Raw genomic sequence first — 43006 nt, forward strand, 5'->3', positions numbered from 1 at the left:
AAGACCTTTGATATGCCGACCTCGACGGGCATCTCTACGATGCAGCCGATCTTCATCCCATACTTTTCGTTTATCGGCTGCACCGACGGGAACCTATTTCCAGAGTCGCGTGCAAGTATGCAGTTCATCGGCTTTCTTCCAGACGCTATTCTTGCCCTGTTGACGGGATGGTCTTTGAGCAATTTGACGACCTGCTCTGTAAACTCGTTGAGCATCTGCGCCGCGGTCCTCGCTTCTGCTGTGCTTTCCTGCGCCTCTGACTTTTGGACAAACATGTCGCCTGTCGTGGCCTTTGCGATGCCCATGCCCTCCACCTTGTCGTACGCAGGGTCGGTGTTTGTTATCTTGTCTGACAGCTTCATCCTGTTGTGGCGCAGCCGTATGACGACGCGGTGGGCAACCGTCGGCTCAAGGGCCACCGACGCGTCAGGGTCGCTGAACCTGATGTTCTCGCTCAAAGTCTTGCAGACTGCCCTTGCCTCCTCTTGCGAGATGACCCTGCCGGCGCGCCTGTCAGTTATGCGGTTGCTGTCGTCTACAGTCGCAAAGTTGCCCCTGAGAGCCAGGTCGCCGTCCTTGAAGTCAATGTTGCAGCCTATCGACTCTATGACGCCCCTGCCGACGTAGCCGCCGTCGCGAAAGCTGTATCCGAGCATGTTAAAGACTGCAATGTCTGACTGCGGCGCAATCCCCCTGCCGACACTTATCACCTGGCCCATGGCGCCGTTTCTTGCAAGCAGGTCAAGGTTTGGCGTGTATGCGGCTTCAAGCGGGGTCAGGCCGTTCAGCGCGGGGTGGGGCAGGTCTCCGACCCCGTCAAGGAGCACGTAGACAATCTTTGCGCCGTCTTTTCTCATACCGGCGAGAGCCGGCCTCGTCAATTTATTTTTTCGTGTGTCTCTGCTTGTAATAGGCAAAATACCTCCTCAGCCTCGCAGCGTGCGCGCTTGTAATGGCAAACACCTCGCCGTCCTCGTCTGATACAAGCTGGCGCCTGTGCCTTTCAAGCACCATCCCTTCAGCAAGGCCCCTGTAGTAGCCTGCGCGGTGGCCGTACAGAAAGTCATATGCGCTGTCGCACTTCCACGTCTTTTTCAGCCTGGGAAGGCGCTCTCTGGGGACCTTGGGCGCTGCAAGGTCGCCTTCTATCACTTTTTCTATCGTCTCCCTGATGTCACTGTCAAGCGGCACGCCTGAATATCGGCCCGGTGCGGGAAAAACCTTGCTGGGAAGATGTTTTAATATCATGTACGCGTTTTTGACGGCATGGAGCACTGCAGGTTCTGCGACCGCGTAGTTATCGACGACTCTGGTGCCCAGACGCAGGATTTTGGAACTGTGCGGAACAACCGCTACATCTGCTCAAGGTGCATGCGCGCGTTTGAATTTTCGCTCGGAAGCTGACCGTGCAGAACCTTTAATTAAAAGGGGTTGCACGTTTTTGTGGGAACGCGCTTGAGGGAGCTTCGCAAAGACTATGTGCTTGACAAATTCGTGCTCGTCCCGGACTCCTCGGGCGCGCCGGACGCCGGCAAGCAGCCGGAAAAGTGCCCCTACTGCCCCGGAAACGAGTCGATGACCCCGCCGGCGCTGCTTGCGCTGGTGGTTAAAGAAGGCATGCTCCAGCGCCTGTCAGACAGCGAGGACGCGCTTGTCGACGACTGGTCGGTGCGCGTCTTTGAAAGCAGGTCGCCTGTCGTGACGCAAACGTCGGCTGCCACTTACAGCGACAAGCCGCTGTACAGCGAGCCTGCGTACGGCTACCACCAGGTCGTCGTGGCGACGCCGGACCACAAGCAGAGCCTGACCAAGATGTCGGTAGACCAGTGGGGCAACGTGCTTGTAGTCATCCAGGACCGCGTGAGGTGGCTGTACACGCAAAAGAGCGTCACCTATGTCTCGATATACGTGAACTCGGGGACAGCCGCAGGCGCGCAGGTGCCGCACCCACACCTTAACATGGTCACGTTTTCGCAGATACCGCCTGCAATAGAGCTTGAGGCCGAGGGCTCGCACAGGTTCATGAACGAGAACGGCTCGTGCCCTGCGTGCAACATGATATCGGTAGAGTCAAGCGGGCCCCGGCAGATACTTGCCACTGACAGCTTTCTTGCGCTGTGCCCCTGGGCTCCGACATACCCTTACGAGTTCTGGATATACCCGAAAAGGCACATCACCTCTTTTTCGAAAATAACGCAGAAGGAGATAAACGACCTTGCGCTCATGCTGCGCGCGACGCTTGGCGGCATGTCAAAGGCGCTAAAAGACGTGCCATTTAACATGGTGTTCCACCTGTCGCCGGAGAAAAAGAACAGCAGGCAAATACACTGGCATATTGAAGTTTATCCGCAGCTGTCGACGTGGTCGGGACTTGAACGCGGTTTCGGGGTTTTCGTCAACAACGTCAGGCCGGAAAAAGCAGCCGAGGTCTTGGGCTCTGCATGCCGGAAAGAACTTGCCGGGCTTGTCGGGATAACCTAAGGGTTTAATTAGCAAATTCTGTAAATGAGCGGCATGAAGATGGAGACCTGGGTCGCGCTGGCGTCGCTTGGGCTATCTGTCATGTTCGTGGCCCTCGTCATTTCGTTCTACAACTTTCTAATTGGGCCTGAAGGTCAGGGTCCTGACAGGGTGGTCGACCCTGCGGGGCTTCTGATACAGCAGGTCTCGATATCTGCCGGGCCTTCGATAATCCTTGCAGTGTTTTCGTTTGTGATGGCAAAGGGCACTGGCAACAAGCAGGCAGGCGTGTTTCTGATAGGCGCCGGCATAATCATGATAGCAGGCATGTTCTTTGCAAGCACTCTTGTGCCACTGATAAAGAACGAGTTTGTGGTCGGCGGAGTCGGAATAGTGCCGTACCCGTTCATGGTAGCCGGCGCCGGGATGGCGGGGCTTGGCGGCTACCTTGCGTCAAAGAAGGCCCGGGCAACGCACTTGGATGATCTGCGTTGAGCGCAGACAGCGAGATACCCGTGTCAAGGGACCTTCTGCCCATCAGGATCTCGGGCAGCCTGCCGTCTGTCTTTGAGCAGGCAAAAAAGGCTGCAAGCCCGGTTCTCTCCATAGTGACTGGGACCAAGCCCGACTTTTACAAGCAGGCGCCCCTTATGGCCGAGGCCAAAAAAGAGGGCATTCCTGCATTTGTGATAAACACGGGCCAGCATTTTGACGACGTGCTCGGGTTTGGCATGAAAGAGTTTGGCCTCGACGAGTTTGTGGGGTGCAACCTGCAGATTCGGGGCGACCTCATGGAAAAGGCAAGCGAGATGATACTGAAATTTGGCTATTTCGGGCGATACTGCCGCAAGAACTTTCCAGACATGCCCGTGCTCCCTGTGGTGCACGGCGACACCATAGTGGCAGGCATCGCGCCCCTTGCCTGGGTCTTTGGCATCGGACAAAAGGTCGCGCAGAACGAGGCGGGCCTGCGCTCGATGAGCCCGGAGGCTATGAAGCACGTAAAGGCAGGCAAGGAGCCGACGCGCAGGCAGGCAGAGAGCCTGGTGCACAGCCAGCTTGCAGGCCGGTGGTTTTTGGCGCGCGAAGAACCTTTCCCTGAGCAGATAGACACCTGGATATGCTCTGCCGGCACCCAGTTCTTTTTTGCGCCGACGCAGCTGAACAAGGACAACCTAGTGCGGGAAGGCTACCCCGAGGAATTCGTGTACGTGACTGGCAACTCTGTAGTCGACGCAATACACCAGAAGCGCAGCCAAAAGGCAGACAAGAGCGTCTTTGAACTCTACCCGCAGCTTGAAAGCGGGCAGTGGATAAGGATGGACATACACCGGCGGGAAAACCTGACAGAGCGCCGGTTCAAGTCAATAGTGGGCGGGCTTGCAGAGCTTGTGAAAAACTCGGACAAGAAAATAGTCCTGGTCATGCTCAATGCGACGCTTTCTGCGCTCAAGCACTATGACCTTGAGTCAAAACTTGAGAGGCTTGCAGGCGACTACCCTGACAAGTTTGTGATGACGCCTCTCTGGAAAGAGTACGCGCATGTCGTCGAATTCCTGGACAGCGGGCACTGCTGGGCGGAAATGACCGACTCTGGCTCGATGCAAGAAGAGCTCCTGTACTTTCCAAAGGTCGCGTCGCTGACAGTCAGGCTCAACACCGACAGGCCAGAGACCGTGTTTGACGCAAAGAGCAACATCCTGGTACCTCCCCTGAGCCCGTCGTGGATTTCTGCAGTTGTCAACGTGGCCGGGGAAAAGGGCGAGGGCCTCGGGCTGAGGCTGAAGAAAAAGAAGCCCATCTACGGCACGCCGGGTCAGGTGTCAAAGAAGATAGTGCGGATAATAAAGAAAGAGTTTGAAAAAGGCGATGCCAACTTTTACCCCTGGCTCCACCAGAGGCTCGGGCTCTGGAAGGAAAAGCAGGGCATAACGTACATGTGACTAGACTGAGAACCTGCCCTTTCTCACGCCTGACTTTTTGCGCTCTACTGCAGTCATCAAAAAGACGTCTCGTAGCATCTTTTCGTACGCCTTGCTCATGGTCTGGCCGCGCCGGCCCATCATCTTTCTCTGCGTCTCGATGGCCGACGACAGCTCGAGCTCGACGTTTCTGGCGCCGACTCCAGCGCCCCAGATTGAAAACGACGGGACGTCCTTTGCGACCAGGCCGTGCAGGTGCGACGACACCCCTATCTTCCTGCCGCTGTAGGTGAGCGTCCCAATCGACGTCTTTGCCATGTCTGCGATGAACGCGCCCACCTTGTTCAGGCCGGTGTCGGTGCCTCCCATCTTGATGTTTCCGTACGTCATCTTCAGGTCAGAAGTGGTGGTCATGGCGCCAAGGTTCACCCACTCGCCGACGTACGAGTGGCCCACAAAGCCTGCGTGGGCCTTGTTGGTATAGTCGGAAATGACCGAGTGCTCTATCTCGCCTGCAACTCTGCAGCTGACGCCGATGTAGCTTGAGTCTATCACTGAAAACTGCTTTACCTGCGCGCCGGCGCCAATGTAAGCAGGACCTGTTATCCTGCACGGCGCAACCTGGGCACCCGGGCCTATGTAGATGCCGCCGTTTCTTGTGTCAAGCACCGCGCCCTCCTCGACCTCTGCGCCTTCTGCCACGACGCCTGCCGCGCCGGTGACCCTTGCGCCCAGAGGGTCGGACCTCTCGTCTGAGGCAGTCTGCATGGCAAGCGAGTTTTCAAGCACCCTTATGATGTCCCAGAGGTCTGACAGGATGCCGCTCTCCTGCCCCGCGTCGGTGGCCTTGTCGACATTCAGTTTTTTAACATTGACGGCCGCGCCGGCCCTGACGCACTTTGACAGGTATTCGGCGTCCTTTCTCGACAGGCGGGCCACGACGAGCCTGTTTCCTGACGTTATCGCAAAGGTGTGGGTTATCTTTTCGAGCCTGTCGATATCAAGCGCCGAGGGGTGCACGAGCCCGTTGACAAAGATGGTGTCGCCGTCATGCGAGCCCGTGTTCACCTCGCAGCCGTGCCTTTCCTTTGTTATCTCCTCAAGGTGCTTCCTTGCCAAAAGAGAGACGGGGCGCCTGCCTGCATGCTCGTACTCTTCAAGGATTGTCCTTGCCCCTATCTTGACGTTAAAAGTCGCCCTCGTGAGCGTGAGGGGAGCAAAGTTTTTCCAGTGGTGGTCCTCAAAGAGCGTGACTGGCATTATATCTTGCCCAGCCTGCTGGCGTACTTTTTGTATGCGTCAAGGTACGACTTTTTGTCGCCAATGTCCACAAAGCCGGTGGATTCAACCTTGAACGCCTTGACCTTCTTCTTCTCGTCAAGCGCCTTTCTCACCGCGTCGTCCATGCCAAACGCGCCGGTCGCCGGTATCATCTTCAAAAGGTCGGGCTCCATCACGTAGCAGCCTATGTTGATGAGGCCGGATATCTCGGGCTTTTCGCGCCAGCCCGTGATGTCGCTGTTCTCGGTGTCGATGAATCCGTACTTTAGCTTTGTAGTGTAGGGCATGAGCGCCATCGACACAAACGCCCCTGACTCTTTGTGCATCTTTATCATCTTGCGAAGGTTGAACTCGTAGACCGAGTCGCCGTAGACGCAGACAAAGGGCCCGTTCACAAACTTTTCAGCAGTCTTGAGCTGGCCTGCCGTTGCAAGCGGCCTTTCCGCACGCGCATATTCTATCTTGACTCCAAAGCGCGCGCCGTCCTCGAAATAGTCCTCTATCGTCCTGTGCAGGTAGCTGACGCACAGGACAACCTCCTTTATGCCGCCGGCGTTTCTCAGCCACTCGATGATGTACTCCAAAAGCGGCTTGTTTCCAAGAGGTAGCATGGGTTTTGGGATAAAGAACGTGTAGGGCTGGAGCCGGGTTCCGAGCCCGCCAGCAAGTATGACTGCCTTCATTTCTGAACCACAAATAGCATTCTGGTATATATAAGATAAAACATATCCTTACAGAGAAGTACTGCAGTTCACGCCTTCAGTATCTTCTCGACCCTGGCAAGCACGTCTGCAGGATTTTTCCCAAATATCGTTATCATGGGTTCCTTGCCGACAGCGCCCTTGTGGTAGATGACGTCTGCTGCAGGGTTTTTCGCAAGAGCCAAGGTTGTTCCCCAGAAAACAGATGAGCCCTCTTTGCGCTTGATGCCTGCAGGTTCCTTGCTTCTGTCGTAGCTTGACACGGAAAATAGTCTCTTGCATGCTTCAATAATCCTGTTGTCGTACCTGATGTTTATCACAGAGCGCGTCGCTGTCTTGACTTTCATGCAGGCAAGAACGGCGTCTGCCATGTGGCTTGACGCGCCAAACTCTACCCTGCTAACTGGGACTGCCATATCGCCAGCCCTGACAATCCTGCCCCTGACTGCTGCCACGTCCTGCGCGCTTGCCGCGTCGGGCAGGGCGTAGGCAAAGTTGGTCGCAGTCTCGGGTATCAGGCGCGCAAAGCCTGGAAGCGTCACAAGTCTGTCGACAGCGGCCTGCAGTTCCATGATTGCCGCATAGCGCTGCGCATCTCGGTACATCGGCGCAAGCGGGTTTGTTACAGGCAGCCCCTTGCCTACGGCAACGGCAGACTTGATGGCGTTTTGCACGTACTCGTTTGCCCCCGCGCACGCCTCTGCTATTGTAAGCCTTCTTGCAAGAAACGCCGTTGCGGCGGCTGAAAAGTTGCACCCCGAGCCGTGCGTCTCTTTTATCCTGATGCGCGGGTTTGACATCCTGGTTATCCTGCCTGATTTTTCAAGCAGTATGTCCGTGACTGTGTCCTTGCCGGAGTGGCCGCCCTTTATTATGACGTTTTTTGCGCCAAGCGCGCGGATCTTTCTTGCCGCACTGATAACATCGCGGTCATCGCGTATTTTCATGCCTGCAAGCTTTTCTGCCTCCATCCTGTTAGGAGTGACAAGAGTACACAGCGGGATCAGTCTCTTGACAAGAGGTTCCATCGCGCCTTTCTGCAATAGCCTGTAGCCCGTGCCTGCCGCCAATATGGGGTCAAGCACTATCGGCACCTTTGTTTTTGAAAGTAATCCTGCGACAGCCTCGATGGTGTCGCTGCTGTAGACCATTCCTACCTTTATCGCGTCAGGAGGCGAATCTGACATGACTGCCTTTATCTGCGCCCTTACCGCGTCGGCCGGAACCTCAAACACACCTGCGACTTTTCTAGTGTTCTGTGCCGTTATTGCAGTGATTGCGGTGCAGCCGTGGACTCCGAGCGCGGAAAACGTCTTCAGGTCCGCCTGGATGCCTGCTGCGGCTCCAGAGTCGCTTCCGGCAATCGACAGCACTACCTTCAACGCCGGTCTGTTCTCTCCATCACTTATTCAGTCTATCGGACGCTCTCAACATCAATGCTTTATATCGCATCGCTGCAATACATACCGATATTATGGCTACTCAAATGTCCAGCGCAAGGAGGGGAATAGCTACCGACGAGATGAAGCTGGTAGCAAAGGAGGAGGACGTTTCGCTAGATTTCATTGTCCACGCAGTTGCAAGCGGCTCTATAATCATCCCAAAGAACGTCGCCAGGCCGCAGAGGGAGCGCAAGGTGGTGGGCATCGGCAAGGGGCTCAAGACAAAGGTCAACGTGAACATCGGCACATCGACTTTGCACCAGGACCTTGACGAGGAGATATCAAAGGCAAAGGTGGCAGTCAAGTACGGCGCTGACACGATAATGGACCTGTCAGACGGGGGCGACATCGACCACATCCGCCGGACGCTTTTAGAAGCGGCGCCCATAACCTTTGGCACGGTGCCCGTCTATCAGGCGTACTGGCACGGCGTCGAGAAATACAAGAACCCGCTCAACATCACAGAGGACGACTACCTCAACGCGTTTGAAAAGAACTGCCAGGACGGCGTCGACTATACCACCATACATTCGGGAATCACGAACGAGCTTGCCAAGCGCGTCCTTGAAGTGAGGAGGCACGGCGGCATCGTCTCAAAGGGCGGCACGATTACAGCAGCGTGGATGCTAAAGTACGAGAAGGAGAACCCGTATTTTGAGCACTTTGACTACATGTGCGAGATTGCAAGGAAGTACGATGTGACTTTCAGCCTCGGCGACGCGCTGAGGCCCGGCTCTATACTTGACTCGCACGACGAGCTGCAGGTGGCAGAGATGATAAACGTGTCAAGGCTTGCCAAGAGGGCGCACGAAAAGGACGTGCAGGTGATGATAGAGGGGCCCGGCCACGTCCCGTTGAACGAGGTTGCTGCAAACGTGAGGCTTGCCAAGTCGCTCATAGGCGACGTGCCATACTATGTCCTTGGGCCGCTTGTGACAGACGTTGCGGCAGGCTATGACCACATCGCAAGCGCAATAGGCGCGGCCGTGTCTGCTGCGGAAGGCGTCGACCTGCTGTGCTACCTCACACCTGCCGAACATCTGGCGCTGCCGACAGCAGAGGAAGTCAAGGACGGGCTCATCGCATACCGCATAGCGGCGCACGCCGGCGACCTTGTAAAGATCCGCGACAAGGCAATAAAGTGGGACAGGGCGATAACCGAGGCAAGGCGCACGCTCAACTGGGAGCAGCAGATAAAACTTGCGATAAACCCGGAAGAGGCGGCGAGAATTCACTACAGGGAAGGCCAGCACGACGGCAACAACGTACCATGCACGATGTGCGGCGCAGCGTGCGTATACATCATGCTCCCGCAGCAGCGCCAGCCAAAAGAGAAGAAAGAAGAGGCGCCTGCGCAGACCAGCTAAAGAACATAGTTACAGAGACAGACGCGCTTGCCGCAGCAGGGGCATTTCTCTGTATCCTGCGCTATGCTGCAGCGCCTGCCATGGGTCTCGCAAAACACGAACCGCTCTGAATCTGCTTCCTGTGCTGCCTGCATGTCATGCCGTATCGAAAACGTTGCTTAATACATCAAGCAAGCTAATTTAGACACGCAAGCTAACTTCCATAGATTTGCGATTTTAACGTAGAATTATAAATGACGTACATCGCTGCCCTCACTGCAAATATGCGGTTACTTGAATATCAGGGTAAGGAGCTTTTCGATCAGTACGGGATAAGGATACCCCGCTCGCACCTTGCCAACACCGTCGAAGAGGCAAGGGAAGGTGCAAAGAAGATAGGGATCCCGCTCGTGCTAAAGTCACAGCTTACAGTCGGCGGCAGGGGCAAGGCCGGCGCGATTTTAAAAGTAAAATCCGAGGCCGAGCTTGCGCCGAAATTCAACGAGCTAGTCCACAAGGAAGTCAAAGGAGAGCTCCCGCGCGGCATACTGCTTGAAGAGATGGCCGACATAAAGAAAGAGCTGTATCTCTCGCTTTTCCTGAACCGTAGCAAGCGCTGCTACTCGCTCATCTCGTCTGCTGAAGGCGGGGTCGAGATAGAAAGCGCAGGCAACAAGGTCGTGGTAGACATCCCGGTCGACGGCCTGACGCCGCAGGTTGCAGAGGACACGGCTACAAAACTCGGGCTGACAGGCAACGCGGCAGTAGCGTTTGTCGACCTCACTACAAAACTGTCAAAACTTGCAAGCGAGAAGGAGGCCGAGCTTGCAGAGATAAACCCTGTGGCGATACTTGGCGACGGCTCGATGCTTGCGCTTGACGCCAAGGTGATAATAGACGACAACGCCATGTTCCGCCACCCCGAGCTGAAAAAGTACGAACACGTGTCAGAGCTTGAAAAGCAGGCAGAAGTCTCGGGCTTTTCGTTAGTCGAGCTTGAAGGCAACATTGCAATCATCGGCAACGGCGCGGGGCTTGTCATGTCCACACTCGACCTCGTCGCCGACGCCGGCGGAAAGGCAGGCGCGTTTTTGGACTTTGGCGGCAGGGCGACCACCGAAACAATCTACGAGGCGCTCAGGGTAGTGAGCCAGATAAAGAAGGTCGAAGCAATCCTGGTCAACCTGTTTGGCGGAATCGTGCGCACGGACCTCGTGGCGCAGGGGCTGCTTGACGCTTACAAGAACAACGTGATTACCGTCCCGGTGTTTGCAAGGATCTCCGGCGCCGAGTCAGAGCGCGCAAAGCAGATGCTGCAAGGAAGCAGGGCGAAACTCTATAACACGGTTGAGGAGGCAATACAGGCCGCAGTTGCGGCAGTCGGGAGGAGATGACAATGGCAGGCTATGACATATTTGACATACTGGTCGGGCGTGGCGACGAGAAAAAGCCGGTGATAGTGCAGGGCATAACCGGAAGCTACGGCTCGACGCACACCCGCCTCATGAAGGCGTACGGCACAAACATTGCAGCAGGCGTCACACCCGGCAAGGGCGGGCAGTCATTTGAAGGAATCCCCGTCTACAACGGCATGGCAGAGGCGGTGAAGGCGACAGGCGCGCAAATATCCGGGATATTCGTTCCGGCGCAGTTCTTTCTTGGGGCCGCGATGGACGCGCTTGACGCGGGCATAAAGCTGCTTGTTGCAATACCGGAGCACGTGCCTATCCGCGACTCGATAAAGGTGATAGAGCACGCCAAGAGCAAGGGCGCAAGGATGGTCGGCCCCAACACCGCCGGCGTTATTGTGCCAGAGGTAATGAAAGTAGGCATCATGCCTGCCCAGCCGTTCAAGCGGGGCAACACCGTCGTGTTTTCAAGGAGCGGAACTCTGATGTACGAGGTCTCGTACAACCTGTCCAACAGGGGGTACGGCCAGAGGCTGTGCCTTGGGATCGGGGGCGACCCGATAAACGGTACCAACCTGATAGAGGCGTTTGACCTCGTGCGCAACAGGCCCGACGTCGACTCGGTGGTCGTGGTGGGAGAAATCGGCGGCGACGCGGAGGAGCAGCTTGCCGACTATATCATCCGCACGTCGTTCTCAAAGCCGGTCGTCGCATACATCGCAGGCAGGGCGGCGCCGAAAGAAAAGAGGATGGGCCACGCAGGCGCCATTGTGTATGGCAACTACGGCTCTGCCGAGTCCAAGGTGGCAAACTATGCCAAGGCCAGCGTGCCTGTAGCAAAGAGGCCTGCAGAAGTGCCAGAACTGCTCGCACAAAAGATGCGCAGGTAGATTACGAAAACTCGTCTCTGTAACGCTCGCGCAGGTAAAGGAGCCCCTTTACGAGATCACGGGCCTGCGCAGGCGTTATCTTGCTTTCCTGCAAGAACTTTTCATCGACTCCAAGCGAAAGGAGCTTCATGATGTCCCAGTGCATCTGGACAATCTGCGGATCTCGCACAATTGCCGTATGCACTTCAGGTATAAAAGGATAGGCGTGTCAGCCCCTGAGCCACGCCCTGTACTTTTTTGCGTCTATGCAAAAGACGAGGGCGCACTGGGCAAGGGCGCCCATGTTGTTCTGGAGCATCCTGACCCAGATGGCCGAAATGAGCGGGTGCTTCTCGGGGTTTGGTATCCTCACCGCCTTTTTGATGTCGGCACCTGACACGGGGATCACTTCATTGTAGATGAACTTGCTCTCCTGCTCGCCCACCCTTATTGGCAGGCCGAGCTTGTAGGCAAGGGCGCGCATCAGAGGAAACGGCAGGTCGGTCTTGGCGTCTTTGACAAACCTTTCCTTTACGCGAAACGCTAGGTCTATCATCAGGTCTTCCTTCTCTGCATGCGCGCTGATAATGACATAGTCGCCGCGCTTTAGTTTCTTGCTGTACATGACGATGGTCAGGCCCTGCGATTCGAGGCGCTGCTCTCTGTCTGGCTTTGCAATGGCGTCTTTCACGATGGGGCGAGTCAGGCCAAACTTGCCCTCGCACTCTTTGCGGAAAAGCTTTGTGTATTTTACGGCCATCCTGCGGGGTATCTTTGCTCAAGCATATTAAAATTACAGGGCCGCCGATGAAAGGCATTGCCGGTGGAAAAGCGCTTCTGCGACAGGTGCATGGCCCGCACAGCGCACGACGTGATGGAGGAGCCGGACGCGATATACACGTACAAGCGCCGGCGAAAATACAGGTGCCAGGAATGCGGCAAGACCAGCTTCAAGCGGGGCTTGCGCCCAAGCGCGGAGTCGGTCTACTGATGGACGCAGGCGCCATAGTCAGGCTCAAGGCCGAGTTTGCGAAAAACTACAGGGGCTCTAGCCACATGCACGAGGCTGTCCCGAACCAGTCGTCGGCGAGCCTGCCGGTTGAGCCGGGAGGACTTGCCGCCATGCACGCGTTTGCAAAGAACAACCCCATCTACTTTGGCTCAAAGGAGATGGAAATTGCAGGCATTCCCTGCACCGTGTATGAGGGCGACATCAACGAGTACTGGCTTTCAAGCATCAAGCACGACTCGGGCTACCAGCCCTTCTACCCGACGTGGATACTGTCAGCGTACGCGCTTGCAATAGCGTCAAGGGAGATGGGCTTTGAGCAAATAGTCGACATTGGCTCCGGCGACGGCAGGATAGCCTACTGCGCAAAAGCAGCCGGCCTTGGAGGCCACGGCATAGAGATAGATCCTGACCTTGTGGAACTGCAGAAAAAAATATCGTCTGCAACAGGCGTTGACTTTGACGCCCGGTGCGCCGACGCCACGCAGTTCGATTATTCTTCATTGGGGCTCACAAGGCCGCTTTTCTACATATCCGGCCTGCCTGAGATGGGCGAGATGCTTGCAAACAGCGTGCTTGAAAGGATACTGTCGTCTGGCCTGAAAAGCAAGTCAGGCTTTGTGCTCATGGGAAGCCACGTCCGGCGCAAGTTTGCAAGGGAGCACCTGCAGTGGGGCTGGGGCGAGGTCATTGCCCGGTTCGGCCTCGAGGTAAAGCAGGTGATAACGCTTCCGACGCACTGGACTGCCGACCAGCCCCTTGACACGCCCTACATCTTTGCCGTGCCTCAAGCAGGCCGGGTCTTGTAATTTATACCGGTGAGTCCAGTAGAGGTGTGTAATTGGCCGAGAACCTGCTTGCGATGCTCCTTTGGCTTGGGGAGCTCACCCTTGCAAGCTGGGTGCTCTCGTACGGGGCAGAACACCTGTCCAAGAAGTACGGCGCCAAGTTTGTCGGGCGCACTCTTCTCAGCGTCGCAACAACATTACCAGAGATAGCAATCGTAGTGTATGCTGCTGCCGCAGGCTCTTACGGTACCGCGATTGGCGCCGGCCTTGGCAGCAACCTGCTCATGATGACGCTCGGGCTTTCCGTCATGCTGCTTGTCGCCACCACAAAGTTGTCAAAGGCGCCGCTGAAGGGCCTCGACGTGTCGACTTTCAAGCTGGACAAGATATTTTTGATTGCGACTGCCGGCATCAGCGCGCTCTTGTTCCTCGACGGGTATGACTTTATCGACGGCATAGTGTTCTCGGGGCTTTTTGGCGCCTACCTTGTCATGGCGCTTGCAGAGATGCGCCAGGAGAAAAAGAAGGAAAAGGTTGCAAACGGCCACACAGTCGACGGCCACAGGCTGGTCGAGGTCGAAGAGAAGCCCAGCAACAGGCAGATGGTGAAGGCAGGGCTTGCATTTGCGGCAGGCACTGCAGGCATTTTCTTTGGCGCCGGGCCTTTCATAGAGTCGCTACAGGGCTTTTCGCTTGAAGTGGGCGTGTCAGTCATCGTGCTTGCGGTGATAATCAGCCCGATAGCAGGCGAGATGCCGGAAAAGATCTCGATGATACTGCTTGCAAGAAAAGGCGCGGCAGGAGCGTCTATCGCCGTCGCAAACGTGCTGGGGTCGAAGATACTCAACAACACGCTGCTCCTTGCAGTAGCGGTGTTTGGCGCGATTTACCACGGCGGGTTTGGCGCCATCATTGAACGAACTGATATCTTGGAGTACCAGATAATCCTGGTTACCGCAGTTACGATGGCGGCAGTCGGAATGATGTTCAAGAAAACAATCGGTCTCAAGATTGGCATCATCTTGGCGGCGATGTATGCCGTCTCATTGGTCATCCAGTTCCTCCTGCCCCAGGACCTGACTTTACATTAATTAGAGTGCGATAGGTATGACAGGCGTGGCTTCCAAAATCCTCGTGGCAGTCGACGGGTCCGAAAACTCTGTCCGGGCCTTTGAGCGGGCGCTTTCGCTTGCAAAGGGCACCGGCGCGCAGGTGACAGCCGTCCTTGTCATCGAGACTCCGCCTACCGTGTACGTCGAGTCGCAGAAACTCTTGTACCAGCTCTTGCAGAACTTTCGAAAAGAGTCTGCCAAGGTGCTTGACAGGTACGAAGAGATTGCAGAAAAGCAGGGGATGAAAGTCGAGTCTGCAGTCATGGAAGGCGACCCCGCGTCGCACATAATAGCCTATGCAGAAAAGGGCGGCTTTGACATGATTGTCATGGGGAGCAGGGGGCTTGGCAAGTTCAAGGGGATAGTGCTTGGAAGCACGTCAAGGAAGGTCCTACAAAACGCCAAGTGCCCTGTCCTGATAGTGAAGTAATCTACAACGGAAGCATGCCAAACAGCACGAATATGACAATGACTGCAAACGCTATAGCTATCAGTCCCTTTGCCGTCAGGCTCAGATACACGCATTGTATCTACCAAAATGACTAATTAGCCTGATCGGAATCTGCCTGCATAAAGAATTGCCACAAATGGCTTTCCATTAAAAACGTGCATGTTACTCGGCAGATTTTGACCACTGCAGGACTACCGAGGTGTCCTGTGCGTACTCCTTCTGCCTCGTCGCGCCCAGGTCGTGCTCAAGTTTGGACTTGAGCGTCGCATGCTGCTTTGTGGCCGCGTGGTCTTTTGCCTCAGACATTTCGACTTTGCGGTTGCAGATGTTGCAGCGCAGCTTTTCCGTCACGCCTGAAGATCAGGAATCGCGCTATAAAACCTGTGCAGCAAGCCATTTATTGGATGCGCATGATATTGCGGCCATGGATGCAAGCCCTGCAGCCAGGATAATCCTTGGCAACCTGATGCACGTGACAGGCGCAGAAGGCGCCAGCCTGGGGCAGATAAAGATGTGGCTTGTACCGCAAAAGGCGGAAAACGAGTACGACTACAACATCAACAAGGGCTACTTTGAATTGTTAGTATCGCAGGCCCTCCGGGAGCTTGTTGCAGGCGGCTACGTCTCCTCGTCGCTTCCAGACGGCGTGGACGACGGCGACGTCAGGCATTTCTTCCTGACCGAAAAGGGCGCGAAATACGTGCGGGAACTTGCAGCAAGTGAAATAGAGCAAAGCTACTAGGACAAAAACATTCAAAAGCAAGCCCGCGTCTTATGAACGCTCGACGACTGGGGAGATCGGATTTGACATCAGCCAAGAAGGAACAGAAAGAGCGCGAGAACAGCGAGCGCCTTGCACGCGCAATTGAAACTCTCGACGCAATCACCAAGAACAACGACGTGCAGAAAAGTGTCAGGAACATGATAAAGGAAGTATTGATGGCGCTTAAAGACGACAAGTCCGGAAGCCCGTCGGTCAGGGCTGCAAACGCAATCAGCCTTTTGGACAGCGCGACCCAGAGTCCCCAGATGCAGTCGCACATCCGGACTATGCTCTGGCAGGTCGTGTCGACGTTAGAAAGCATCAGGGAATAATTACCGCGTCGGGTTTTTCACAGGCTTTGGCGGAGGCGGGAGCTTCTCAAGCTTGTGGGTCGGGTTTGCAAGGTAGTGGCGCGACGCGCCCTCTCCTGAAAGCACAATGTTGCAGTGGACACACCTGTACCTTATCGCCATAAAGCCTTGCACCTTTGTATTGGATGGACGGGGTAAAAAACTCTGCCCTATCTTAGGCGCAGAATTTCGCGGTTGTCAGGCACGCTTGAGCGGATCTTGAGCCTCGAGTAGACAGAGCTTGCGACGTTCTCTGACTTGGAGCGCTCTCCGTGGTTCACAAGCACACGCTTTGGTTTGACCTTTGCGACAAAGTTCATTATCTGGTTAAAGTCGCTGTGGCCCGAAAAGCCGTCTATCTTTTGCGTCTGGCACCTGACGGGAACGACCTTTACCTTGCCGGACTTGTCCATCATGGTGACGTCAGACACGTTGCCGTCAAGCACGCGCCTTCCAAGGGTGCCGTTTATCTGGTAAGAGACAAAGATTATCTTGTTCTTGGGGTTTGGCGCAAGTTCTTTGAAGTATTCCACAGACGGCCCGCCTTCGAGCATGCCGGAAGTCGCCATGACTATGCACGGGTTCTCGTCGTTGAGCACCTAGTCGCGCTTGCCGTAGCCGGAAATGACTGTAAAGTATTCGGAAAGGAACGGGTTTATGCCCTGCGATACAGAGCGCCTCACGTCGGCGCCGAGGTAGTGCGCGTAACTCATGTGGATGGCGCTTGCCTCAGATATCATGCCCTCTATGTATATGGGCGACTCGACGAGCCTGCCCTCGCTCATCTCCTTTGCCATGACAAGCATTATCTCCTGGGCCCTGCCGACTGCCGGCACGGGTATCAGCACCTTGCCCCCTTCCATCAGCACCTTGTTGATGGACTCTGCAAAAGTCCTGTAGACAAACTGCTGGTCGGGCATGACGTCAGTCGAGTTGCCGTAGGTGCTTTCAGTTATCAAAGTCTCCACACGCGGGTACGTGGAAACGGCGCTGTCGAGCAGCTGCGTGCGGGCGTACTTGTAGTCGCCTGTGTAAAGTATGTTGTGCGCGCCAGAGATGTTCAGATGCACCGTCGCGCTTCCCATTATGTGGCCTGCGTTGTTCAGCGTGACTGTGATGTCGGGTGAAATGTCAGTCGGCTTGCCGTACGGAAGCGTTATGGTCCTCTTTATCACCTCGTGCACGTCGCGTGCTTCATAGGGAAGATAGGTGCCGTTTGCGTTTGCAATCTTGACCGAGTCCATCTGCAATAGAGTCATCAGAGGCAGCGTGGGCTCGGTGCAGTACACCGGCCCGCGGTAGCCGTACTTGAAAAGCGTCGGCAAGAACCCCTGGTGGTCGATGTGCGCGTGGCTGATGACGACAGCGTCGAGCTCGTCAAGGTCAAAGTTGAGCCAGTCAAGGCGCGGGTACGCGTCAAGCCCGGACATCTCGCCCGGGTTTATGCCACAGTCAAGCATGACCTTGCTCTCCGGCGTTACTACGATAAAGCACGACCTGCCAACCTGCTTTACGCCGCCAAGGCAGAACAGCATCACTTCCTCCTTGCTGGTGGACCACCCTTGAGGCTTTGGCTGGGATTCTGGCTCCTGCTTGCCGTTGCCGTTCTCAAAGCCTCCGACGACCAGCGGCCCGCGGAAAAGCCTCCTGCCAAGTTTCTGCAAAAAGTCGCTTCTTTCCCTCGCAGAGCCCTTCAGCGTGGAGTGAATCGTGTTTATGCTGGTCGACGGTATGTGCGGCGAGCGCCTGGTGTGCGCTATCCAGCCGGTGGACTGGGCTATCTCTACTATCATGGCAGGGTCTATTGATTCCGGCCTGCTGACTTCAAGCACGACCTCGCCGGTCGCGTCGTCGCAAAACACTGCGGAAACAGAAACGTCCTTTGGCAGGAGCTTTGCGACTGCCTGCCTAGTCGCGTCCTCTTCCAGGCGCACGGATGGGTCGGTCCTTATGATAAATCGCTTTTTCAGGGTCTTTGAAAGCGACGACAGGTAATACGTAAGTTCAGTGAGCGCAAAGCGCGGGTTTTTGGTATAGAGCGCGATGTTGGGGCCTTCGAACCTGACGGTGGTTATCTGCGAGTCTGCAGGGATTGACTGCAAAATAGTCTTGGCTACCTCTTCCTCGCTTTCCGTTGTTACCTTGGCTACCGGGCTTTCCGCCGGAGGTCTCCTCTCTCTGAAATCAGGGGCCCTCCTGTACTGCCCGCGCCTCTCAAATTCCTCGCGCTTTTCCAACTCTTTTTTCGTTCCTTGTATTGTCGTATGCTACGTGGTCAAGGCCGATAAAATGCCACGACACAACCCGGCAATAAGCAGTTGTACATGACTTTTTCTGCTATAAAAGCCTAGTGCCGGGAAGGCTCTACAGTCTGTTCAGCACGTACGGCAACAGTATGGCTGCAGCAACCACCGCGACCATCACGGCGGTGAGGAGGTTTGTGGCGTTTTTCGCAAGCGCGGCCGACTTGATCTTCTTTTCTATTATCGAGCCGTACATCTGGCCTCCGTCGAGCGGTCCTATCGGCAGCGCGTTGAATATGCCGACGTTAAAGTTGACAAACCATAGCCAGAACAGCATGTTGGCCGCCGGAACCCACACGGGTCCAAGCGTGGACTCGTACCTTGACTGCATGAGGTCAGAATATGGCACCGCGCCCTGCTGCATCGTGGGCGGCAAAAGCAGGGCTATTGGGTTTGAGCCAAACGCTCCCTTGTAGCGCTCAAGCACCGCTCCAGAGTCAGGCAAAAGCGGTGTCACCTGGATGCCAAGGATTCCTCTGCCCGGTTCTACTGCTTCTGGTAGCGTGGCCTGCTCTGTCACAAGCTGGTTGTCGCTGTCAAACCAGGTGATCTCTACCGTCCTGCCGAGGTTTGCGCGCAGTATCTCACCTAGGTCGTTTATCTCCCTTATCTCCTGGCCGTCGACTGTCTGTATAACCGACCCTTGCGTCATTCCTATCGACTCGGCAAGCGAGCCGGGGTTGACGCTTACTACAGCAATGCCGAACTGGGGCGAGTTGGGGTCTGGCGGGACGGGTGTTAGAGTGGTTATTATGAAATAAAGCGCCGCAAGCGACACGCCTGCTAGTATCATGTTGTTAAGCGGCCCTGCGGTGAGTATGGAGCTCTTTTTCTTTAGGTTGACCTTGTTCAGCTCTTCTCTTTCAATGTTGACAAAGGCTCCTATGGGAAGCCCGAGGAGTAGAACGATGCCGGTCGAGTCGACCCGTACGTTGTAGATTCTGGCAATGATTCCATGCCCTGCTTCGTGTATGACTATTGTCACGATGAGCGCGATCCAGCCGTACGTTATGGGCAGGTAAGGATTGAGGCCGGGGATGAGCAGGTTTGCAGTAGGCTCCAGTGCGCCGACGTTCTGGCGGGCTTCTGCGTTTGCAATGAGGATCGCAAGCGAGCCTACGATGAGAAATATCGCAAGCGCCGTGATGATGGGCATGAGGTATGCGTTTATTTCGGCCCATGCCTTTGCGCCGGGCCATTTTGCCACCCTGTCAAAGAAGTCCAGACCAAACGGGGTGTGGATGAGAATGAGGGGGAGCTTTACCTCGGCGCGGACCTTCCTCTGCTGTTCCAAACAGGGGTTCTACGCCGTTTGATTATTTAATGCTTGTTTAAGGAGGCTAGACTCCAGACGCTTCAGACTTTTGGATCTCGATAGAGACCTTGTCGCCAACCTTTATGCCGAGGTCCTGGTACTCCCTCATGCTCAGCTTCATGGTCGGGGTCTCTGTCATGCCGCCGAACATGCCGGGTATTCCTGCCATCACCTTTGGCATGTTCTTCATCATGTCCTCGATGGACGAAAAAGCCATGGTGTTTGGTCCAAAGGGGCTCATTGGCTTGCTTTCTGGCTTGTACTCCTTTGGGTCGTTGAATGTGACGTAGACGTAAGGGCTGCCGTCCTGAGAAGCTTCAATGCGGGCCACTATGAACTCTCGCTTCATCAAAAAGCTCTTCTCAGCCGGGCCTTATTTGCATATCGAAGCCGGAACGACCCTGCACGCAACGGCAGGGCCTTCCCGGGGGATACGATCTGGCTATTTCGGAAGGGCAGATGCTTTTGTCAGCGGTGCTGACACCGTATTTTCAAGGCCGGCGGATAAAAGACTCGTCGATAATTCGTCTACCTTCAGCCTCTATTTCAAAAACTCTAATTTGGGCTTGCCGTAGCACCTGCGTGCTTGCCATACAGGCCGGCCACGTGAGCAAGGTGTACAAGGGCTCCCCTTACCCTGCGCTGTCAGACGTCTCGCTTGAGGCCGAGTCGGGCCAGGTCTTTACATTGCTTGGAAGAAACGGGGCGGGCAAGACCACCTTTGTGCGCATTTGCGCGACGCAGCTGATGCCGACTTCAGGCACGATAAGAGTGCTCGGGCTTGACGCCGTGAAGCAGGCAAGGCAGGTGCGAGACCTTATCTCGGTGGTGCCGCAGGAAGGAAGGCCGCTTCGGGCGCTCACGCCGTGGGACCACGTCTACAACTGGCTCAGGATTAGGGGCGAGGGAAAGGAGAGGGCGAAGGAAAAGACAGAAACAATGCTCAGGAGGCTGGAGCTGTGGGACGCCAGAACCCGGCCGGCCATGAACCTGTCAGGCGGCATGAAGCAGAAGGTGCTGGTTGCCATGGCAATGGCAGTCGACGCGCAACTGCTGTTTTTAGACGAGCCCACGATAGGGCTCGACCCGGTGTCAAGGAGGCAGGTCTGGTCTGCTATAAAGGACTGGAAGGCGCAGGGGCGCTCGATACTGCTAACTACTCACTACATGGACGAGGCAGAGGTGCTCTCGGACCATCTTGTCATAATCGACAGGGGCAAGGTCGTGGCGCAGGGCACGGTTTCGGATCTTCGCAAGGTGATACCGCACAACACCCGGGTCGACATCGCAAAGGATGGGCTTGACGCAGACGCGCTCAGTGCTTATGGCTCAGTCACAGACACGGGCGCAGGGATGCTCAGGGTGTTTGCCTTCGAGTCTGCAGTGCGGGAGCTCTCAGAGCTGGCGATACGGCGCAACCTGTCTTTCACGGTCTCCCCTGTGACCCTTGACGACGTGTTTGTGTATCTCGTGGGCAAGATGGAGGTAAATGAAAGTTGATGCTTCCTGCAAGGCAGGCCATGCTCATTGCATACTCGACAGGGATACTGTGGCTCCAGCGCAACCCGATGTCGCTCGTGTTCACGGCAATCAGCCCGTTCTCGCTCCTGTTCGTTCTGTTCGTCGTAAGCGGCGGGCAGTACGTGCACCTTGCCGTCGCCGGCTCGCTTGTGATGGCGCTTGTCGGCTACGGCCTTGCGCTCGGGCAGGACATCTCGTTTTACAAGACAGAGTACAAGATACAGGACATTTTCGTTGCGTCGCCAGTCTCGCCGCTCACGTACATGATGGGCCTTGCGCTTTCAGAGCTGCTGTTCGGGCTGCCGGCGCTCACCGTGCTTGCGGTGCTCGTGGTGTATTTTGGAGGCTCGCTTTTGACCATACCGCTTCTGATATCGTCGATACTGCTTCTCTGGGGCTCGATGTCCGCGATGGGCTTTTTCATATCGTCTCACATGCTCCACATGCGAAACGCGACGCAGGTGATATCGTTTGTAAACGTCATCCTTGCGGTGCTACCGCCGGTGTTCTATTCCGTGACCACTTTGCCTGATTCCCTGCGCTACCTCTCTTATGCTGTTCCGACGACGCACGCGTCGATAATGTTCCAGGCTACCATGGGGTTGCCGGTGCCTGCCGACTGGTCGCTTGGCTTTGGGTTTGCCGTGCAGGTGGCGTACCTGGTAGGGTTTGTAGCGCTTGCAAAGACAAAGGCCATCTGGCGTGAGACCTAGTCGACCGGCGGCGAGCGGCTGTTCTTGACGTACTTGATGAACTTGTCCCGGTCAGAGTCGGCAACATTGTAGTACCTCTTCAACGATTCCAGGGTGTCGTCGTCATACTGTTCATAGTATTTGCGCAAAATGTCATCCGCGTCGGGCTTGTGCTTTTTCGACGGCACGTTATACTCTCAAGCGCAGAAAAGATAAATTTTTTGGTAAGGTGGAGGTCACGGTGGGATTTGGACCCACGACCTGCTGATTACAAGTCAGCCGCTCTGCCAGGCTGAGCTACGTGACCTCGTTCTGGCAGTTTTGGTTGTACATAATTAATACTTTCGGCGACAGACGCCTGATGTATTTAAATTACAGCGGACATCCAAGAGATGCGATGGCGCAGAAATTTCTGGTGCAGGTCATCATCGAGAACAAGCCCTACATCAACGACCCCGAGGGCGAGACTATACACCGCGATCTGGTGGTCAAGGGCGGGTACTCGCAGGTCAAGTCGGTGCGCGCCGCCAAGATGTTAAAGATGACTGTGAACGCAAATTCCGAGAAGGACGCCGAAAAGACCGTGCAAAAGCTTTGCGAGGAGCTGCGCATCTTCAACCCTGTAGTCAGCAACTGCACCGTAAAGGCTTCCAAGGCCTAGTGCTTGTCGTGGCTCATCGTCGCAATCACGTCGTCGATGCTTCCAGTGTCGCCAAGCGTCCCTTCCAGGAGCAATGTAGTTCTCAGGTGCTTGGCAAGGTCTGTGACTGTGATGATGCCTACCACTTTGCCGCCTTCAAGTATTGGCAGCCTGCGCACCTTGTGGTTGACCATGCGCTGGACGGCCACTTCTATGGGGGTGTCAGGCGTGGCAGTCGTCAGTATCTTGGACATGATTTCTGACACCTTGACCTGCGAGACTGCAAGCTCTTTTGCGCATATCTTTTTAATGAAATCGCGCTCCGTCACGATGCCGGCAGTCGCGCCGTCCTTTATCACAAAAAGCGAGCTGATGCCCTTTTCGGTCATCATCCTGGCGGCTTCAAGCGCGCTCTTGTCGCCGTCGATGGTGACTATCTCCTTTGTCATGATGTCGCGCACGACGCTTGCGACCATGCACTAGACTTGGAACTGTAACGATTTAATCCTTGCCGTCGTAAAACACTGGAAACCCCCTCAAGATATTAATACGAGCACCGAGAAGTCACACTCAAAATAATGAAGATAGGGATTGCCGTTTTCCCCGGGAGCAACTGCGACCGCGACGTGCACCACGTTTTGAACAATGTTGTGGGCCTTCAGGCCGACTTTATCTGGCACACCAAGGACAGGATTTCAGGCTACGACGCCATGATTATCCCCGGAGGCTTTGCCTTTGGCGACAGGCTTCGTGCAGGTATCATCGCCGCTCACAGCCCGATAGTGCAGGAGGTCAAGAGGCTTGCAAAGGACGGCATGCCGGTGCTAGGCATTTGCAACGGCTTTCAGATACTTGTCGAGTCCGGGCTCCTGCCGGGCGCGCTTCTCATGAACGACTCGCTAAGGTTTGTCTGCCGGTGGACAAAGGTCAAGGTGCAGAACAACCACACGCCGTTTACGCAGGCTTTCTCAAAGCGCGAGGAATTCAACATACCGGTTGCGCACGGCGAGGGCCGCTACGTCGCAACCCCTGACATTGTAAAGGACCTGAAGAAAAAGAACCAGGTCGTCCTGCAGTATTCGCACGACGACCCAAACGGCTCGACTGACCTTATAGCTGCGATATGCAACGAGCAGGGAAACGTCATGGGCATGATGCCGCACCCCGAGAGGGCAAGCGAAAGCATCATCTCTGCAAGCGGCTCGGGCGAGGCAATAGGCATCTTCCGCTCGCTTGCGTCTTTTCTTGAGCAAAGGGCGGTAGCCTGACCATGGGCGTCCTCACAGAAGGAGAGCTGCGCTACCTTCAGGAAAAGCTCGGCAGGCCTGCAAACGAGGTCGAGCAGGACATCGTCGGCGCCGAGTGGTCCGAGCACTGCTCGTACAAGTCATCCAAGAAATACCTGCGATTGTTGCCGACAAAGGGCAAGCGGGTGCTTGTGGGGCCGGGATATGACGCCGGCGTCCTTGACGTGGGCGACGGCTACGTGCTGACCGTGCACATCGAAAGCCACAACCACCCGTCAGCAGTAGAACCGTTTGGCGGGGCCGCAACCGGCGTCGGCGGAGTAATACGCGACATTATGTCCATGGGCACAAGGCCCATTGCGGTCTTTGACGCGCTGCGCTTTGCGCCAATCGAGGGCAAGAGCAAGCAGGCCCAAAAGTCAAGGTGGCTTTTTAAAAACGTCGTCAAGGGCATAGCCGACTATGGCAACTGCATCGGGATACCGACTGTCGGCGGCGAGATAGAGTTTGACCCGTCGTTTGAGGACTATTGCCTCGTCGACGTGGCGTCGATTGGCGCCGGCAAAAAAGAAGAGGTGATTTCAAACAGGGCAGAAGTGGGCGACTTTTTGGTGCTTGCAGGGGGCTCGACTGGCCGGGACGGCATCCACGGCGCCTCGTTTGCGTCAAAGGCGCTTGAAGCCGAGAACCGCTCGGCGGTGCAGATACCCGACCCGTTCCTTGAGAAACTGCTTCTTGAAGCAACCATGGAGGCAGTCAGGCAGGGCTGCGTCAAGGCGATAAAGGACCTTGGCGGCGGAGGGCTGTCGTGCTGTTTGTCGGAAACTTCAGACAGCCTTGGCAGGGGCTTTGACGTCGAACTTTTGAAGGTGCGCGCAAGGGAAGCCGGCATGACGCCCAACGAGCTCATGATATCCGAGTCGCAGGAGCGCATGCTGTTTGTAACAGACGCGCAAAAGCTGCCAGAATTGCAATCGATCCTTGACAAGTACGAGATAGGCTATTCCGTCCTTGGCAAGGCCGAAGGGCACGAGAACCTGACTGTCAGGCACGCCGGCAAGGTGGTCGCAGACATGCCCTCAAGCCTTGTGGCGCACGCGCCGCTTGCAGACAGGGCAAGCAAGAGGCCCGCGTACCTTGACAGGCTGAAAAAGGCACGCCAGCCAAGACCTGCAAACCTAGGCAGGGCTCTGCTTTCGCTTCTCTCAAACCCGACGATTGCCGGCAAGAGCTGGGTCTACCAGCAGTACGACCACGAAGTCGGCGTAAGGACGGTAGTCAAGCCGGGCGCAGGCGACGCGGCCGTGATGAGGCTTGACAACGGCAAGTTTGTCGCGGCAAAACTTGACGGCAACTCAAAGCACTGCTACCTCGACCCGTACCAGGGCACGCTTGGCTGCCTGTCAGAGGGCGTGCGCAACGTGGTATGCACAGGCGCCGAGCCAATAGGCGTCGTGGACCACCTGCAGTTTGGAAGCCCGGAGGACCCGGAGATATTCTGGACGTTTGCGCAGGCGGTAAACGCCATCGTGGATTACTGCAACTTTATGGAGATGCCTGTAGTCGGCGGCAAGGTCAGCTTTTACAACGAAACTGCCAAGGGCGCGATAAAGCCCTCGCCTGTCATGGGCACGCTCGGGCTCATAGACGACAAAAAGTGGATAACCCGGCCCGCTCTCGGGCACGGCGACACCATTTTCATAGTCGGTGAGACGCGCCCGGAGATGGGGGGCTCTGAATACTATGAATACGTGCACGGCATAACCGGTGGGCCGGTGCCGCAGGTGGACCTTGCGACGGACAGGGCAAACGGCGCAGCCGTCATGAAGCTGATAAGAAACGGGCTTGTCACCTGCGCGCACGACTGCTCAAAGGGCGGCCTTGCAGTTGCACTTGCAGAGATGGCAGTCGCCGGCAAGACGGGCTTTAAGGTGGAGATGGACAAGGCCCCGAGCACGTGCAAGCGGGCCGACGAGCTCTTGTTCTCCGAGTCGCACTCGCGCTATATTGTCGGGACGTCCAAGCCTGCAGAAGTTGAGCAGCTGCTAAAGTCATAAGGAGTAAAGTTTGCCCAGATAGGCAGGTCTGCCCGGGGCAGGGCCGAGTTTACACAGGGCAAGAAAGCAAAGGTGTCGATTCCACTTGCAAAACTTGACAACGCCTTTGGCGCGCTTGGCAGGATAATGCAGTGAAGATACATTTTTTAAATCATGCCGCCAAGCTAACCACAGTCATGGCCAGCGCATGCTTGGGGGGAATCGCCTTTGGTCCATGAAAACTGCGGCGTCGTAGGCATATTCTCGCTTGCCGGGCACAACGTCATCCCGTTTGCAATAGATATGCTCCGGGCTCTTCAGCACAGGGGCCAGGAGGCGTGGGGCATTGCAGTGCCGGGCAAGTCGCCTTTCAAGAGGCTCGGGCTTGTTTCTGCCTCGGCTTCAGACTTTCAGTCAATCGTCAAAAAGTACAAGTCAAGCGCTGCCATCGGCCATGTCAGGTATTCCACCTTTGGCAAGAGCAACCTTGAAAACGCGCAGCCCCTGAAGGTCAAGGACCTGTGCATAGCGCACAACGGCACGATAGCAAACGTTGAAGAATTGTCAGGGATGGTTGGCGGGTGCACGTTCACGCCCCAGACCATGAGCGACACGCTTGTCGCCGCGCAGAGGCTTGTCATGCACATCGCCGAAAAGGACGACATGGCATCTGCGATGTCTATCCTGAAAAGCGAGATGGTCGGCTCGTTCTGCTTTACCTTCCTCACAGACGACGGCTCTGTCTACGCTGCGCGGGACACGCGGGGCTTCCGCCCGCTCGTGCTCGGGTTCCACAAAGAGACTTCGACCTACATGGTCGCTTCTGAATCATGTGCGCTTGCGGCAGTTGGCGCGCAGCTGGTGCGCGACGTCGAGCCCGGCGAGCTTGTGAAAATGGGCAAGGCAGGCGTGGAGACAAAGCAGTTTGCGACTGAAAGCCCGCACGCCCACTGCGCCTTTGAATACACCTACTTTGCGCACCCGTCCTCCATAATGGAGGGCATCAACGTGTATGCGGCGCGCAAGCGAATAGGACAGTTCCTGGCAAAGAAATTCCCGATAATGGACGCAGACGTCGTCGTTCCAGTGCCGGACTCTGCAAGGCCTGCGGCGCTTGGCTACGCGCTTGAGGCCGGCCTGCCGTTTGAGGAGGGCCTGCTGAAGGACAGGTACAGCAAGAAGGGCTCGATGCGCAGCTTTATCGAGCCGTACCAGAACGACAGGGTCGAGATAAACAAGGGAATAATCCCAATCCGCGAGGTGGTAGAAGGAAGACACGTCGTCGTGGTGGACGACAGCATAGTCCGCGGCACAAGCTCTGCGTCGATAATAAGCACACTCCGTGCGGCAGGCGCAAGGCGCATAAGCCTTGTAGTCACGTATCCGCCGATACGGTACCCCTGCTACGCTGGCATCGACTTTCCGTCGCAGGAAGAGCTGATAGCGTACCAGCACGGCGCAGAAGAGCAGGCAAACGAAAAGGTAGCGTCAAAAGTAGCCCGCGTGATAGGGGCAGACTATGTCGCCTACAACGACACTTCAAACCTTGCGCAGGCAATAGGCATGCCAGAGCAGGAGCTGTGCTTTACCTGCTCGACCGGCAACTATGCCCCGCTTGGAATAAAGCCGGTGTTCAAGACCCGGGCCCAGATAAAGGGTGAATGAGAGCTTAAATCCTAGATTGGACTTTTTCGTACCGTGCGCCTTGCAATAGTGCTGGCAATCGCCGGCGGCATAGTTGCAGCAACTGTGGCAGCCATAGTCGCGTCTTCAATCCCGACGCAGGACTATTCGCTGACTGTTGACGCGCTCAAGGACGAGCAGTCGCTTTTCACCAACGCCCGCGTCGTTCTGTCAAACACAGGCCGGCTGCCTCTGACAGACATCACAGTCGACTTTGGCGGCGGACAGAAGGAGGATGTAGGCACGCTTGACGTTGGCGCCAAGCGCACGGTCTCGCCCCCGGAGGGCGTGCAACTTGACAGCGTGACTGTGACTGCCGAGCCGGACATCATGATAGTGCAGAAATACAGGACGCCGATAAAGCTGCCCGGCATGATAGGCTCCTGACGGCGTTTAAATATCAAAACTGTCGAGAAAATGTGATGAACACCGACTCGCACACCGACGCCGAGCTGAGGGAGTTTTACAAGATGAAGAACATCGCAGTCGTGGGCATGTCCAAGACCGACGGCAAGCCCGCAAACTATGTCCCCAAATATCTGATTGAGCAAGGCTACAACGTTATTCCTGTAAACCCGACGGCGCCGGAGATAATGGGGAAAAAGTCGTACCCTGTCGTTTCAGGCGTGCAAGAGCCGGTGGACATTGTTGACGTGTTCAGGCCTTCTGACGACGTGCTTGCAGTCGTGCAGGACGCGGTGAAAAAGCCGGGTATCAAGCTGATATGGATGCAACTTGGAATCTACAACGAGCAGGCAGAAAAGCTGGCCAAAGAAAAGGGCATCAAGGTCGTTTACAATCGATGTATGCTCGAAGAGCACCAGCGGCTTTTCGGCTGACAGTACACTCAATTATCAGGCGCGCCCACACGCATGGCATGGCAGAGAGCACGGACAGGGTGGCGCAAAAAGTCAGGCAGGCAGTAGACGAGCTTGCGGCCGAAGGCGTGGCGGCAAAGATAGGGGTCGACGGAGACGCCGGCATAGTGAAGGTCTACACGGAAAAGTCAGACGCCCTGAAAAAGGCGTCGTCTGGTCTTGCAGAAGTCCTGGAGCTTGCCTACACGACGGCAGAGCACCACCCCTACTGGGCCATGCTCTACCACGCGACAGAGATATCGAAAATGCTTCTTGAGAGATGGGACTCCGATCTTTCTGCAGACAACCTGTCGGAGATAGAATGGCGGTGCGACGAGATAAGGATGGCCAAAGAGCGCGCCGGCCACCACCACGCCGACTAGTTTATCCGAAAGTTCTGCGTAAATGATGCAATGGCACAGGCGTTAACGACTGTAACTGAAAAATCGACATCAAACAAACTGTCGTTTGCTGTCCATGCGTCGCTGCTGGGTTCTTTTGCGAGCCTGGTTGGATACCTTGCGGTGGTCTGCCATCACGTACACTGATCCACATCCTATAAATAATAAAACAGCGGGGGTTTTCACATGATAAAGATCGGCCTGATCGGCAAGACCAACACCGGCAAGACCACGTTCTTCAACTCCGCCACGCTTGCGACAGCCGAGATATCCAACTACCCGTTCACAACAAAGCAGCCGTCGGTTGGAAACGCGCATGCAATCACCCTGTGCGTGCACAAGGAGTTTGGGGTGCAGGACCAGCCCAAGAACTCGCGCTGCATCGACGGCTGGCGCTTTATTCCTGTGGAGCTTGTGGACTTGCCCGGCCTGATAAAGGGCGCCTGGGAAGGCAAGGGCCTTGGCAACCAGTTCCTATCTATCGCCGCGCAATCTGACGCGCTACTGCACATCGTAGACGCGTCGGGGAGCATCGATGCGTCGGGCAAGATAGCAGAGCCCGGCTCGGGAGACCCTGTAGCCGACGTGGGCGACATTGAAGAAGAACTGGTGATGTGGTACCTGAAATTGTTTGAGGCAAACCGCGACAAGATGTCAAGGGCCGCAGATCCTGTTGAAGCCATAACAGAAGTGTTCCGCGGTATAGGCGTCAGGGAAGACCATGTCAAGCTGGCGCTTGCACAGAACAACCTCGTCGGTATTCCGCTCGAAGAATTTGGGCCCGAGCAGAGCAAGGACTTTTGCTGGACACTCCGCGACATTTCAAAGCCGACTTTGATAGTGGCAAACAAGGTTGACCTGCCGACGTCGACTGAAAACTTCAAGCGGCTGCGTGAAGAGTACAAGGACATGATAGTGGTGCCTTCAAGCGCCGACGCCGAGCTGACGCTCAGGCGCGCAGAGCACAAGGGCCTGATAAAATACGTGCCAGGCGACGAGCGGTTTGAGATAAACGACCCTGCCTCTCTCAACGACAAGCAAAAGTGGGCGCTCAACCTGATACGCAAGGACATCCTCGGCGAGTACATGCGGACAGGCGTGCAGTTTGCAATCAACGTCGCCGTTTTCAAGCTGTTGAAGATGAACGCTGTCTACCCTGTCGCCGACGCAAAAAAGATGGCCGACAAGCACGGAAACGTGCTTCCAGACGTCTACCTGATGCGCTCAGGCTCAACCGTAGCAGACCTTGCGCGGGAAGTGCACAGCGAGCTTGCAAAGGGGCTGCTGTATGCCATTGACATCCGCGACGGGCTTCACCTGCCTGCGGACTACCACCTGAAGGACAGGGACGTGCTTTCAATAGTATCTGCCAAGAAAAAGAAATGACAAAGCAACAACTGCTGCAAGAGATCCGCAGGATTCTGCAAAAAGAGCCGGACAGGATGTACTCTCGAGAGGAGATTCTCAACCTGCTCGGGGAAAAAGGCGATGATCCTGAAATAGAAAGCCTGCTCGCAGAACTTGAGGTGTCAAGCTCGCTCAAGGAATCCCGCTCAGATGTCTATGCGACGTGCAGGGGCGGCACAGTCTACTACAAGTGGAACCGGTAGGGATGGCCCGCACCCTTGCCGGCGACAGGAGGATAGTCGAGTTCCTCGACCTGCTCCGGAAAAACGCCGACTATGCCTCCGGCCAGTCGCTTGCCAAAAAGGCAGGCATTTCAAGGAGCGCGGTATGGAAGCACATACGCAGGCTGCGCCGGCTCGGATACAGGATAGAGTCGCTGCACGGCAAGGGCTACAAACTTGAAGGCGACACAGAGTACCCTGTCCCCTGGGAGCTTGCAAGGGTGCTAAAGACGTCGCACATGGGCAAGACCGTGATATACCGCGAAAGCGCCCAGTCCACGCAGAACCTTGCGATTGCGCTCGCAGAAAAGCAGGGCGCCCATGGTACGGCAGTCATCGCCGAGCAGCAGACCGGCGGGCGGGGCAGGCTGAAGAGAAAGTGGCTCTCGCCAAAGGGCGGGATCTGGATTTCTGTCATACTGCGGCCTTCCATACCGACAGCGACAAGCACGCTCTTGCCTTTCGTGGCAGCCGTCGCAGTGTGCGACGCGGTGAGGGAGGCAACCGGCCTTGACGCGACTTTAAAGTGGCCAAACGACGTGATGGTAAAAGGCAAAAAAGTGGCCGGAATACTTTTGGACCTGAGCGCCGAGGCAGAGGCCGTCAACTATGCAGTTATAGGAATAGGCATAAACGCCAACGTAGAGTCAAAGAAGTTGCATCTTGACAGGGAGGGGCGGCCTGCGATAACCTCGCTTTCAGACGAGCTGGGTCATCCAGTCAACCGCCTGCAGCTGACAGGGCTCATGCTTGAAAGACTCGAGCAGTATCTGGTTCTGCTTGAGGAAAAAGGACCCGCAACAATTGTCGCGCTCTGGCGCAAGAGGTCTGACATGCTTGGCAGGCAGGCGTCGGTGGCGCAGCAGGGCAAGGTCGTTTCTGGCACCGCCAAAGACATTGGCGACGACGGCTCGCTCATAATAGCGACTGCCGCCGGCGACGTGAACGTCGTTTCGGGCGACGTGACCGTGAGCTACTGACAGGGATTGTAAACTATTGCGATGTCGTTCACGTTTGTTCCAGTGTAGCCCGTGAATATAAGCGAGCCCATCTTTTCAAGTGCGCGGTAACTGTCGTGTCTTGCAAGGAGCCTTTTTGCATTGATTTTTCTGGCAAGTTCCGCGGACTTGCACGAAACAAGTGCGCCCGCCGCATCAGAATTGCCGTCGATGCCGTCGGTGCCTATAAATCCTGCAACCCCTTCTACACCCGCAAGTGCGCACGCAAGCGCCGCCTCCTGGTTCCTTCCCCCTTTACCTGGTTTTTTTCCAAGCCTCACAGTCGTCTCGCCTCCTGCGACAAGTGCAAAGGGCGACTTGGACTTGATGTCGCCGGCAAGCCTTGCCATGAATGCGCCAAAATCTCGTGCTTCTCCATCAAACGCCGAGCCCAGGTATTCTGTTCGCACTTTTCTGCGGCGCAGAAAATCGGTGGCGCTTTTGCATGCAAGCTCATTGTTGCCGATCAGGACGTTTGAAACGCGTGCAAATATGGAATCGCCGGGCTTGGGCGTTTCTTTTATCGCGCCCTGCATTCCTCTTGCAATGTACCGTGCCGCCCGCGTACCTGTCAGGCCGTATTTCTCAAGCACCTGCCGCGCGTCTGAAAATGTGGTGGCGTCAGGAAAAGTGGGACCGGACGCTATGACTGTCAAGTCGTCGCCGACGACGTCTGACAGTACAAGCGATAGGACGCGCGACCTTGTATGCTGCACAAGCTGTCCGCCCTTGACTGCCGAGAGGTGTTTTCGCACTGCGTTTATCTCGTTTATCGAGGCGCCGGATGCCAGCAAGGCCGAGGTGGCCTCCTGCTTGTCCTTCAGGGCAAGTCCTCTTGCCGGCATCGGCATGAGCGCAGACCCTCCGCCGGAAATGACAACTACAACAAGGTCGTCCTGCTTTGCTTTTTCAAGTACCTCGATTATCTTTTTTGTTCCGCAGACGCCCTTGCTATCCGGCACGGGGTGCGACGCGCGGGTTATGGAAATCCTGTCTACGTCTGCGTCAGTTCCACGGGGCACGTTTATCGCCCCACCCGCAACTCTACCCTTCAGAATGCGGGCAACCGCAGCCGCCATGGCAGCGGATGCCTTGCCTGCGCCGACGACGTACGCGTCGTTGAATCCTTTTATTTTGACATTCTTTCCCTTGATGTCGCGGGCGACAAGCGTTCCGCCCCTTAGGGATAGGGATTTCCTGACAAGGGCTCCCGGGTCAACGCTCTTTACCGCTGCTTCGAGTGCAGAGAGGACAAGCGACGAATGCCTGCCGTGAACTCTCACAAGGTCTGCGCGGTTTTTTATCAAATATGGTTGGATTGTCTGCTTGCTATTTCTCTATTGTGCATGCGCTATTCGGTCTCGGGTCTCTTTGAAGCGTCGTAAACTTCGACAGCCTTGTGGTCTGTCATGATTGAGTGATCCTGAAAATCAAGCCGAGACCTGAACTTGCGGTGACATGTTACGCACTCGTAAATGAGCATTTGTGTGACATATCGAAATAGAAGTCTCCTATATAAGAAATATACATCGCCTGATCTAGCGCTTTATTGTATAAAGGCAAAAGTCACAGCTGTCGCAGGAGTAAAAGAGCCTGTCAAAATCGGAGCACAGAGTCATCGAGTCGTGGCACCTGGGGCACTCGATCTCGTTCTCGATGCTTACAATCTGCTCCTTCTCTTCTTCCTGAATTTCCTGGCTTTCAACTTTGAGCGTTTGCTCTACCACGATGGAAATATGGCAGTTAGTTCTTTTAAGCTTGGAAGCACCCTGGGGGGAGGGGGTGTCACTTCAGGCCGCCGAGCCTGTAAAACGTTTCTGCGTTTTCCCTTACTTCTTTTGCGAATTCGGCTATTGGAACGGTGCTTATCGGCGCAATAAGCGGGTATCTTGTGCGGTGGTCGAGCTTTTTCTGCTTTTTCACGCCAGTTATCTGCGATATCTGGTCCCTGAGAGCCCTCTTGAGGTCCGAAGGGCAGATGCTGCTTGCAGCTATTATGGCAAGCGATCCTTCGAGCATGTGGTTCAGGTGCATCTTGCCCTTGTCCTCGTGGAAGTGGGGGTTGCGCGTCTCTATCTGGAACACCTCGACTCCCTTTTCCACGACGTTTGGATACTTGGAAGGCAGGATTCCGCCAAACTTTTCAAACACGTCGACAAACTCGTACGGCTCTATCGAGTATCCGCTTGAATAGTGCAGGCAATCTGCAAGCGGCATGGAAAGCGCATGCTCGCCCGAGTTGCCCGTCTTGATGATGTCTGTCTCAAAGCCGGTGACGCTTGAGAGGAGCGAGTTGAGGTACTTGTTGGTCGTCTCTGACACCCTGCCCCACTTTGAGAACTGGAGCGAGTTGTTCCTGACCTTTGGCTTGAATACCCACGAGATCCTGACGTTGCAGTAAGGCGACGACGCCATCCCAAAGCCGGCGGCAAATATCTTGACGTACTCGTTCACTGCGCCGGGGACATAGTTGTCGGCGTCGATAAACCCGACGTAGTCCTTGTGGTACATTTTTGCGATTAGCAGGCCAAGCACCATGCCCTCTGCCTTGCCCGCCCTTACGTGGCCGGTGGAGTCAAGTATCGAATTGTATTTCAGCTTTTTCAGGATGCTGCCGACTGCGCTGTCGCGCTGGTGAATCATCACGATGCGCTTGTCCATGAACCTGCCAAGCAGCCTGACCGTCTCGACTTCCATCGCATACCTGTCTACAGGAGACCTCGGGCTGTTTGAAACTATGATGACAAGGCACTCGTTTGGGATGCCGGAAAGCACGCCTTCAAGTAGCTTCAATCTCTCTTCTTTTAGCGGGATGACTATGGCCATGTCGTGGAGCAGGTTTGAGATCTCGTCGTAGTCGAACTTTTTGATGGTCTGGTGCGAGGTGAGGAAGCCCTTGGACTTGCCAGAGTCAAGCTCGTATATCCTCTGCACGGCATGGATGCTGACCGCGCCGAGCCGCTCGGTATAGCGGGGAAAATCGAGCTTCATGAAAATCGTATAAATCGATCGTATAAAACGCTTTTGTGGTTTATCTTCTGAGCCGGGCGATAAAGATGTACATGATGGCTATTATCTCGAACCTGCCAGACACCATGTTGGCTATCAGTATGAACTTGGAAAGTATGTCCGAGTCGACTGCTATGAGGTATGTGGAAAGCCCAGAGGTTGTAAGCGCAGACGTGGCTTCGAATAAGGCGTTGTCAAATGTTATGTCTTCGAGCGCGCCTATGGCAAGTCCCGTCACAAGCGCGATTGCAATGTACGCTCCTATCACGATCATGGATTCGTAGAACGCCTTGTCCATGGCGCGCGTGGAGATAGAACCTGCGATGTCAGTAATGTCCTTCTTGGTAATTTTCTGGTAAACCAGGTAGAGCCTGCTGACCTTGATGCCTCCTGCAGTCGAGAACGCGGTGCCCCCAAGCAGCATGAGCATTATGAGCATCACCTTGGAGGCGATTGGGATCGTCGTCAGGTCAAGAAACTGGAAACCTGACGTTGTAGACGCACTCACAATGTGAAATGCTGCTGCCAGCGGATCAGCTCCCGAGAGTGCGATGAAAACAGGAACCGCCGCCACAAGCACCATCGCATAAATCAGGACTTCTGTTCCAAGCCTCTTTCGCCTGAGCTCCTTGAAGAATATCGAATAATGGAACGCAAATGGCAGAGCGCCGATTATCATGCCTGCGCCCACCACGAACAGGCGCGGAATGTTGTCCATCGACACGAATGTTGAGGACGGTGAAAACCCTCCAGTTGTGACTGTGGCAAAGATGAGCGCCGTGTCGTAGATGAAGTTTGTCCCGTCAGTCGAATATGCCAAGAGTATCAGGACGGCGGTGTATATTGTGAAGATGATGCTGATTGTTATCAGGAGCTGTTTGAACCGGAGCATGGTCCCTCCAAGCATGCTCTTCATGGCGTTGAGCTTTTGCTCGGGATAAAAGAGCATCATGATAAGGTAGATGAATGAAAGGCCGCCGACCCACTGCGTGTACGAGCGGTAAAAATTAAGGCTGTCGGGCAGGTTTTCCGGGAAGAATATCATGGAAAGCCCGATCGTCGTGAATCCCGAGATGCTCTCGAAAAAGCTGTTCACAAACAGTGCGTCAAGAGGGATGTTTCCAAACGGGTTAACGTACATGTAAGGTATGCTGCCGAAAAGGCCGAGGAGCAAAAAGCTGCTCACGACAAGTATTGACGACTGCTTCAGGTTTAGGGGCCCGCGCTCGCCGTACGTGTTCAGGATAAAGCCTGTAGCAAACAGGCCGACAACTGCGATGAACACGCCTGCTGCAGACTCGGTCTGGCCGGTGAACGCGCCAAGAAGTGCCGGGAATACGAGCAGGATGCCTGCAAACTGGATGACAAGGCCCATGTTGCCAAGGAGCGTCTTTAGCTGGTCGCGCACTGCAGACCTGTACTTGCGGAACGTGCGCTCCAGCACCGACGTCCGGATAGAGTCTGCAAGGACCCTCTGGGTCACAATCCCGACTACCTTGTCGTCCTCTATGATTGGTATGCGCTTTATCTTGTAAAACCGCATCAGCCCTAGGACTTCCCGCGCAGTCGCCTTGGGGCTTGCCGTGATGACCGGGCTTGTCATTATGGTCTTTAAGAGTATCCTGTCAGAGTCGCCCCCTGTCTGGACGACCTTGTCCAGTATGTCGCTGTCAGTCACTATGCCTATGGGCGCCCCTCGACGGGTGACTATGATGGTGTCGCTGTTCCTTGTCTGCATAGTCTCGACGGCCTTGGCAACGTCGATTTCGCCGTCAATGAGGACAAACTGCCTGCTGACAAAGGACGTAACGGGACGGTCCAGAGCATTCTCCATACGGAGCACCCATGAGGAAGGGAGGACGGTTATTAACCGTTTTCGTAGTTTTCTACATGCGGAAAATACGTCGGCTGTCGATATTCAAAAGAAAAATAAGGGAAAACTGAACCCTAGACAGCGTGACTGGCACCCTTGACGCGATACACACTTCGCTGTCTTATGTAAAGGGGAGCCTGAAGAACGCCACGGTTGTCGCAGGGCCCGAAAAGCAGGAGGGGTTTGTGTTTTCGCTTTTAAACCCGCCCGTGCCCCTTGGCGGCAACATCATATCGCTTGACCTGTACGTGGACGACATCCCTGTCCAGAAAAAGAGCGTCCACGTAGTGACTAACGACCTGCTGGTAAACGCTTCGCTTGTGTCAGAAGAGCGGCCCCTTGCGTTCAAGCCCTTCCAGAGCGCCAGGTTCCTGGTGACAAACGGTGGCCTGAGCAGGGGCCGGCACAAGCTTGCAATCATGAGCAGGATGGAGGGCTTTGAGCTGATAACCATACCGTTCACGTTTTCTGACAGCGTGAACTCGCACAAGGAAAAGGTGGTCCTGCCTGTGGACCCGCTGCTTGAGACCGAATCCACCGAAGACATGTTCCGCGATTTTGCAACGCCGCTTGCGCTTTCAGGCAAGAAGGCGTACATCGTCTGCTCGTCGTCAGGTGCCCTTTCTGCGCCGTGGACCTGGATGGGGGTAAAATACGACAACGGCGGCCTGTACGTTCCACCTGCCCGCGTCTTTGGCCGTATAATGGTGGAGATATCGATGGAAGAGGGAGTCAGGAAAAGGCTTCCAAACTTTGTCGTATGGTCGCGGCATGAAAACGGGGTGCTCCAGACAAGGCACGAGCTTGCGGGGCTTGGCGTCACAAGGACGCTGTTTGTGCCGCATGAAAGCAAGGGCTTTATCATGACAACCGGCCTGCGCCTGCTTGAAGGGCTTGCCAAGGGACGCAGGGGCAGGAAGAGGCGCGTCAGGATACACTTTATCATCGACGGCAACATCACGAGTTACGGCCTTGCGGCCGTTTCGCAGAGCAACGCGTCAAAGTACGACAGGAAGAACAACTGCCTGCTTCTCAGCACCAATCCGCAAAGGCAGGCGCAGTACTTTGGCACGATAGGAGTCGCGCCAAAAAGCCTGAAGCCGCGGAAAATACTCGTAGACTCGTTTGACAACGATCTTGAGCTGTCGTATGACCTTGAGGTGGGAAGCGAGCCGGTAGAAGTTGTGCTTGTCGGAACCGGGAGTTTTACAAGCGCAAAGGAGTCCCTGAAAGAGTTTGTGGAAATGCGCGACAACTATGCCGAGCACCTTGACAAGACTCGCAGCTGGTTTTCAGGCTACTCGTCGTCGACGCTGACAGTCAGGCAGACCGGCGAGAAGCAGAATCCAGAGATGAACCGGCTCATCCGCGCCTACGAGAAGGCAAAGGCGGCCCTGCAGTACCTGAAAGGCGAGTACGACGGGCTTGGCCCGGGCATCTGCGCCGGCCTTCCACGCTTTCCAAACTACTGGGCGCGGGACACGGGCTGGTCGCTCAGGGGTTACCTCGCAATGGGCGACTACTCGTTTGCAAAAGAGGCGATAGACAATTTCCTGCGCCACCAGTCAAAAGGCTCCAATGGGGTGACAAAAGGCGAGCTTCCGATGATAATAAGCGGCAAGGCGTTTCTGCACTCCACCACCTACGGGTCTGCCGACTCGACCTTTCTCTTTCCCTGGGCAATACGCAGGTATGTCATGTCGACAGGCGACCTGCAGTACCTGCGCAAGAGGTGGCCTGCCATTGTCGACCTGGTGGACTGGGGACTGCAGAAGGACCTCGACGGCGACGGCTTTATCGAGCACGGCTTTACAGGGATTGCGACCAAGCTTCCTATACAGGACTCGACCTGGATGGACCACATAGACAGGCGCAAGAGCGCAAACGACGTGCAGGCGCTGTTTTACGAGAGCCTGGCTGTCGGAAGCGAGCTTGCGAGGCTTGTGGGCGACTCGGCAAGCGAGAAAAGGTGGAGCGCAAGGGCAGAAGAACTGAAAAACAAGATAAACGCCGAGTACTGGAACCCCGAGACTGGCTACTACTTTGACACGATAAGAAAGGACGGCTCAAAGGACGCAAGCATCCGGCCAAACGCGCTGGTGGTGCTGATGGCCGGCGCAGCCAGCGACAGCGCCAAGGAAGCAGTCGTGCTTGACAGGATAGAAAAGGAGGACATGACCACGGGCTGGGGCGTCAGGACGCTTTCCACGCAGGACCCCAAGTACAGGCCGGCGCTCTACCACGACGGCGCGGTGTGGCCTCTTGTCACGGGGTGGGCCGCCCTTGCAGAGCTGAAGCTGGGCCGGACCGAGCAGGCCTTCCGATACCTCAAGTCGATGGCAGACAGGATACTTGCAGAAAACGGCATGTTTGCCGAGACGTACAGGGGCGACAGGCCCGAGCCTTTCAACTCGTGCATCCTGCAGGCGTGGTCAGTCGGGATGTACGCACACGCTTTTCTGGAGATGGTCCTCGGGCTCCAGGCAGACATGGTGAACAACAAGGTGACAATCAACCCCAGGATCCCCGAGTCGCTCAAGGCGGGGCTTGGCGTCTTGGAGTTTGAAGGGCCTGTCGACGGCAGCGGCAAACCGCGGTTTTCAATATTTCTCGAGTCGTCGGCGAATTTGGTGCAAGCCAGATTCCCCGGCAACGTGCAGGTCTCGAGCAGTACGTACAAATGCATCTAGCCGCGCTAGGCATAAATTGTTCCTGAGGCGCTTGAGATGTGATGTTCACGCTGTACACGCCCCAGACTGCGAACAAGGCGCTCCCGGAAGTAAAGCGCATGTTTGCCGACATCGTAGCCAAGAAGAACAGGGTGCTTGTTCTCCAGCAGGAGCTTCAGGCCATAGTCGACTCGGGCAGCGACTTTGAGCGCTTCATCAAGAAAAAGCAGGAACTGAACGCCGCTGTAACGACGCTTTACAAGGCCATCGAAATCCTGGAAGGGACGGGCGTGGCTATAAAGAGCGTGGACGAGGGGCTGCTTGACTTTCCGGCAAAGCGTTTTGACGAGGAGGTCTGGCTGTGCTGGAAGGCAGGCGAGGACGAGATAAAGTTCTGGCACGGCAAGGACGAGGGCTTTATGGGCCGCAAGCCGCTCGAGACTACTGGCGTCATAGAGCCATAATCGGGGGATGCCTGCAGAACTCTTCGGGGGAGAAGAACGTTGACAACGTTCTACAGGCAACAGTCAGTTACAGTGCTTTGCTTATAACAGATGGAGCACCCTGGGGGGAGGGGGTGTCAGTTCCCCTGCCCTTCAATGACCATCATTGTCAGGCTTGACTTGATGCCCTGGTGAGAGCGTATCTTGGCGACGGCCTTTTTCAGCTCCTCGTCGTTTGCAGAATTTACCCTCGCAATGATGTCGTAAACGCCAAACACGCCCTTTACCTCGGCTACCCCCGGGATCACCTTGAGTTCCTTTATGACGTTGTCTTCAGACCCGAGCTCGCAGTTGATGAGAATGTATGCCTCTGCCATCACCGAGGCTATCGAGACGAACATTAATGAAGTTTTTCGTTCAAAAGACATAGATTCCACCCCGACGGCAATATGCCGTTGATTTCCGCCTGGCTCCGGGCCATCAGGATAAGGTTCCTGCTTGCATCCGTAATCGCGGTGAGCAACGGCCTTGCCATTGCCTACTGGAAGTACGGGCTGTTTGACCCAGCCTTCGCGGCATTGACGTACGCAGGAGTGGTCTTCCTGCACGCAAGCGTCGACCTGCTCAACGACTACTGGGACCACAAGCGCGGAATCGACTCGGCCACCACTAGGACCAAGTTTTCCGGCGGCACCGGCGTGCTTCCTGAAAAGATACTGACCCCAAAAGCAGTCTATACAGCCGGCATTGTTTTCCTGCTTTTAGGAATAGCAGTCGGCGCTTATTTTGTTGCAATACGCGGCGTAACCATAGCTGTAATCCTGGGGTTTGCGGTGGTTGCAATCTATTTCTATTCTACCTCTATTGTCAACTCGGGGCTTGGCGAGCTGTTCGTCGCCATAAAGGGGGCGATGATAGTGCTAGGCACCTTTTACGTCCAGGCCGCGCTCATCGAGCCTGCGGCCATCTACGTGGGCGCAATAGTGGGGTTGCTTTCTGCAACCGTGCTTTTTGTCAACGCGTTTCCGGACTTTGAAGCAGACAGGTCAAAGGGCAGGCGCACGCTTGTGATAGTACTTGGGAGGCAGAAGGCGTCGGTGCTGTTCCCTGCGTTTGTCATAGCGGCGTATTGCCTCATTGCAATTGGGATCCCGCTTGGCTACACGAAAATATACTCGCTTGCAAGCCTCGTCTCGATACCGCTTGCCGTAAAGGCTGCCTCTGCTCTGCGCAGGGACCACGATACAACGCAGGGCCTGGTGCCTGCGATGGGCGCAACGGTCACGTATTCAAGGGTGACGGGCTTTGTGCTTGCCGCAAGCCTGCTTTTCTAGCGTGCGATCCGTTTATTATTGCCGGGCGCGCTTTGAGCGCGCGTGTCAAGTTTTGAAGTGCTAAAGGGCTTTGCAACGCCGGAAGGCACCCTGAAATACCAAGAACGCGCAGTTGCCGCCGGCAAGCCCCGGGAGCATTTCAAAGAGTTTTCCGGCCTGCGCCTCTCAAGCATCGGCATGGGCACGTACCTTGGTGACATTTCGCAAAAGGACGACGCGGCGGTGGAAAACGCAGTCTATGAATCTGTGAAATCAGGCGCCGTCAACGTCATCGACACTGCGATAAACTACCGGGCGATGAAGTCTGAAAAGAGCATCGGCAGGGCGCTTTTGCGGCTTGCAAAGGAAGGCATTTCCCGCGACCAGGTGTTCGTGTCTACAAAGAACGGCTACATCACAAACGACGGGGACTTTCCCGGAGTCGACGTGATGGAGTACATGCACAGGATGTACATAGCGACCGGCGTCATCACTGCAGACGACATCAGTTCCGGCTACAACGTCATGCACCCTTCATATCTTGCAAAGTGCATCGACAGGTCGCTTGCAAACATGCACCTTTCAACCATCGACCTTGTGTACATCCATAACGCGTTTGAGAGCTGGCACGAGGACGTAGAGAGGAAAAAGTTCATTGAGATGCTTGCCAAGGCTTTCGAGGTCTACGAGCAGTACCGAAAGCAGGAGAAGCTGCGCTACTACGGCATGGCAACGTGGACATGCTTTCGCGTGACGCCTGACAGCCGCGAGTACCTTTCGCTCGAAGATGCGGTGGACGTGGCTGAAAGCGTCGGCGGCAAGGACCACGGGTTCCGCTTTATCCAATTGCCCTACAACCTTGCATACAGCGAAGCCCTGCTCCTGAAGAACCAGAAGGTGGGCGCAGAAACCAACCTGACCGTCCTTGAAGCGGCGGCCAAGCTTGGTATAGGCGTTTTTACGAGCATCCCGCTTTTCCAGGGCCGGCTTCTGCACGCGCAAATTCCCGATTACCCCGGCGCAGGCGATCCCGTTTCAAGGCTCCTGCAGCTGGTGCGCTCAAGCCCCTCTGTCATAGCGCCGCTTGTGGGCCAGAAGAGGCCGGAGCACGTCGTGGAAAACCTGAAGGTGGCAGACAGGCCGCCCCTCACAAAGGACGAGTTTGCGCAGGCGGTAAAGATCCTCACGCAAAGGCCGATGTCGGGCTGAGAAAAATGGCTGAAGTCCACAGTCCAGAATCACTGCGGGTGGTTGCATTTTTCCGGGCAAAGCGCGGGCACGCATCAGAGCTGCAAGAAATATTGCTGTCGCTTGTCGAGCCAACGCAAAGCGAGCCGGGGAGCATATCCTACATTCTTCACGTGCACGAAAGCGACCCGCACTATTTCATGTTTGACGAAATATGGTTGAACAGAAAGGCGTTTGAAGAGCACCTGCAAAAGCCCTACATCCAGTCGCTTTCAAAGAAAATTGAACGCATCATAGAAGAGCCGCCAAGGATTGAAGTCTACCGCAAAGTTTGCTAAATCTTGGCTATTTCAGTCTCTATCTGCTGCCTGTCACGCGCGTTGGGCGTCTGCTTCAAGTATTCTCTCAGGTCTTCTTTGGCGCCGGCGTTGTTCCCGAGCTCCAGCCTTGCAATAGCCCTGTTCTTGTATATCGGGCCGTAGCGAGAAGGGTTGACGCCTATAGCCTTGGAGTAGTAGGCTTCTGCAAGCGAGTAGTCATGCTTTTTCAGGTAATAGTTGCCAAGTCCCCTGTAGGCAAGATAGTATTTCGGGTTCAGCTTGATTGCGCGCTCGTAGCATGTGACTGCTTCTTCAGAACCTTTGTCGTTGTAGATTCCGCCCAGCTGCGACCAGGCTTGCGCGTTCTCGGGGTCTTTTTCCGCCGCCTGCCTGAGCATCTCTTCAGCCCTGCCCGGGCTGCCCTGCTGGCGCATGCGCTCTGCCTCAAAGCAGAGCCTGTTTGACTGTGCAAACTTTGTTTCTTCCTTCTTTATCATGTCCTTCATGTCTGCCGGCACGATGACTATGGCAGTCGAGTCGTCCTGCTCCCAGTCGCTCTCAAATTTTGGCTCCGGGATGGCGCCAACTGTGTCAGGCTCTGGAACATAGGTCGTTATCCTGCGCTCTTCTACGCTGTAGCCTGAAACAACCGTGGCGTGCTGGGCGACGTCCTGGATTCCTGGCATGATGGCGATGACCGGTATGCCCTGGTCTATCCTCTTTTTCAGGTCCTTGAGCGACCCCTTGTAGATGAAAGCGGCAAGGCCTGATTTTTCTGCAAGCTCTATCCCGTCTATCAGAACAGCGCCCTTTGGCTGCGCAACCAGGTCCGCGCCCCAGTACTTGGCTACAACGTTTATCGCAAGCGGGAGGCCCGGCCTTTCCTCTTCCTTGCCTACGAGCGGCAGCGCGATGAAGTGCTCTGGCTGCGATTCCAAGACTCCCTGCTCGTCGGCGCGCAGGGCAA

51 protein-coding genes and 1 tRNA gene (1 of these 52 cut by a window edge) are annotated in these 43006 nt (G+C 55.6%); 30 read left to right on the forward strand and 22 right to left on the reverse strand.

All coding sequences use genetic code 11. The features are described from left to right. On the reverse strand, nt 1–857 hold the 5' portion of the coding sequence (locus HXY31_RS04895) for an alkaline phosphatase family protein (protein ID WP_292640357.1). It extends 424 nt beyond the left edge of the window; 857 of the gene's 1281 nt are visible here — the first part of the coding sequence; it begins with the start codon at nt 855–857; its stop codon lies beyond the left edge, outside the window. 25 nt (nt 858–882) lie between these two features. Next, nucleotides 883–1191: a hypothetical protein gene (locus tag HXY31_RS04900; RefSeq protein ID WP_292640360.1), complete on the reverse strand. Its 309-nt coding sequence runs from the start codon at nt 1189–1191 to the stop codon at nt 883–885. A 75-nt stretch (nt 1192–1266) separates the two neighbouring features. Here HXY31_RS04900 and HXY31_RS04905 point away from each other — a divergent pair, with 75 nt between their 5' ends. Genes HXY31_RS04905 through HXY31_RS04920 form a run of 4 tightly spaced genes read left to right on the forward strand, consistent with a single transcriptional unit; the run spans nt 1267 to nt 4403 of the window. Further along, nucleotides 1267–1404: a hypothetical protein gene (locus HXY31_RS04905; RefSeq protein ID WP_292640362.1), complete on the forward strand. Its 138-nt coding sequence runs from the start codon at nt 1267–1269 to the stop codon at nt 1402–1404. A gap of 51 nt (nt 1405–1455) precedes the next feature. After that, the gene (locus HXY31_RS04910; RefSeq protein WP_342816998.1) at nt 1456–2481 is read left to right on the forward strand and encodes a DUF4921 family protein; all 1026 of its coding nucleotides are present in this window, start codon (nt 1456–1458) and stop codon (nt 2479–2481) included. Between the two features lie 33 nt (nt 2482–2514). After that, nucleotides 2515–2955 (forward strand): hypothetical protein, encoded by a 441-nt coding sequence (locus tag HXY31_RS04915; RefSeq protein ID WP_292640365.1) that lies wholly within the window; start codon nt 2515–2517, stop codon nt 2953–2955. Next, entirely contained in the window at nt 2952–4403 is a 1452-nt protein-coding gene (locus HXY31_RS04920) for a UDP-N-acetylglucosamine 2-epimerase (protein ID WP_292640367.1), read from the forward strand. Before HXY31_RS04915 ends, HXY31_RS04920 begins: the two co-directional genes overlap by 4 nt. Here HXY31_RS04920 and HXY31_RS04925 read toward each other — a convergent pair whose 3' ends face one another. From HXY31_RS04925 to thiD, 3 genes are all read right to left on the reverse strand, one after another. Next, entirely contained in the window at nt 4404–5642 is a 1239-nt protein-coding gene (locus HXY31_RS04925) for a putative sugar nucleotidyl transferase (RefSeq protein WP_292640370.1), read from the reverse strand. Further along, nucleotides 5642–6346, reverse strand: coding sequence for a nucleotidyltransferase family protein (locus tag HXY31_RS04930; RefSeq protein WP_292640371.1), 705 nt, complete (start codon nt 6344–6346; stop codon nt 5642–5644). Before HXY31_RS04930 ends, HXY31_RS04925 begins: the two co-directional genes overlap by 1 nt. A 68-nt stretch (nt 6347–6414) precedes the next feature. Then, nucleotides 6415–7737 carry a bifunctional hydroxymethylpyrimidine kinase/phosphomethylpyrimidine kinase gene (gene thiD, locus HXY31_RS04935; RefSeq protein ID WP_292640465.1) on the reverse strand — a complete coding sequence of 441 codons (1323 nt, stop codon included), beginning with the start codon at nt 7735–7737 and terminating at the stop codon, nt 6415–6417. A 101-nt stretch (nt 7738–7838) separates the two neighbouring features. On the opposite strand from thiD, the gene thiC reads away from it, so the two are divergent. The 3 genes from thiC to sucD all read left to right on the forward strand — a co-directional run bounded on the left by thiC (nt 7839) and on the right by sucD (nt 11451). Then, on the forward strand, nt 7839–9173 hold the full coding sequence (thiC, locus tag HXY31_RS04940) for a phosphomethylpyrimidine synthase ThiC (RefSeq protein WP_292640373.1): 1335 nt from the start codon (nt 7839–7841) through the stop codon (nt 9171–9173). A 263-nt stretch (nt 9174–9436) separates the two neighbouring features. After that, complete coding sequence (locus HXY31_RS04945; protein WP_366933079.1) at nt 9437–10546, forward strand: ATP-grasp domain-containing protein; 1110 nt, start codon at nt 9437–9439, stop codon at nt 10544–10546. Beyond that, entirely contained in the window at nt 10543–11451 is a 909-nt protein-coding gene (sucD, locus tag HXY31_RS04950) for a succinate--CoA ligase subunit alpha (RefSeq protein ID WP_366933077.1), read from the forward strand. Before HXY31_RS04945 ends, sucD begins: the two co-directional genes overlap by 4 nt. A 1-nt stretch (nt 11452) precedes the next feature. Here sucD and HXY31_RS04955 read toward each other — a convergent pair whose 3' ends face one another. Next, nucleotides 11453–11620, reverse strand: a complete 168-nt coding sequence (locus tag HXY31_RS04955; RefSeq protein WP_292640379.1) for a hypothetical protein — start codon at nt 11618–11620, stop codon at nt 11453–11455. A 39-nt stretch (nt 11621–11659) separates the two neighbouring features. Beyond that, nucleotides 11660–12190, reverse strand: coding sequence for a hypothetical protein (locus HXY31_RS04960; protein ID WP_292640381.1), 531 nt, complete (start codon nt 12188–12190; stop codon nt 11660–11662). A 63-nt stretch (nt 12191–12253) separates the two neighbouring features. Between HXY31_RS04960 and HXY31_RS04965 the strand changes: the two genes are divergently transcribed. Genes HXY31_RS04965 through HXY31_RS04980 form a run of 4 tightly spaced genes read left to right on the forward strand, consistent with a single transcriptional unit; the run spans nt 12254 to nt 14769 of the window. Continuing rightward, a complete protein-coding gene (locus HXY31_RS04965) occupies nt 12254–12421 on the forward strand; it encodes a hypothetical protein (RefSeq protein ID WP_292640383.1) in 168 nt (55 codons plus the stop codon). Continuing rightward, the gene (locus HXY31_RS04970) at nt 12364–13248 is read left to right on the forward strand and encodes a hypothetical protein (protein ID WP_292640384.1); all 885 of its coding nucleotides are present in this window, start codon (nt 12364–12366) and stop codon (nt 13246–13248) included. Before HXY31_RS04965 ends, HXY31_RS04970 begins: the two co-directional genes overlap by 58 nt. 32 nt (nt 13249–13280) lie before the next feature. After that, nucleotides 13281–14318, forward strand: a complete 1038-nt coding sequence (locus tag HXY31_RS04975; RefSeq protein ID WP_292640386.1) for a hypothetical protein — start codon at nt 13281–13283, stop codon at nt 14316–14318. 25 nt (nt 14319–14343) lie between these two features. Next, nucleotides 14344–14769 carry a universal stress protein gene (locus tag HXY31_RS04980; RefSeq protein WP_292640389.1) on the forward strand — a complete coding sequence of 142 codons (426 nt, stop codon included), beginning with the start codon at nt 14344–14346 and terminating at the stop codon, nt 14767–14769. A 183-nt stretch (nt 14770–14952) separates the two neighbouring features. On the opposite strand, the gene HXY31_RS04985 is transcribed toward HXY31_RS04980, so the two are convergent. After that, nucleotides 14953–15141 (reverse strand): hypothetical protein, encoded by a 189-nt coding sequence (locus HXY31_RS04985; RefSeq protein WP_292640392.1) that lies wholly within the window; start codon nt 15139–15141, stop codon nt 14953–14955. Between the two features lie 73 nt (nt 15142–15214). On the opposite strand from HXY31_RS04985, the gene HXY31_RS04990 reads away from it, so the two are divergent. Together HXY31_RS04990 and HXY31_RS04995 are read left to right on the forward strand one after the other, a co-directional pair. Beyond that, entirely contained in the window at nt 15215–15532 is a 318-nt protein-coding gene (locus HXY31_RS04990) for a hypothetical protein (RefSeq protein WP_292640394.1), read from the forward strand. Between the two features lie 62 nt (nt 15533–15594). After that, entirely contained in the window at nt 15595–15885 is a 291-nt protein-coding gene (locus HXY31_RS04995) for a UPF0147 family protein (protein WP_292640397.1), read from the forward strand. On the opposite strand, the gene HXY31_RS05000 is transcribed toward HXY31_RS04995, so the two are convergent. From HXY31_RS05000 to HXY31_RS05020, 5 genes are all read right to left on the reverse strand, one after another. Beyond that, on the reverse strand, nt 15886–16038 hold the full coding sequence (locus tag HXY31_RS05000; RefSeq protein WP_292640398.1) for a hypothetical protein: 153 nt from the start codon (nt 16036–16038) through the stop codon (nt 15886–15888). It lies immediately after the preceding gene. 35 nt (nt 16039–16073) lie between these two features. Further along, nucleotides 16074–16502 carry an MBL fold metallo-hydrolase RNA specificity domain-containing protein gene (locus tag HXY31_RS05005; protein ID WP_292640401.1) on the reverse strand — a complete coding sequence of 143 codons (429 nt, stop codon included), beginning with the start codon at nt 16500–16502 and terminating at the stop codon, nt 16074–16076. After that, nucleotides 16503–18140 carry an MBL fold metallo-hydrolase gene (locus HXY31_RS05010; protein WP_292640403.1) on the reverse strand — a complete coding sequence of 546 codons (1638 nt, stop codon included), beginning with the start codon at nt 18138–18140 and terminating at the stop codon, nt 16503–16505. A 127-nt stretch (nt 18141–18267) separates the two neighbouring features. Then, nucleotides 18268–19500, reverse strand: a complete 1233-nt coding sequence (locus HXY31_RS05015) for a site-2 protease family protein (protein WP_292640405.1) — start codon at nt 19498–19500, stop codon at nt 18268–18270. A gap of 46 nt (nt 19501–19546) precedes the next feature. Beyond that, entirely contained in the window at nt 19547–19870 is a 324-nt protein-coding gene (locus HXY31_RS05020; RefSeq protein WP_292640407.1) for a hypothetical protein, read from the reverse strand. A 233-nt stretch (nt 19871–20103) separates the two neighbouring features. Here HXY31_RS05020 and HXY31_RS05025 point away from each other — a divergent pair, with 233 nt between their 5' ends. Both HXY31_RS05025 and HXY31_RS05030 read left to right on the forward strand, forming a co-directional pair. Then, nucleotides 20104–21021, forward strand: a complete 918-nt coding sequence (locus HXY31_RS05025; protein WP_292640410.1) for an ABC transporter ATP-binding protein — start codon at nt 20104–20106, stop codon at nt 21019–21021. Continuing rightward, entirely contained in the window at nt 21021–21755 is a 735-nt protein-coding gene (locus HXY31_RS05030) for an ABC transporter permease (protein WP_292640467.1), read from the forward strand. The genes HXY31_RS05025 and HXY31_RS05030 overlap by 1 nt, the downstream gene beginning before the upstream one ends. Here HXY31_RS05030 and HXY31_RS05035 read toward each other — a convergent pair. Next, entirely contained in the window at nt 21752–21922 is a 171-nt protein-coding gene (locus HXY31_RS05035; protein WP_292640412.1) for a hypothetical protein, read from the reverse strand. The genes HXY31_RS05030 and HXY31_RS05035 overlap by 4 nt on opposite strands. A 42-nt stretch (nt 21923–21964) precedes the next feature. After that, nucleotides 21965–22041: transfer RNA gene (locus HXY31_RS05040), tRNA-Thr, on the reverse strand. A 90-nt stretch (nt 22042–22131) separates the two neighbouring features. On the opposite strand from HXY31_RS05040, the gene purS reads away from it, so the two are divergent. Further along, nucleotides 22132–22395 carry a phosphoribosylformylglycinamidine synthase subunit PurS gene (gene purS, locus HXY31_RS05045; RefSeq protein ID WP_292640414.1) on the forward strand — a complete coding sequence of 88 codons (264 nt, stop codon included), beginning with the start codon at nt 22132–22134 and terminating at the stop codon, nt 22393–22395. On the opposite strand, the gene HXY31_RS05050 is transcribed toward purS, so the two are convergent. Then, complete coding sequence (locus tag HXY31_RS05050) at nt 22392–22850, reverse strand: CBS domain-containing protein (RefSeq protein WP_292640417.1); 459 nt, start codon at nt 22848–22850, stop codon at nt 22392–22394. The two genes, purS and HXY31_RS05050, sit on opposite strands and share 4 nt — an antisense overlap. A gap of 102 nt (nt 22851–22952) precedes the next feature. Between HXY31_RS05050 and purQ the strand changes: the two genes are divergently transcribed. The 9 genes from purQ (at nt 22953) to HXY31_RS05095 (ending at nt 31206) form a co-directional block, all read left to right on the forward strand. Further along, a complete protein-coding gene (purQ, locus tag HXY31_RS05055) occupies nt 22953–23642 on the forward strand; it encodes a phosphoribosylformylglycinamidine synthase subunit PurQ (RefSeq protein WP_292640419.1) in 690 nt (229 codons plus the stop codon). Nucleotides 23643–23644: 2 nt separating this feature from the next. Then, nucleotides 23645–25678 carry a phosphoribosylformylglycinamidine synthase subunit PurL gene (gene purL, locus HXY31_RS05060; RefSeq protein WP_292640420.1) on the forward strand — a complete coding sequence of 678 codons (2034 nt, stop codon included), beginning with the start codon at nt 23645–23647 and terminating at the stop codon, nt 25676–25678. Nucleotides 25679–25885: 207 nt separating this feature from the next. Next, complete coding sequence (gene purF, locus HXY31_RS05065) at nt 25886–27322, forward strand: amidophosphoribosyltransferase (protein WP_292640422.1); 1437 nt, start codon at nt 25886–25888, stop codon at nt 27320–27322. Nucleotides 27323–27355: 33 nt separating this feature from the next. Then, entirely contained in the window at nt 27356–27727 is a 372-nt protein-coding gene (locus HXY31_RS05070; RefSeq protein ID WP_292640425.1) for a hypothetical protein, read from the forward strand. 35 nt (nt 27728–27762) lie between these two features. After that, entirely contained in the window at nt 27763–28179 is a 417-nt protein-coding gene (locus HXY31_RS05075; RefSeq protein ID WP_292640428.1) for a CoA-binding protein, read from the forward strand. A 38-nt stretch (nt 28180–28217) separates the two neighbouring features. After that, complete coding sequence (locus tag HXY31_RS05080; RefSeq protein ID WP_292640430.1) at nt 28218–28580, forward strand: hypothetical protein; 363 nt, start codon at nt 28218–28220, stop codon at nt 28578–28580. Nucleotides 28581–28784: 204 nt separating this feature from the next. After that, entirely contained in the window at nt 28785–29984 is a 1200-nt protein-coding gene (locus HXY31_RS05085; RefSeq protein WP_292640433.1) for a redox-regulated ATPase YchF, read from the forward strand. Further along, complete coding sequence (locus HXY31_RS05090; protein WP_292640434.1) at nt 29981–30208, forward strand: hypothetical protein; 228 nt, start codon at nt 29981–29983, stop codon at nt 30206–30208. Before HXY31_RS05085 ends, HXY31_RS05090 begins: the two co-directional genes overlap by 4 nt. Beyond that, on the forward strand, nt 30196–31206 hold the full coding sequence (locus tag HXY31_RS05095; protein ID WP_292640437.1) for a biotin--[acetyl-CoA-carboxylase] ligase: 1011 nt from the start codon (nt 30196–30198) through the stop codon (nt 31204–31206). Before HXY31_RS05090 ends, HXY31_RS05095 begins: the two co-directional genes overlap by 13 nt. Here HXY31_RS05095 and HXY31_RS05100 read toward each other — a convergent pair. The 4 genes from HXY31_RS05100 to HXY31_RS05115 all read right to left on the reverse strand — a co-directional run bounded on the left by HXY31_RS05100 (nt 31200) and on the right by HXY31_RS05115 (nt 36067). Next, complete coding sequence (locus tag HXY31_RS05100) at nt 31200–32531, reverse strand: DUF4147 domain-containing protein (protein ID WP_292640439.1); 1332 nt, start codon at nt 32529–32531, stop codon at nt 31200–31202. The two genes, HXY31_RS05095 and HXY31_RS05100, sit on opposite strands and share 7 nt — an antisense overlap. A gap of 231 nt (nt 32532–32762) precedes the next feature. Further along, entirely contained in the window at nt 32763–32951 is a 189-nt protein-coding gene (locus HXY31_RS05105) for a hypothetical protein (protein ID WP_292640441.1), read from the reverse strand. A gap of 58 nt (nt 32952–33009) precedes the next feature. Then, on the reverse strand, nt 33010–34215 hold the full coding sequence (gene mpgS / locus HXY31_RS05110; RefSeq protein ID WP_292640444.1) for a mannosyl-3-phosphoglycerate synthase: 1206 nt from the start codon (nt 34213–34215) through the stop codon (nt 33010–33012). A 40-nt stretch (nt 34216–34255) separates the two neighbouring features. Then, nucleotides 34256–36067: a potassium transporter TrkG gene (locus HXY31_RS05115; protein WP_292640446.1), complete on the reverse strand. Its 1812-nt coding sequence runs from the start codon at nt 36065–36067 to the stop codon at nt 34256–34258. A 122-nt stretch (nt 36068–36189) separates the two neighbouring features. Here HXY31_RS05115 and HXY31_RS05120 point away from each other — a divergent pair, with 122 nt between their 5' ends. Further along, nucleotides 36190–38796 carry an amylo-alpha-1,6-glucosidase gene (locus tag HXY31_RS05120; protein ID WP_292640449.1) on the forward strand — a complete coding sequence of 869 codons (2607 nt, stop codon included), beginning with the start codon at nt 36190–36192 and terminating at the stop codon, nt 38794–38796. Nucleotides 38797–38837: 41 nt separating this feature from the next. Beyond that, nucleotides 38838–39239, forward strand: a complete 402-nt coding sequence (locus HXY31_RS05125) for a DUF2203 domain-containing protein (protein WP_292640451.1) — start codon at nt 38838–38840, stop codon at nt 39237–39239. Between the two features lie 116 nt (nt 39240–39355). Here HXY31_RS05125 and HXY31_RS05130 read toward each other — a convergent pair whose 3' ends face one another. Further along, nucleotides 39356–39595, reverse strand: coding sequence for an Lrp/AsnC ligand binding domain-containing protein (locus HXY31_RS05130; protein ID WP_292640453.1), 240 nt, complete (start codon nt 39593–39595; stop codon nt 39356–39358). 78 nt (nt 39596–39673) lie between these two features. Here HXY31_RS05130 and HXY31_RS05135 point away from each other — a divergent pair, with 78 nt between their 5' ends. The 3 genes from HXY31_RS05135 to HXY31_RS05145 are packed head-to-tail and all read left to right on the forward strand — an operon-like array spanning nt 39674 to nt 42057. Next, complete coding sequence (locus tag HXY31_RS05135) at nt 39674–40552, forward strand: prenyltransferase (protein ID WP_366933078.1); 879 nt, start codon at nt 39674–39676, stop codon at nt 40550–40552. Between the two features lie 42 nt (nt 40553–40594). Further along, entirely contained in the window at nt 40595–41740 is a 1146-nt protein-coding gene (locus tag HXY31_RS05140) for an aldo/keto reductase (RefSeq protein ID WP_292640457.1), read from the forward strand. A gap of 5 nt (nt 41741–41745) precedes the next feature. After that, the gene (locus HXY31_RS05145) at nt 41746–42057 is read left to right on the forward strand and encodes a putative quinol monooxygenase (protein WP_292640459.1); all 312 of its coding nucleotides are present in this window, start codon (nt 41746–41748) and stop codon (nt 42055–42057) included. Here HXY31_RS05145 and HXY31_RS05150 read toward each other — a convergent pair. Then, a partial coding sequence (locus HXY31_RS05150; RefSeq protein ID WP_292640462.1) for a tetratricopeptide repeat protein occupies nt 42054–43006 on the reverse strand: 953 nt, incomplete at its 5' end. The genes HXY31_RS05145 and HXY31_RS05150 overlap by 4 nt on opposite strands.

It is taken from the genome of Nitrososphaera sp., assembly GCF_013388945.1.
Lineage (GTDB): Archaea > Thermoproteota > Nitrososphaeria > Nitrososphaerales > Nitrososphaeraceae > Nitrososphaera.

Excerpts from the sequence above, each read along its gene's own strand:
- HXY31_RS04905 (WP_292640362.1), top strand. The coding sequence starts at position 1,267 with ATGGAGCACTGCAGGTTCTGCGACCGCGTAGTTATCGACGACTCTGGT.
- HXY31_RS04915 (WP_292640365.1), top strand. The coding sequence starts at position 2,515 with ATGAAGATGGAGACCTGGGTCGCGCTGGCGTCGCTTGGGCTATCTGTC.
- HXY31_RS04925 (WP_292640370.1), bottom strand. The coding sequence starts at position 5,642 with ATGCCAGTCACGCTCTTTGAGGACCACCACTGGAAAAACTTTGCTCCC.
- HXY31_RS04930 (WP_292640371.1), bottom strand. The coding sequence starts at position 6,346 with ATGAAGGCAGTCATACTTGCTGGCGGGCTCGGAACCCGGCTCCAGCCC.
- thiC (WP_292640373.1), top strand. The coding sequence starts at position 7,839 with ATGGCTACTCAAATGTCCAGCGCAAGGAGGGGAATAGCTACCGACGAG.
- HXY31_RS04945 (WP_366933079.1), top strand. The coding sequence starts at position 9,437 with ATGCGGTTACTTGAATATCAGGGTAAGGAGCTTTTCGATCAGTACGGG.
- sucD (WP_366933077.1), top strand. The coding sequence starts at position 10,543 with ATGACAATGGCAGGCTATGACATATTTGACATACTGGTCGGGCGTGGC.
- HXY31_RS04960 (WP_292640381.1), bottom strand. The coding sequence starts at position 12,190 with ATGGCCGTAAAATACACAAAGCTTTTCCGCAAAGAGTGCGAGGGCAAG.
- HXY31_RS04970 (WP_292640384.1), top strand. The coding sequence starts at position 12,364 with ATGCGGCAAGACCAGCTTCAAGCGGGGCTTGCGCCCAAGCGCGGAGTC.
- HXY31_RS04990 (WP_292640394.1), top strand. The coding sequence starts at position 15,215 with ATGGATGCAAGCCCTGCAGCCAGGATAATCCTTGGCAACCTGATGCAC.
- HXY31_RS05020 (WP_292640407.1), bottom strand. The coding sequence starts at position 19,870 with ATGAAGCGAGAGTTCATAGTGGCCCGCATTGAAGCTTCTCAGGACGGC.
- HXY31_RS05030 (WP_292640467.1), top strand. The coding sequence starts at position 21,021 with ATGCTTCCTGCAAGGCAGGCCATGCTCATTGCATACTCGACAGGGATA.
- purS (WP_292640414.1), top strand. The coding sequence starts at position 22,132 with ATGGCGCAGAAATTTCTGGTGCAGGTCATCATCGAGAACAAGCCCTAC.
- HXY31_RS05050 (WP_292640417.1), bottom strand. The coding sequence starts at position 22,850 with ATGGTCGCAAGCGTCGTGCGCGACATCATGACAAAGGAGATAGTCACC.
- purQ (WP_292640419.1), top strand. The coding sequence starts at position 22,953 with ATGAAGATAGGGATTGCCGTTTTCCCCGGGAGCAACTGCGACCGCGAC.
- purL (WP_292640420.1), top strand. The coding sequence starts at position 23,645 with ATGGGCGTCCTCACAGAAGGAGAGCTGCGCTACCTTCAGGAAAAGCTC.
- HXY31_RS05075 (WP_292640428.1), top strand. The coding sequence starts at position 27,763 with ATGAACACCGACTCGCACACCGACGCCGAGCTGAGGGAGTTTTACAAG.
- HXY31_RS05080 (WP_292640430.1), top strand. The coding sequence starts at position 28,218 with ATGGCAGAGAGCACGGACAGGGTGGCGCAAAAAGTCAGGCAGGCAGTA.
- HXY31_RS05085 (WP_292640433.1), top strand. The coding sequence starts at position 28,785 with ATGATAAAGATCGGCCTGATCGGCAAGACCAACACCGGCAAGACCACG.
- HXY31_RS05090 (WP_292640434.1), top strand. The coding sequence starts at position 29,981 with ATGACAAAGCAACAACTGCTGCAAGAGATCCGCAGGATTCTGCAAAAA.
- mpgS (WP_292640444.1), bottom strand. The coding sequence starts at position 34,215 with ATGAAGCTCGATTTTCCCCGCTATACCGAGCGGCTCGGCGCGGTCAGC.
- HXY31_RS05115 (WP_292640446.1), bottom strand. The coding sequence starts at position 36,067 with ATGGAGAATGCTCTGGACCGTCCCGTTACGTCCTTTGTCAGCAGGCAG.
- HXY31_RS05125 (WP_292640451.1), top strand. The coding sequence starts at position 38,838 with ATGTTCACGCTGTACACGCCCCAGACTGCGAACAAGGCGCTCCCGGAA.
- HXY31_RS05130 (WP_292640453.1), bottom strand. The coding sequence starts at position 39,595 with ATGGCAGAGGCATACATTCTCATCAACTGCGAGCTCGGGTCTGAAGAC.
- HXY31_RS05145 (WP_292640459.1), top strand. The coding sequence starts at position 41,746 with ATGGCTGAAGTCCACAGTCCAGAATCACTGCGGGTGGTTGCATTTTTC.